We start from the raw sequence: 49,663 nt of genomic DNA on the forward strand, positions 1-49,663 counted from the left end.
CGCTGGTGCGCGCAACGCATCGCTGTGGTGCTGCAGGAGTTCCCCGACGCCTTCGGCCTGACCGTCGAAGAAGTGGTCGCCATGGGCCGCACGCCGCACAAAGGCCTGTTCGACGGCGACACGCTGGACGATCACCATCTCGCCACCCAGGCCCTCAAATCCGTGGGCCTCGATGGCTTCGAAGATCACGCGTTCGCCACGCTGTCCGGCGGTGAAAAACAGCGGGTGATCCTCGCCCGGGCCCTGACCCAACAACCGCAACTGCTGATCCTCGACGAGCCGACCAACCATCTGGACCCGCGTTATCAGCTGGAGCTGTTGCAACTGGTCAAGCGCTTGCAGATCGGCACGTTGGCGAGCATCCACGACCTGAACCTGGCTGCCGCCTTCTGCGACCGGTTGTATGTGATCAACCACGGCCGGATCGTCGCCAGCGGCACGCCGCAAAAAGTCCTGACCGTCGAACTGCTGCGCGACGTGTTCGGCGTCGAAGCATTGATCGATTCCCACCCCCTCCACGGCTACCCGCGAATCACCTGGATAACCCGACCATGACTGTGCGCTCCCTGCTTTGCCTCGCCCTGTTGCTGGGCACCACCCAAGCCTTTGCCGAGGCCACGAAGTACCCGCTGACGATCCAGAGCTGCAATCGCGAAGTGACCTTCAAGCAAGCGCCGAAACACGCGGTCAGCCACGACATCAACATGACCCAGATGATGCTCGCCCTCGGCCTCAAATCGAAGATGGCCGGCTATAGCGGCGTCAGTGGCTGGAAATCGGTGACGCCTGAAATGCAGTCGCTGCTCGACGGTTTGCCGGAGCTGGCAGCCAAGTACCCGTCAGTGGAAACCCTGCTCAACGCCAACGTCGACTTCTTCTTCGCCGGCTGGGATTACGGCATGCGCGTCGGCGGCGATCTCACCCCGCAGACCCTGCAACCGCTGGGGATCAACGTCTATGAGCTGACCGAGTCCTGCGCCTTCGTGATGAAGCGCCCGGCCGCCACGCTGGACGACACTTACAACGACCTGCGCAACCTCGGAAAGATTTTCGACGTGCAGGACCGTGCCAACGCATTGATCGCAGACATGCAAAGTCAGGTCGCGGAAATTCGCAAAGACCTGCCTGCCGAAAAACCACGGGTATTCCTGTACGACAGCGGCGAAGACCGCGCCATGACCTCCGGCCGCCTCGGCATGCCGCAAGCGCTGATCGACGCCGCCGGCGGGCGCAACGTTCTCGATGACGTTGAAGCGAGCTGGACCCGGGTCAATTGGGAAACCGTGGTCGAGCGCAATCCGCAGGTGATCGTGATCGTCGACTACAGCGAAATCACCGCCGAGCAGAAGATTGAATTCCTGCTGAAGAACAAGGCGCTGCAATCGGTGGACGCGATCAAGAACCAGCGCTTTATTGTCATCCCCTACGTGCAGGCCACGCCGGGGATCGACAATGTGCTCGCCGTGGAAACCCTGGCCAAAGGGTTCCACGGCGAATGATCGATCGTCGCTATGCGCTGCTGCTGATCGCCCTCGGTGCGGTGCTGCTGGTGTCGTGCGTGGTGTCGCTGGGCTTCGGTCCGGCGCGGGTGCCGGTGGACGTGGTGTGGCGGATTCTGCTGCACAAACTGTTCGGCCTCGGCGTGCCGGACTGGAGCGCAGGCCAGGAACACATCGTCTGGCTGATCCGCGTGCCGCGCATGTTGCTCGGTGCATTGGTCGGCGCCGGGCTGGCGTTGATCGGCGCGGTGCTGCAAGCGGTCACGCGCAATCCGCTGGCCGATCCGCACCTGCTTGGCGTCACCTCCGGTGCCACCCTCGGCGCAGTGATCGTGGTGCTGCACGTCGGTGAAATCGTCGGTCTGCTGACCTTGCCGATTGCAGCATTCATCGGCGCATTGTTGAGCATGGTTCTGGTGCTGGGCATCGCCAACCGTCAGGGCCGGCTGGACAGTGATCGTCTGCTGCTGTGTGGCGTGGCGGTGTCGTTCGTAATGATGGCGATCGCCAATCTGCTGCTGTTCATGGGCGATCACCGGGCCAGTTCGGCGGTGATGTTCTGGATGCTCGGTGGCCTCGGACTGGCCCGCTGGGAATTGTTGGCGGTGCCGGCGTTGAGCGTCCTGCTCGGATTGATTCTGCTGATCGGCATGGCCCGTCCGCTGAACGCCTTGATGGCCGGCGAACAGACCGCCGTCACCCTTGGCCTGAATGCCCGGGCGGTGCGTCTGCGGGTGTTCGTGATTGCTTCGTTGATGACCGGAGTGCTGGTGTCGATCAGCGGCTCCATCGGCTTTGTCGGGCTGATGGTGCCGCACATTGCCCGGCGCCTGATCGGTGCCGAGCATCGGCGTCTGCTGCCGGTGTGCGTGTTGCTCGGCAGCGTTTTCCTCGTCTGGGTGGATGTCGCCGCACGCACGCTGATCGCCCCCGAAGACCTGCCCATCGGCGTCGCCACCGCAGCCCTCGGCGGCCTGTTCTTCATCGGCCTGATGCGCCGCCGCTGAATCCTCCGGGTGCGCCCCAATCTGGCGCACCCCGCTGCACCTTTGCATGCAACACGTCCCCTCATGGTGCGCCGACTCTAAGCGCGACCGCTCTAAACCGACATTTCCCTGCTCAAACCCGACCGGGCACAGCCCTTGCAAAACAGCCTTCAGTCGTTCGCATCTGCCAACCATAAAAAACTTTAACGTTCATGGAGATCGCACAATGAAGCGTCGCAGTTTGATCAAGGCTTTCACACTCACGGCATCCATTGCCGCGATGGGCATGACCTGGACCGTACAGGCCGCCGAGACCATCAAGGTCGGGATTCTGCATTCGTTGTCCGGCACCATGGCGATCTCCGAAACGTCGCTCAAGGACATGGCGTTGATGACCATCGACGAGATCAACGCCAAGGGCGGGGTGAACGGCAAGATGCTTGAGCCGGTGGTGGTCGACCCGGCGTCGAACTGGCCGCTGTTCGCGGAAAAGGGCCGCCAGTTGCTGACTCAGGACAAGGTCGCGGTGGTGTTCGGCTGCTGGACCTCGGTGTCGCGCAAATCGGTGCTGCCGGTGTTCGAAGAACTCAACGGCCTGCTGTTCTACCCGGTGCAGTACGAAGGCGAAGAGATGTCGCCGAACGTGTTCTACACCGGCGCCGCGCCGAACCAGCAAGCGATCCCGGCAGTTGAATACCTGATGAGCGAAGAAGGCGGCAGCGCCAAGCGCTACTTCCTGCTCGGCACCGACTACGTCTACCCGCGCACCACCAACAAGATTCTGCGTTCGTTCCTGCATTCCAAAGGCGTCGCGGACAAAGACATCGAAGAGGTCTACACCCCGTTCGGTCATAGCGACTATCAAACCATCGTCGCCAACATCAAAAAATTCTCGGCCGGCGGCAAGACCGCGGTGATCTCCACCGTCAACGGCGACTCCAACGTGCCGTTCTACAAAGAGCTGGCCAACCAGGGCCTGAAGGCGACCGACGTACCGGTGGTGGCGTTCTCGGTGGGCGAAGAGGAACTGCGCGGCATCGACACCAAGCCGCTGGTGGGCAACCTCGCGGCGTGGAACTACTTCGAGTCGGTGGATAACCCGGCGAACAAGAAATTCGTCGCCGACTGGAAAGCCTACGCGAAGAAACACAACCTGCCGGGCGCCGACAAAGCGGTGACCAACGATCCGATGGAAGCCACTTACGTCGGCATCCACATGTGGGCGCAGGCGGCGGAGAAAGCCAAATCCACCGACGTCGACAAGGTCCGCGAAGCCCTCGGCGGCCAGACCTTCGCCGCGCCGTCCGGCTACACCCTGACCATGGACAAGACCAATCACCACCTGCACAAACCGGTGATGATCGGCGAGATCCAGAGCGACGGTCAGTTCAACGTGGTGTGGCAGACCGAGGGGCCGATCCGTGCGCAGCCGTGGAGCCCGTTCATTCCGGGTAACGACAAGAAGCCGGAGTATGCGGTGAAGAGCAACTGAGTTAACCCGCTCAACCTGATCGTTCCCACGTCGAGGCGTCGAACCGTCTGCGTGGGAATGCCTCAATGGACGCTCTGCGTCCGCTTTTGGGACGCGGAGCGTCCCGGGCTGCATTCCCACGCAGAGCGTGGGAACGATCACTACGCAAGGCCATTTCATATGCCCACTGCCCTTTACCGCTTGATCCTGGCCGTCACACTTTTGCTGCCGATGGCCGTCCATGCCGGAGATGCGGAAGACTTCGTCGCCGCCAACCCGATGCAACAGGCCAAACTGCTGGAAGCCTGGGCCGCGCAGCCCGATCCGGCGCGTGTTGAACTGATCAACGCCCTGCAACAAGGCGAGCTGACCGTCGACGGCCAAGCCAAAACCCTGCGCCTGAACAACCGCCTGCGGGGTCTGATCGACACCGCACTGGCCAGCCACCAATTGCTCGCCGCCGACGCCAAAACCCGTCTGACCGCCGCGCAGCAATTGCAGAAAAGCGCCAAACCCGCGCAGCTGAAATTCCTCGACCAGCAACTGGCTGGCGAACAAGACGAAAGCGTCCACGCCGCCCTGAGCCTGGCACTGGCCAACCTGCAACTGGTCGACACCGACCCGGCGGTGCGCCTCGCGGCCGTGCGTCTGCTCGGTGAAACCGGCGACCCGCTGGCCCGCACCCGCCTCGAAGGCCTGCTCGAACCCGGCGTGGAAACCGACGCCAACGTGCGCACCGCCGCCGAAACCAGCCTCGCCCAGGTCAAGCGCAAACTGCTGGTCGGCGAACTGCTCGGCCAGGCCTTCAGTGGCATGTCCCTCGGTTCGATTCTGCTGCTCGCGGCACTCGGCCTGGCGATCACCTTCGGCCTGCTCGGCGTGATCAACATGGCCCACGGCGAGATGCTGATGCTCGGCGCCTACTCGACCTACGTCGTGCAGTTGATGTTCCAGCGCTACGCCCCGCAGGCCATCGAGTTCTATCCGCTGATCGCGCTGCCGGTGGCGTTCTTCGTCACCGCCGCCATCGGCATGGCCCTGGAGCGCACGGTGATTCGTCACCTCTACGGCCGCCCACTGGAAACCCTGCTCGCCACCTGGGGCATCAGCCTGATGCTGATTCAGCTGGTGCGTCTGGTGTTCGGTGCGCAGAACGTGGAAGTGGCAAATCCGGCATGGCTGTCCGGCGGGATTCAGGTGTTGCCGAATCTGGTGCTGCCGTACAACCGCATCGTGATCATCGCCTTCGCCTTGTTCGTAGTGGTGCTGACCTGGCTGCTGCTGAACAAGACCCGCCTCGGTCTGAACGTGCGTGCCGTCACCCAGAACCGCAACATGGCCGCCTGCTGCGGCGTGCCCACCGGGCGCGTCGACATGCTCGCCTTCGGCCTCGGCTCGGGCATCGCCGGGCTCGGTGGCGTGGCCCTGAGTCAGATCGGCAATGTCGGCCCGGACCTCGGCCAGAGCTACATCATCGACTCGTTCCTGGTGGTGGTGCTCGGCGGCGTCGGCCAACTGGCCGGCAGCGTGTTCGCCGCGTTCGGCCTGGGCATCGCCAACAAGATTCTCGAACCGCAGATCGGTGCGGTGCTCGGCAAGATCCTGATCCTCGCGCTGATCATTCTGTTCATCCAGAAACGTCCGCAAGGCCTCTTCGCACTGAAAGGACGGGTGATCGACTGATGAACCAGCCTCTACTAGTCACGGCCACGCAAAAGGCCGGCCCCAAAGTCACCCTCGCTGTCGGCGCGGTGATCCTCGCCTTGCTGATCGCCCTGCCGCTGCTGTCGCTGTTGCCGGCAGACAGCGCGCTGCATGTCTCGGCCTACACCCTGACGCTGGTCGGCAAGATTCTCTGCTACGCCATCGTCGCCCTGGCGCTGGATCTGGTCTGGGGTTACGCAGGTCTTTTGTCGCTGGGTCACGGCCTGTTCTTCGCCCTCGGCGGTTATGCGATGGGCATGTACCTGATGCGTCAGGCCGCCGGTGATGGTCTGCCGGCGTTCATGACCTTCCTGTCGTGGACCGAGTTGCCGTGGTACTGGAGCGGCACCGGCAGCTTCCTCTGGGCGATGTGCCTGGTGGTGTTGGCGCCGGGGTTGCTGGCACTGGTGTTCGGTTTCTTCGCCTTCCGTTCGCGGATCAAGGGCGTGTATTTCTCGATCATGACCCAGGCCCTGACCTTCGCCGGGATGCTGCTGTTTTTCCGCAACGAGACCGGGTTCGGCGGCAACAACGGCTTCACCAATTTCCGCACGATCCTCGGTTTCGGCATCACCGAACCCGGCACGCGCGCGGTGCTGTTTCTGGCGACGGTGTTGCTGCTGGTGGCGAGCCTGTTCATCGGCTGGCGCCTGGCCCGCAGCAAGTTCGGCCGGGTGCTGACCGCGTTGCGCGATGCGGAAAACCGCCTGATGTTCTGCGGCTACGACCCGCGCGGTTTCAAGCTGTTCGTCTGGGTCTTGAGCGCAGTGTTGTGTGGTCTGGCCGGTGCGTTGTACGTGCCGCAGGTGGGGATCATCAACCCGAGCGAAATGTCGCCGACCAACTCGATCGAAGCTGCCGTGTGGGTAGCCCTTGGCGGGCGCGGCACGCTGATCGGCCCACTGCTCGGCGCCGGGGTGGTCAACGGCATGAAGAGCTGGTTCACCGTGGCGTTCCCCGAATACTGGCTGTTCTTCCTCGGCGCGCTGTTCATCGTCGTGACGTTGTACCTGCCCAAAGGCGTGATCGGTCTGCTGAAGAAACGAGGTGAATCATGAGAGTCACGGCGAGCGCTGAATTCATGCTGGAACCGGCGTTTTTCCCGGTGGAGCCGAACAAGGACGAAGGCACCAGCCGCGACTCGATCGGCCTCGGGCAACGCGTCGGTCCGGGCCTCGACACCCGCCACGGCACGATCCTGACCCTGGAAGACATCAGCGTCAGCTTCGACGGCTTCCGGGCGCTGAACAATCTGAACCTGTACATCGGCGTCGGCGAACTGCGCTGCATCATCGGCCCCAACGGCGCGGGCAAGACCACGCTGATGGACGTGATCACCGGCAAGACCCGGCCGAGCCACGGCAAGGCGTGGTTCGGTGAAACCCTCGACCTGACGCAGATGAGCGAAGTGCAGATCGCCCAGGCCGGCATCGGTCGCAAGTTCCAGAAACCGACGGTGTTCGAAGCGCTGAGCGTGTTCGAGAACCTGGAGCTGGCGCAGAAAACCGACAAGTCGGTGTGGGCCAGCCTGCGGGCGAAGTTGAGCGGCGAGCAGAAAGACCGGATCAGCGAAGTGCTCGACACCATTCGCCTGACCACCTCGGTCAATCGTCCGGCGGGGCTGCTGTCCCACGGGCAGAAACAGTTTCTGGAAATCGGCATGTTGCTGATGCAGGACCCGCAATTGTTGCTGCTCGATGAACCGGTGGCGGGCATGACCGACGCCGAAACCGAGTTCACCGCCGAGCTGTTCAAGTCGCTGGCGGGCAGGCACTCGCTGATGGTGGTGGAACACGACATGGGCTTCGTCGGCTCGATTGCCGACCACGTCACCGTGTTGCATCAGGGTAGCGTGCTGGCCGAGGGGTCGCTGGAACAGGTGCAGGACAACGAGCGCGTGATCGAGGTTTACCTCGGCCGCTGAAGAGGAATCCGATCGTTCCCACGCTCCGCGTGGGAATGCCGCCATGGACGCTCCGCGTCCGCCGTTATGTGACGCGGAGCGTCACGGGATTCATTCCCACGCAGAGCGTGGGAACGATCACCGGGGAGAGTTTGAACATGCTGCAAGTCGACAAGCTGCACCAGTACTACGGCGGTAGCCACATCCTGCGTGGCCTGAGCTTCGACGTGAAGGTCGGCGAAGTGACCTGCCTGCTCGGGCGCAACGGCGTGGGCAAGACCACGCTGCTCAAATGCCTGATGGGCCTGTTGCCGGCCAAGGAAGGCGCGGTGAACTGGGAAGGCCAACCGATCACCACGTTCAAGCCGCATCAGCGGGTGCACGCCGGGATCGCCTACGTGCCCCAGGGCCGGGAGATCTTCGGCCGACTGACCGTGGAAGAGAACCTGCTGATGGGCCTTTCGCGTTTCCCCGGCAGCGAAGCCAAAGAGGTTCCCGCGTTCATCTACGAGCTGTTCCCGGTGCTGCTGCAAATGAAACAGCGGCGCGGCGGCGACCTGTCCGGCGGACAGCAACAACAGCTGGCCATCGGTCGTGCACTGGCCAGCCGTCCGCGTCTGCTGATCCTCGACGAACCCACCGAAGGCATCCAGCCGTCGGTGATCAAGGAAATCGGCGCAGTGATCAAGAAGCTCGCGGCCCGTGGCGACATGGCGATTCTGCTGGTGGAGCAGTTCTACGATTTCGCCGCCGAACTGGCCGATCAATACCTGGTGATGTCCCGGGGCGAGATCGTGCAGCAGGGCCGTGGAGAAAATATGGAAAGCGAGGGTGTGCGCGGACTGGTTACGATCTAACCTGTAGCGTCCTAACGATAATCAGAAAACATGAACTTACCTTTAGCGACTGCCCTGTTTACCCCGAGCTGGCATGCCGAGCTTGAGCTGGCCTATGCCCGCTTCGGCGATTGCACGCGCCCTACCCGTCGTCGCCACCTCGGTCCGCTGCGGGTGCAAAAGCATCTGTACGCCGAAGGGCCCGAGGTCTGCCAGCACATCATTGTCCACCCGCCGGGCGGGATTGCCGGCGGTGACCGGCTCGACATCAGCGCCCGCGTCGAACAAGACGCCTGGGCACAGATCACCAGCCCCGGCGCGGCCAAGTGGTATCGCGCGGCGGGGCCCGCTTATCAGTCACTGAACCTGCATGTCGCTGATGGCGCGACACTGGAATGGCTGCCTCAGGAAACCATCGTCTACAGCGCCGCCCAGGCGGAACTCTCGACCTCGATTGAGCTTGAAGGCGATGCGCGGCTGTTCTACTGGGACGTGGTAGCCCTCGGGCGGCCGGCCAGTGGCGAGCGTTTCGACCTCGGGCATTTTCAGGCACATCTGGATATTCGCCGTGATGGCCGGTTGTTGTGGCATGAGCGCCAGCGCATCGTTGGCGCTGACGGCTTGCTTGATTCGCCGATCGGGCTGGATGGCCATCCGGTGTTTGCGACCTTGCTGGTGACCGGTGAGATCGATGCTGAATTGCTGGAACGCTGCCGCTCGCTGGGCCACGAAGTGCGCGGGGATCTGACGCAATTGCCCGGTCTTTTGGTCGCCCGTTGCCTGGCCAGTGAAGCGTTGCTGGCGCGGGCCTGGCTGATCGATCTGTGGCGATTGCTCAGGCCTGCGCTGCTTGGCCGCGAAGCCCTGCCCCCCCGAATCTGGAACACCTGATTTTCTTCAACTGCCGACAATGGATTTCAAACGATGGACCTGACCCCACGCGAAAAAGACAAGCTGCTGATCTTCACCGCCGGCCTCGTGGCCGAGCGGCGACTGGCCCGTGGCGTGAAGCTCAACTACCCGGAAGCCATGGCCTACATCTCGGCGGCGCTGCTCGAAGGCGCCCGTGACGGCCAGACCGTTGCCGAACTGATGCACTACGGCACCACCCTGCTGACCCGCGATCAGGTGATGGAAGGCATCCCGGAAATGATCCCGGAGATCCAGGTCGAAGCGACGTTTCCCGACGGCACCAAACTGGTCACCGTCCACCAACCGATCGTCTGAGGCCGTGCCATGACCTACACCATCCGCGATGCCCTGCACGCTGACCTGCCGGCGATCCGCGACATCTACAACGACGCGGTGCTCAACACTACGGCAATCTGGAACGAATCCGCCGTCGACCTCGGCAACCGTCAGGCGTGGTTCAGCGCACGCCAGGCCCAGGGCTATCCGATCCTGGTGATCGTCAACGCCGACAACACCACCCTCGGCTACGCTTCGTTCGGCGACTGGCGGCCGTTCGACGGTTTCCGCCACACCGTCGAGCACTCGGTCTACGTGCGCAGCGACCAGCGCGGCAATGGCCTCGGCCCGCAACTGATGAACGCGTTGATCAAACGCGCGAAAACCTGCGGCAAGCACGTCATGGTCGCCGCCATCGAAAGCGGCAACGCCGCGTCGATTCGCCTGCACGAACGCGCCGGTTTCATCACCACCGGGCAGATGCCGCAAGTCGGCACCAAGTTCGGCCGCTGGCTCGACCTGACCTTCATGCAACTGACCCTCAATCCTGGCGCGGAGCCACCGCCCGCCAACAAGGAGTGATACCGATGAACCCCGCCCAACTGCGACGCGTCAATGCCGAAAGTTTTGCGCACTATCGTCAGGGCCTGATCGACCTGCTGCTCGACGCCGTGGGGTATGGCGCCAGCGTCGGCTTCATGGCCGACCTCGATGCCACCCAGGCCCGCGCCTATTTCGATGAAGTGCAGGACAACCTGAACAAGGGCAGCGTCTTGCTGTGGGTGGTGGTCAAGGACGAACAGGTGCAGGCCAGCGTTCAGTTGAGCCTGTGCCGGAAGGCCAACGGCCTGAACCGCGCCGAGGTGCAGAAACTGCTGGTGCGCGAACACGCCCGGCGGCGCGGCCTCGGCCAGCAGTTGATGCAAGCGCTGGAACAGACCGCACGTCAGTACAAGCGCGGCATGCTTTACCTCGACACCGAGGCCGGCTCCCCCGCCGAAGATTTCTACAAGGCTTTGGGTTACACCCGCGCCGGGGAAATTCCCGACTACGCCTGCGACCCGAACGGCACCTATCGCCCGACGGCCCTCTATTACAAAGTCCTGCAAGGAGCGAACTGAATGATTCCCGGCGAGTACAAAATCCAGCCCGGCGATATCGAACTCAACGTCGGTCGTCGCACCGTCACCCTGAAGGTGGCGAACAGCGGCGACCGGCCGATCCAGGTCGGCTCGCACTACCATTTTTTCGAGACCAACGACGCCCTGACCTTCGACCGCGCCGCCAGCCGTGGCATGCGCCTGAACATTCCGGCGGGCACGGCCGTGCGCTTCGAGCCGGGGCAAAGCCGCGAGGTGGAACTGGTGGATTACGCCGGGCACCGGCGGGTGTTCGGGTTTGCCGGGCGGGTCATGGGTGACCTCGACTGACTGATCGTTCCCACGTCGAGGCGTCGAACCGTCTGCGTGGGAATGCATCCCGTGACGCTCCGCGTCACATAACGGCGGACGCAGAGCGTCCATGGCGGCATTCCCACGCAGAGCGTGGGAACGATCAATACCAAGGCGAACGAATGAAGATTTCCAGACAAGCCTACGCCGACATGTTCGGCCCCACCGTCGGCGACAAGGTGCGCCTGGCCGACACCGAGCTGTGGATCGAAGTCGAACAGGACTTCACCACCTACGGTGAAGAAGTGAAATTCGGCGGCGGCAAAGTGATCCGCGACGGCCAGGGCCAGAGCCAGTTGCTGGCGGCCGAGGTGGTCGACACCGTCATCACCAACGCGCTGATCATCGACCACTGGGGCATAGTCAAGGCTGACGTCGGCCTCAAGGACGGGCGCATCGCCGCCATCGGCAAGGCCGGCAACCCCGACGTGCAGCCCGGCGTGACCATCGCCATCGGCGCCAGCAGCGAAGTGATTGCCGGCGAAGGCATGATCCTCACTGCCGGCGGCATCGACACCCACATCCACTTCATCTGCCCGCAGCAGATCGAAGAAGCGCTGATGAGCGGTGTCACCACCATGATCGGCGGCGGCACCGGGCCGGCCACCGGCACCAATGCAACGACCTGTACTTCGGGGCCGTGGCACCTGGCGCGGATGCTCCAGGCGGCGGATGCGTTCCCGATGAACATCGGCCTCACCGGCAAGGGCAACGCCAGCCTGCCGGAGCCGTTGATCGAACAGGTCAAGGCCGGCGCCATCGGCCTCAAGCTGCACGAAGACTGGGGCACCACCCCGGCGAGCATCGACAACTGCCTGAGCGTCGCCGACCAGTACGACGTGCAGGTGGCGATCCATACCGACACCCTCAACGAGTCCGGTTTCGTCGAAACCACCCTCGGCGCGTTCAAAGGCCGGACCATCCACACCTATCACACCGAAGGGGCCGGCGGCGGCCATGCACCGGACATCATCAAGGCCTGCGGTTTCGCCAACGTGCTGCCGAGCTCGACCAACCCGACCCGGCCGTTCACCCGCAACACCATCGACGAACACCTCGACATGCTGATGGTCTGCCACCACCTCGACCCGAGCATCGCCGAGGACGTGGCGTTCGCCGAGAGCCGCATCCGCCGCGAAACGATTGCCGCCGAAGACATCCTCCACGACCTCGGCGCGTTCTCGATGATCAGCTCCGACAGCCAGGCCATGGGCCGCGTCGGCGAAGTCATCACGCGCACCTGGCAGACCGCCGACAAGATGAAAAAGCAGCGCGGCCCGCTGCCTCAGGACGGTGAAGGCAACGACAACTTCCGCGCCAAACGCTACATCGCCAAGTACACCATCAACCCGGCGATCACCCATGGCATCAGCCATGAAGTGGGTTCGGTGGAAGTCGGCAAGTGGGCCGATCTGGTACTGTGGCGCCCGGCATTCTTCGGCGTGAAACCGACGCTGATCCTCAAGGGCGGCGCCATCGCCGCCAGCCTGATGGGCGACGCCAACGCCTCGATCCCGACCCCGCAACCGGTGCACTACCGCCCGATGTTCGCCAGTTACGGTGGTTCGCTGCACGCCACCAGCCTGACCTTCATCAGCCAGGCGGCGCAGGCAGCCGGACTGCCCGAAGCGCTGGGTCTGAAGAAGAAAATCGCCGTGGTCAAAGGTTGTCGCGACGTGCAGAAAACCGACCTGATCCACAACGACTATCTGCCGAACATCGACGTCGACCCGCAGACCTATCAGGTCAAGGCCGATGGCGTGCTGCTCTGGTGTGAACCGGCCGAAACCCTGCCGATGGCGCAGCGTTACTTCCTGTTCTGACAACCGACAAACGCAAAAAAGGCCCCGAGCACCTGCCTGACGCACGGTCTCGGGGCCTTTTTCGTGATGCTGGAAAACCACTGGGCAATGGGTCGTGTATTTCTCGCCAAAGGGACTAATATTCGATTCGCTGTCGCCTTTATTCAGGAACTGCCCATGCGTCTTTCCGAGTTCATCCTGGCCAATATCGACCCAATCGTCGATGAATGGGAAAAGTTTGCCGCTACCATTACCCCGGCCGCCGACCATCTGGACTCGGCCGGTCTGCGCGATCACGCCAGCGCCATCCTGCGGGCCGCCGCTCGCGACATGAGCAAACCGCAAAGCCGCGACGAACAGGTCGCCAAGGCCAAGGGCGAAGGCCCGGAGAAAAGCCCGAGCCTGGATGAAGCCGGAGCCAGCCATGGCGAGCTGCGCCACACCGTCGGTTTCGATCTGGTACAGATGACCTCGGAGTTTCGCCACCTGCGCGCCGTGGTGATCCGACGCTGGGTCGAGCATATCGAATTACCGGACACCACCTGCTTCCAGGACATGATCCGCTTCAACGAAGCCATCGACGAAGCCCTGGCCGAATCGACCGCCGCCTATGCCGAACAGGTCAACCGCTCACGAGACATTTTTCTCGCCATTCTCGGCCATGACCTGCGCGCGCCCCTGCAAGCGGTGAGCATGTCCACCGAGTTGCTGATGCGCAAAACCACGCTGGAAGGCGATGCGCTGACGTGTGCGTTGAACATCAAACAGGGCGCGCGGCACATGGCGGCCATGGTCAGCGACCTGCTGGAACTGGTACGCAGCCGCCTGGGCAGAAGCCTGCCGATCGAACCGGCGCCAATGGACCTGGCCGACGCAGCGCGAGCAGCCATAGCCGAAGCGTGCGCCGGCAATCCGGACAGTGACCCGACATTGAACACCGAGGGTGACACCCGTGGTGTCTGGGACGCTGGTCGGATCGATCAACTGCTGCAGAACCTGATCGGCAATGCCTTGCAGCATGGCTCTGATCCGCGCGAAGTGATCGTGACGTTGAAGGGGGAAGCCAGGCAGGTGCTTCTGACCGTGCACAATTACGGCCCGCCCATTTCCGAAGAGGCCATCGGCACCATTTTCGACCCCTTGGTACGCAGCGCCGACGAAGAACTCGGCCAGCCGTCGACCAGCCTGGGTCTGGGCCTGTTCATCGTCAAGGAAGTGGTGACCGCCCATGGCGGGACGATCGAAGTCAGCTCAAGCGCAGCCAACGGCACGCTGTTCAGCGTGATGCTGCCCCGACAGGTTTAAGCAGGAAAAACGCGGCGCTTTCATCGCTGGCAAGCCAGCTCCCACAGGGTTCTGCGAAGTTCACAGAAGTTTCGATCGGCGATGAACTTGTGGGAGCTGGCTTGCCAGCGATGGGGCCCTCAATCACATCCGAGAACTATTCGACCACCAGCCGCGCCAGGCGCTGCCTGAGCATCCGGTTCTCGGCCCGCAGCTCCTGCACTTCTTCCAGCAGGTCCAGCGCCAGGGCGACGCCTTCCCATTCCAGGTCCAGGTCGCGCCGCAGCTTGGCGGCGCGTTTGGCCAGGGCCAGTTCGTAGTCGGTGAAGCGCCATTCCCTGGGCTGCGTGCCCTGAGGTTCGAGGATGCCGTGCTCGACGATTTCGATCACGTAGACGTCCGGCAGGTCGGCCGCCTCACAGAATTCTGCCATGTCCAGTTGAACGATCAGGGGGTTGCTCATGATGGGCTACTCCGTCGTCAGTATCAGAAGTTCTCTCGCGGATTGAAGGCGGCCTTCTTCGCCAGTTCCTGCCACAGCGCCTTGACGTCATCGCCGTTGGCTTTCGGCATCACGGCCTTGAGCTGGACGAACAGATAACCGCGCTCGCCGGCCTTGTTCTGCAGCCCGTGGCCCTTGGCGCGCATGCGCTGGCCGTTCTGGCTGCCGGCCGGAACCTTGAGGTTGATCTTGCCGGTCAGGGTCGGCACGGCCACTTCGGCGCCCAGCGCCAGCTCCCACGGTGCCAGCGGCAAGGTGATGATCAGGTTTTCGCCTTCGACGTCGAATTTCGGGTGCGGCGCGAAACGGATGGTCAGGTACAGATCGCCATTGGCGCCGCCACCGATGCCCGGTGCACCCTGGCCCTTGAGGCGGATGCGCTCGCCGTCGGTCACGCCCGCCGGGATCTTCACGTTCAGGCTTTTGCTGGTGTTGCTGACGTGCTGGCCCGAACCGTTGTATTGCGGCACCTGGAAGCTGATCTTCTTCGATTCGTTCGAAAGCGTCTCTTCCAGAAAGATCGGCAGTTCCAGTTCCACGTCTTGCCCTCGCCGTCCGGCACTGCGGGATTGCCGGCCAGCGCCGCCACCGAAACCGGGGCCGCGATTGCCGAAGATCGAACTGAAGAAGTCCGAGAAGTCGCCGGTGTCGCCACCGCCGCCGCCAAAACCGCCACGGCTCTGCCAGCCAGGTGGGCCCTGAAACGGCTGGCCGTGCTGACCATAACGACGCAGTTCGTCGTATTCGGCGCGCTTGTCGGCGCTTTTCAGCGCTTCGTAGGCTTCCGAGGCGTCCTTGAACTTGGCCTCGGCGTCCTTTTCCTTGCTGACATCGGGGTGGTATTTGCGCGCCAGCTTGCGATAGGCAGCCTTGATTGCCTTGTCGTCAGCCGTCGGCTCCACGCCGAGTATCTTGTAATAGTCTTTGAAGTCCATCGAAGGAATCACCATCCGTTATCGATTTCGCGCCGATCCCAGCATGCGCCTATTCGCGCGTGCCGGGTTGACCGATCTCAAGTTTGTGACCGGGTGGCGCAGCAGAAGTTTATCGGCAGTGGACGGCAGTTCTTGCGACCGCCGGTATGTCTGCCGGCCCATGCCAGCAAGTTTGGGGCAAACCGCCGAGTTTCAAGCAAGCTTAGTCGTGAAATAGCAGATGACCGGCCTTCGAATCTGTCGCGCACTGACATACACTGCGCGGCCGTTTTTTTGACCGGAACCGAAAGACCATGAAAGACGCCTCTCCGGCCCGTGCCTGCGGCATCGACTTCGGCACGTCCAACTCCACCGTCGGCTGGCTGCGCCCCGGCATGGAAACGATGATCGCGCTGGAAGACGACAAGATCACCCTGCCATCGGTGGTCTTTTTCAATATCGAAGAGCGCCGTCCGGTATACGGCCGTCTGGCGCTGCACGAGTACCTGGAAGGCTACGAAGGCCGACTGATGCGCTCGCTCAAGAGCCTGCTCGGTTCCAAGCTGATCAAGCACGACACCAGCGTTCTCGGCACCGCAATGCCGTTCAAGGACCTGCTCGGGCTGTTCATCGGCCAGCTCAAGAGCCGCGCCGAAGCCTCCGCCGGTCGGGAGTTCGAGCAGGTGGTGCTGGGCCGCCCGGTGTTCTTCGTCGACGACGATCCGCTGGCCGACCAGGAAGCCGAAGACACCCTGGTGGAAGTGGCGCGCAAACTCGGTTTCAAGGACGTGTCGTTCCAGTACGAGCCGATTGCCGCAGCCTTCGACTACGAGTCGACCATCGAAAAGGAAGAACTGGTGCTGATCGTCGACATCGGCGGTGGTACCTCGGACTTCTCGCTGGTGCGCCTGTCGCCCGAGCGTCGCGGTGTGGATAACCGTCACGACGACATTCTCGCCACCGGCGGCGTGCACATCGGCGGGACCGACTTCGACAAACAGCTGAGCCTGCAAGGCCTGATGCCGCTGTTCGGCTACGGCAGCCGGATGAAAAGCGGCGCGTTCATGCCGACCAGCCACCACATGAACCTGGCAACCTGGCACACCATCAACTCGGTGTACTCGCAGAAATCGACCCTGGCCCTGGGCAGCATGCGTTACGACATCGAGGACACCGGCGGCATCGACCGTCTGTTCAAGCTGATCGAACAGCGCGCCGGCCATTGGCTGGCGATGGAAGTGGAAGAAACCAAGATCCACCTGACTCACAACGACAGTCGCCACGTTCCGCTGGATCGCATCGAGTCGGGACTGAGCGTGGAACTGACCCGGGCGTTGTTCGAGTCGGCCATCGAGTCGCAGCTCGAGCGCGTGCGCGGCAGCGTCACCCAGTTGCTGGCCGACGCCAATGTGGCGGTGGGTCAGGTCGATACGGTGTTCTTCACCGGTGGTTCGAGCGGCATTCCGGCACTGCGCAACAGCGTCTCGGCGATGCTGCCGAACGCGCGGCATGTGGAAGGGAATATCTTTGGCAGTATCGGTAGCGGCCTGGCGATCGAGGCCATGAAACGCTATGGCTCGGTGAACTGACACTGCACTGATGATCGTTCCCACGCTCTGCGTGGGAATGCCGCAATGGACGCTCTGCGTCCGCTGTTGAAGCTGTGACGCGGAGCGTCACGGGATGCATTCCCACGCAGACGGTTCGACACCTCGACGTGGGAACGATCACCTACTAAACCATCCCGCCCAGCTTCAACTCACTCTTCAGATACGCGTAATAGATCGGCCCCGCCACCACTCCCGGCAGGCCGAACGCGGCCTCGAACACCAGCATTGCCAGCAGCAACTCCCAGGACTTGGCACTGATCTGCCCGCCGACGATGCGCGCGTTGAGAAAGTATTCGAGCTTGTGGATAAAGATCAGGTAACCCAACGCCGCAATCGCCACCCAGATCGACAGCGACAGGCCGACGATAGTGATCAGCGTGTTCGACATCAGGTTGCCGATCACCGGTAGCAGACCGAGCAGGAAGGTCAGCACGATCAGGGTCTTGGTCAGCGGCAGCTTGATCCCGAACAGCGGCAGGACCACCGCCAGGAAGATCCCGGTGAAGAAGGTGTTGAGCAGGGAAATCTTGATCTGCGCGAACACGATGTTGCGAAACGCCTGAACCAGCAGGTGCAGACGGTCGAACAGTGCGGCCGCCAGCGGCTTGCGCTTGGTGACGTCCGGCACGCGCTGCAAGGCGATGATCGCGCCCAGCACCATGCCGATCAGCAAGGTCACGAACATATGCGCCGCATCTTTGCCCACCAGTTGCAGTTCGGACAAATGCTTGCTCGCCCATTCACCGATGGCCACCCGGAATTCGGCAGCGCTGGCCGGCAGGTAGGCGTCGATGAACGGCGGCAACTGTCCACGCGCACGGTCGACCACGCCCATGAATTTGTCGAGGGAAGCGCCAGGGTTTTCCGCCTCATGCAGCAGGAAACTGATGGCGCCAGCGAAGATCAGCGTCAGCACACTTACCACCAGCGTGCCCAGCAGCGCCACCGCCAGCCAGCGCGCGCGGCGGCCTTCGATCAGCCGCTGCAGTTGCGGGGTGAGCATGTTGACCAGTTCGAACACCAGCAATCCGGCCAGCAGACTGGGCAGCAAACGCAATGGCAACACCAGCAACAGACCGCCGAAAATGATGATGCAACTGATCCAGAACACTACATGACGCTCAGAAAACGTTGGCATACAGCCTCAAAACGAACGGCGTAAAAGGATTGGCAGTCTGCCAGCGATCCGAGAGGAGCACTAGGGATATGCGGGCAGACCTTTCGGGCCTCATCGCTGGCAAGCCAGCTCCCACAAGTTAAGTGTCGAACACAAATGTCGTGAACAGCCTCACTCCCTGTGGGAGCGGGCTTGCCCGCGATGGGGCCAGCACACTCACCACAAAGCTCCGGCGTTTATTTCTTCTTCAGGCAATCACTCATGAACGTCTTGCGCGCATCACCCGTCAGCGCCTTGGTCTTGGCATCGGCATTACAGGTTTTCATCTTTTCCTGCTGCGGGGTCAGTGCCTTGGCGTCGTTGGCCGCCGGGGCTGCCTTGAGGCAGGTGCTCATGAAGGCTTTGCGCTCGTCGCCCTTGAGGCTCTTGGCCGTGGCGTCGGCGTTGCAGGTGGTCATTTTGTTCTGCTGCGCCGTGGCGGCGAAACCCTGGGAGCACAGCAGCAGACCGATCATCAACAAAGGGACACGCAACATCTTCATGGAGTTTTCTCCTTGGCGCCGCCTCGATGGAGGTGGCCTCTGCTGGAGTGTAGTCAAAGCTTGTTACACCTTCCTAGCCTCAAGATGGCTGCGCCGATACTGCTCCGGGGTACATCCGGCCTGCCGGGCAAACATGGCGATGAAGGCCGAACCGCTGCTGTAGCCGAGATCGAAGGCGATTTCCTGCACACTGCGCGAACTTTCCAGCGCCTCGATGGCCACGAGATACCGCAGGCGCTGACGCCACTCGCCGAAACTCATCCCCAGCTCCCGCACGAACTGCCGGGCCAGAGTGCGCTCGCTGACATGCACCTGCGCCGCCCAGTGCGCCAGCGGCTGATTGTTGCCGGGCTCGGCCTGCAGGGTTTCGAGGATGGTCAGCAATCCGGGGCTGCTGGCGTAAGGCAAATAGCATTGATGAACCGGCGCCTGGCGCAGTTGATCCACCAATACCTGGGCCAGGCGCTGGTCGGCTTCGAACGCCGGGATCTTCACATCACGGGCGGCGAAGTCCTTGAGGATCGCCTTGAGAATGTCGCTGATCGCCAGGATGCAGGCCTGCGCCGGCAAATCGGAACAGACCTCCGGCGCCAGGCACACCGCCCGATAATTGACCGGCTGATGACTGTAGAAACTGTGCTCGACCTGCGGCGGCACCCACACCGCGTATTGCGGCGGCGACATGAAGCGGCTGCCATCGACATCCATATGCAGCACGCCGTGGGCCGCGTATTCCAGCGTGCCCCACGGATGGCGATGCGGCGCGGCGTATTCATGAGCGTTGAAGTCGGCATAGCGGAAATACACCGCCGACGGCAGTTCGCTGAAATCCAGCAGATCGATGTGTTTACTGTTCATGCTGTCCGGAATCAGGGGCGGGTTGTCCGGTTCGCAGTATAGGCCTGCATCCAGACAGGGGATAATCACCGTTCATCAACGTTCTGGTTTCTCCTCTCATGCAATACGCGTTTCCCCTGCTGGCGATTTTCATCTGGGCCGGCAACACCGTGATCAACAAGCTTGCGGTCGGTGCGATCTTCCCCGCCGAGATCGGCTTCTACCGCTGGCTGCTCGCCGGCGTGCTGTTCACGCCGTTCATGCTCAAAAAAGTAATTGCGCACTGGCCGCAGATCCGCCCGAACCTGGGCAAGATTTTCATCCTCGGCGTGCTCGGCATGGCGGTCTATCAGAGCCTGGCCTACTTCGCCGCGACCCTGACCAGCGCCACCAACATGGGCATCATCCTGTCGCTGATGCCGTTGATGTCGCTGGCCATGGCGATCATCAGCCTCGGCCAGCGCCTGACCGCCGGTGCGCTGGTCGGTGCGGTGCTGTCGTTCGCCGGTGTGCTGGTGGTAGTGTCGTCCGGCAGCCTCGGCGCGTTGCTGCAACACGGGGTGAACCTGGGTGACGCGATGATGCTGATCGCCACCCTCGCCTATGCGATCTACAGCACCCTGCTGAAAAAATGGCAGCTGCGCCTGCCGCCGCTGGTGTTGCTGTATTTGCAGGTGCTGGTGGCGGTGGTGGTGCTGTTTCCGCTGTACGCCGTGTCGCCGAAAACCGGCCTGACCCTGCAGAACATTCCGCTGGTGCTGTACGCGTGCCTGCTGGCCTCGATGCTCGCGCCGCTGGCGTGGATGCAGGCCGTACAGCGCCTGGGCCCGAGCCGGACCACGCTGTTCTTCAACCTGCTGCCGCTGATCACCGCGCTGATTGCTGCGGTAGTGCTGAAGGAACAACTGGCGATGTATCACCTGGTCGGTGGTTTGCTGACCTTGGGCGGGGTGATTCTTTCCGAGCGCTGGACGACGGTGCTCGGCCGCAAACTCAGCGTCGCCTGATCTGGCCTCTTCGCTGGCAAGCCAGCTCCCACAGGGCTGGGGTCGTACATACATCTTGTGGACGCCCGAATCACTGTGGGAGCTGGCTTGCCAGCGATGAACGATAACGTGGTCTGCCTGCTAAACCCCGGCAGCCTTGAGGCGCGCCGCATGCTCGACAAACAGCCGCACCGGGTCCGCGCCTTTGCCGACCAGTCCCAGCGACTGGTTGACGATGTCGAAGTGATCCATCGGGTAGTCATCGCCGATGACCGTGCCCAGGTGCGAGCTGTAGCGTCCGACCATGCCGTCGCACTGCCCCGGCTCGCGCACGAAGGTTTTGGCGAACAACCGGCAACTGCGGTTGGTGCCGTCAAACAGGTTGCCACCACGGTCTGTTTTACCCGGCTGCAAGGTGCCGGACCACGAGTAATACCGCACGCCGTTGACCTCTTCCGGCCCCTGCCCGCCCCAGGTTTGCGGCAGGCCCTGTGGATAACGCTGGTTGAACAGCGCCACGCCTTCGGTGGTCAGGGAATGATGCGAGGCGTGGATATCCACCGGCAGTTTCGGCCCGTGGTAGCCGGTTTCCAGCAGCGCCATCAGCCAGCCGACAGAGCGTAACAGCGCCTCAAGAATGCGACCCTTCGCGCTGTCCGCCGGATAGTGTTTCGCCAGATAGTCGGCCAATTCCGAACCGTGATTGGGCCCGGCCACCGACGTTACCGAGGCCACCAGATCCGGACGCTTGGCCGCCGCGTAACGCGCCGTCAGCGAGCCCTGGCTATGGCCGAACAGATTGACCTTGGCGGCGCCGGTCTCGCGGAGGATTTCATCGATGCGCGTCAGCAACTGCTCGCCGCGCACTTCGGTGGAATTGAGCGGCGACACCTGCACCGCAATCACCGTCGCACCACCCCGGCGCAACGCTTTGATGATCCCGTACCAGTACGGGTACAGCACCAGACGGATGAAACCGAGCATTCCCGGCACCAGCACCAGTGGATAACGTGTGGCCGAATCTTGCGACATGGGCAAACATCCTTGTGGTCGGTAAGTGGATGCAGGGCGTGCAAAACGCCCGCCAAGCATCCGCCTCGATGATGACAACTCCACGACCAGCCTACTTCAGCCCCACCACCCCCGCCACAATCAGCCCCACCGACAGCAACTTCACCAGCGTCAGGCTCTCGCCCAGCAGCGCGAAACCGAGAAACACCGTGCCGAGCGAGCCGATGGCGGTCCAGATCGGATAGGCGATGCTCACCGGCAACTCGCGCATCGCCAGGGTCAGGAAGTACACCCCGCCCACCGCCGCAATCACGGTGATCAGCGACGGCCAGAGCCGGGTGAAGCCCTCGGCGTACTTCATGCCCATGGCGAAGGTGACTTCGAACCCGGCGGCAATCAGCAGAAACAGCCAGGCCACCTAGAACGCCCGGGCCAGGTCGAGCAAGCGCTGCTCGGCCTCGGCCACCGACACCGCGAAGGTGCGCTCGGCGGATTCCTCGCCCTCGGCCGCGACCACCGTGACGTCGTTGATGCCGATGAACCCCAACGCCGTGCGCAGCCATGGATCGGCGTGGTTCAGTGCCTCCAGCTCGCCGCCCGGGCCGAAACCGAAGCCGCCACGACTGGTGACGATCAGCGCTTTTTTGCCGTGCAGCAGCGGCGTGTATTGGGCGATGCCGTTGTCCAGGGTGTGGTCGAACGTCAGGCCCAACCGGACGATCTGATCGACCCAGGCCTTGAGGCCGCTGGGCACATTGAAGTTGTACATCGGCGTGGAAATCAGCAGCAGGTCGTGATCGAGCAGCTCGCCCACCATTTGATCGCTGAGCGCCAGATCGGCCTGCATCGTCAGCGGTCGTGCTTCGGGCTCCGGGTAAAACGCCGCCGCGACAAACGCTTCATTCACCGCCGGAATCAGCGCCCGCCCGACTTCACGGCGAGTAACCTGAGCCTGTGGATGACGGACTTGCCAGGCGCTGAGAAAGGTTTCTGCCAGACGCCGCGAATGGGAACGCTCACCGCGAGGGCTGGCATGGATCACAAGAATCTTGCTCATCTGAATCTCCTTGGGACTAGACTTGAGTGACGGTGTGGCGCCAGATTGCAGGCATCACCTCATCGCCTCAAATGAGCAAAAATCAGTCGGGATGAATTGATTTCATCCGTGGAGTTTCCATGTTCGCTTCATTGCCGCTGACCGCCCTGCGCGCGTTCGAATCCGCCTCCCGCCTGCTGAGTTTCAAGGCAGCCGCCGAAGAGCTGGCGGTGACGCCAACGGCGATTTCCCATCAGATCCGCTCGCTGGAGGATTGGCTCGGCGTGGCGCTGTTCGAACGCCTGCCGCGTCAGGTGCGCCTGACCGAGGGTGGCGAGCGGCTGTTCCGCAGCCTGCACGGCGCATTTCTGGAGGTGGCGCAAAGCGTCGACACCCTGCGCCCGCAACGCAGCGGCAGCAGCCTGACGCTGTCGACCACCGCCGCGTTCGCCGCGCTGTGGCTGGTGCCGCGACTGGGGCGGTTTTATGCGAAGCATCCGAACATCAATGTGCGCCTGGACACCCATTGCGAAGTCATCGACCTGCATCAGGACGCCAGCGTCGATCTGGTGCTGCGCTACAGCCTCGACGATTACCCGAACCTCTACGGGTTGTGCCTGTTCGATGAGTCGTTCGGCGTGTATGGCTCGCCGGAGCAGGTGGCGCTGGCCGCCCGCCGTACCCCGGCGCTGATCAGCGTGCATTGGCACAATTCGAAGCTCTACGCCCACGGCTGGGAGGCCTGGTGCGCGCAGTCGGGCGAGAACTGGCTGAATCAGCACCCGGCCGTCCGCGAATACGATGAAGAGCATTACGCCCTGCAAGCGGCCATCGCCGGACAGGGGCTGGTGCTGGCGAGCAACATCCTGGTGTCGCAAAGCGTCGCCAGCGGTTTGCTGGTGCCTTACAAGAGTGAAGTGCAGGTGGATGGCGCCGGTTACAGCGCACTTTGCGTACCGGGTCGAGAGCGCCATCCGCCGGTAAAAGCGTTTTTTGCCTGGCTGCGCGAAGAGGCACAGCTTTCCGGGCATGTGCCGCGCTGAATCCGACAAAACTTTTTGCAGCTCTCATCACTCACAAGCAAGTAACGATCACGTCAGCAGAACGTGACGCCAATCGGATTAGCCTCCAGGAGACTGAAATGAGTGACCTGCATTTGTCTGATGTTCAAACCCTGCGCGAACGCGCCCGCCAGCATGTGGAAAATGGCGCGGTGACCGAAAGCTACAGCGCCAACCGTGAAGAAGTGCTGCGCCTGCTCAACGAATCGCTGGCCACCGAACTGGTCTGCGTCTTGCGCTACAAGCGCCACTACTTCATGGCCAACGGCCTGAAAGCCAACGTCGCCGCCGACGAGTTCCTCGAGCACGCCACTCAGGAAGCCGAACACGCCGACCGTCTCGCCGAACGCATTGTGCAACTGGGCGGCGAGCCCGAGTTCAACCCGGACTTGCTGTCGAAGATGTCCCACGCGCAATACGTGGCCGGCAACACCTTGAAGGAAATGGTCTACGAAGACCTGGTGGCCGAGCGGATCGCCATCGACAGCTACCGCGAGATCATCCAGTACATCGGTGAAAAGGACCCGACCACGCGCCGGATCTTCGAAGACATCCTGGCTCAGGAAGAAGAGCATGCCGATGACATGGCGGACATCCTGAAAGACCTCTAATCCCCGCTCCCCCGCTGACCGATCGTTCCCACGCTCTGCGTGGGAATGCATCCCGGGACGCTCCGCGTCCCAAGAGCAGACGCAGAGCGTCCATGGCGGCGTTCCCACGCAGACGGTTCGACGCCTCGACGTGGGAACGATCGGGTTGCTGCGATTACTTGGTCGGTTTGACAGTCGCTGGCGCCTTGCCCGCCTTCATCTGCTCCAGCAACGGCGCGCACTGATTCGGCTCGCCACCACTCGGCGCCACCAGCGCCAGCAGCCCCGCCGCCGGCGCAGCGATCACGCCCAGCGCCACCATCCCCGCCCCGCGCAACATCAACGGCACCGCTTTCACCCCCGCATCCGGCTTGATGAACTTGCCCCGTACATACAACGGAGAGCGCAGGGAAATCAGGCGCCAGCCCTTGGATTCCGGCGTCACCGTCAGGTCCAGTTGCTCGGTGGCCATGTTCGCTGTGCCGTCGATGTAGATGATTGCGTTCTCGGTATCGAACACAAACAGTCTTGTCGTCGCCAGACCGGTCTTGATATCGAAGTCCGCCGCCGCGCAATTGATCTTCACTTCCTTGTCGCCAAAGATCTTGCCGACCACGTAGTTACCGACGTTGAGCCCGGCCAGCTCCATCAACTCACGACTGATGGCGCCGTCGTTGATCAGCATCTTCAGGTTGCCGTTGGCGCCGCCCAGCAGCTTGGCTACCGAGTTGCCGCGACCGGCGATGTCGGCATCGCCGTTGAGCTCGCCGAAACTGGTCTTCATCGGTTCGAAGGTCGGGAACAGCTGTTTGAGCTTGAACTTGCGCGCGGTCAGTTTCGCTCGACCTTCCAGCGGCTCGGTACGACCGTTGAGGCGAATCTGCGCGTCGAGATTGCCGCCGGCCACACCGAAGCGCAGTGGCTCCAGACTCAGTTCGCCGTCGTTGAGTTTCAGGTGGGTATAGAGGTCGGTGAACGGCAGTTCTTCGCTGTGGACGATGCGCTTGCCGGTGAATTCGACGTCGGCGTCCATGTCGCGCCAGCGCTCGATCTTGAACTCTTCCACCGGCAGCACTTTGTCTGCCGGCTGTTTGCTTTCGCCGCCACGGGCCTTTTGCTTGGCATTGGAGTCGGCACCGATCAGCGGCGCGAGGTCGGCAAACAACAGTTGATTGGACAGCAGCGCGCCACTCAGCTTGGGCCGAGGCTGGCTGGCGACGTAAGCCAGATCGCCATGGATGTCGCTGCTGCCGATCTTGCCGTTGAACTGGTCGTAGCGGAACTGCGCGCCGCCCGGCTCATGCAGCTTGGCGATCAAGTGACCGTCGGTGGCGTACGGCGGGGTGTCCGGCAGGGTCACGCCGGTCAGCGGATACAGGTTGCCAAGGCTGGCACCCGCCAGTTTCAGGCGCAGATCGAGCGCACCAAGATTCAGCGGATCGGTCAGGGTGCCGGCGAGTTCGACGCTGGTATCGCCGATCTTCGCCTGGGCCTGCAACGGGAACGGTTTGCTCGCGTCCTGCAGCGCCAGCAGGCCGCCGATCTTGCCCTGGCCGGCGAGTTTCTGGCCGTGGTATTGGCCGGTGACTTTCAGGCCGAAGGCGTAATCCTGCGGTGCGCCGCCCTTGTCCTGCGCGGTTTTTGCGGCTTTGTCGCCGACGATGTCGCTGAACGGAATCGGCTTGCCCAGCGGATCGATCAGCAGATCGAGGTTGGTCTTGAGGGTCTGGTCATCCAGAGTGACGTGGCCCTTGTCGAAGCCGATGGCACCGATGTCGACCACCCAGTTCGAGGGCTCGGCGTTCGGGTCCTCGGGATCGAACTTGAAGGTCCAGTTGGCGCGGCCATCGGCCAAACGCTGCAATTGCGCGTTGGGTTCGGTCAGGTCGATACGCGGGATTGTCACCCGTTGCGCCAGCAAGGCCAGTGGCGAAATGCGCAGCTCGACCCGTTTGAGGGTGACCATCTGCGGCTGCTTCGACCAGTCGGGGTTGCCCAGCGTCAGGTCTTCGGCCACCACGTGCGGCCACGGCACCCACGCGCGCCAGCCGCCCTCGTCGAGTTCACGCCGCCAGACCACCGACAGGTTGCCGTTGATGGCGAACGGTCGATGCAACTCTTCCGAGACTTTGGCGTTGAGCGGCGGTTTAATCCGGTTCCAGTCGAAGAACACGATGATCAGCACCAGCACTGCCAGAAGCAGCACAAGGGTGGCGAAGGTCCAGGCGAAGATTTTACGGGTGCGCGTCATGCACAAAGCTCCTGAAGACGACTGCATCCATTGGCACGACGCAGCTGAAACGGCAGGCCATGATGGCCCTCATGAAATCTGTGACTGACAAACAGTCCGCAGGTTTAATCCAAAGCCCCGTCGAGGGGAAAAACGGTCGCCATTCTGACCGATCGGTCGAGTTGGCGTTACCGGGCCCGCACATTTGCGGAGCGCAAGTGGGTGGAAAATACCCACTCCAGTGCAAAACCGCCCGCCTGAAACGCCCGAGCTAGAGCCTCCCGAGCGAACAATCAATTCTGTTGATTATTACCATTGTGTTTATGAACTTTTATATCGACTTATCGAGAGTAGCATTGCCCTCGTACCCACTTTATCGCCCTCCCAAGGAGCAACCCATCATGAAACGCCAACTTCTGTTCAGTCTTACCCTCTCGATGCTGGCCAGCACCGCTTTCGCCCTGCCAGCTGCTGATCAAGCGACTCCGCAAGTCAAAACCAGCCACTCGGTGTTCAGCCAGACTGTTGCCGCTGATGGCTCGGACCGCACTCCACAAGGCCAGACCCTGGCTGAAAACGGTCGTAACCGCCTGGAAGAAAAAGGCCTGGTTCAAGATGGCTATGACAAAACCCCACAAGGTCAAACCGTAGCTGAAGGCGGCCGTGATCGTCTGGAAGAGAAAGGTCTGGTTCAAGACGGTTCGGATCGCACCCCACAGGGCCAAACCCTGGCATCTGACGGCGGCGACCGTACCCCACAAGGCCAGACTCTGGCTTCTGACGGCGGCGACCGCACCCCACAAGGTCAAACCCTGGCCGAAGGTGGTGGTGACCGTGTAATCGAACGCAACAGCGCTTTGAGCTAAGCCCATGGCGGCCTGGAAAAAAAGCCCAATCCCCGGATTGGGCTTTTGACTTTTCATAAGCCGGTATAAAGAAGTCGCGATTTCCCTGCTCCATCTCCCCCGCTGCCGTTCGACGCCGACAAAGCCGATTTGCTAGAGTGCGGCGCTTGTCTTGCCTAAGAACACACCCTTGCGATGCTGCCCCGCGCCGAACAGAAACAACAGACCCGCAACGCCCTGATGGACGCTGCCCGCCACTTGATGGAAAGCGGCCGAGGATTCGGCAGCCTGAGCCTGCGTGAAGTGACGAAAACCGCCGGCATCGTGCCCACCGGTTTCTACCGGCATTTCGCCGACATGGACGAACTCGGCCTGGTGCTGGTCAGCGAAGTCGGCCAGACCTTCCGCGAAACCATCCGCCTGGTGCGCCACAACGAATTCGTCATGGGCGGCATCATTGATGCGTCGGTGCGGATTTTTCTCGACGTGGTCAGCGCCAACCGTTCGCAATTCCTGTTTCTGGCCCGCGAGCAGTACGGCGGATCGTTGCCGGTGCGTCAGGCCATTGGCCGCTTGCGTGAGGACATCAGCTCCGACCTGGCGGCGGACCTGGCCCTGATGCCCAAGCTCCAGCACCTCAATCGCGAGGGTCTGAGCGTGATGGCCGACCTGATCGTCAAATCGGTGTTCGCCACCCTGCCGGACATCATCGACCCGCCCGCCGAAGCCCTGCCCGAGCATCTGACGCCCCAGGCGAAAATCACCCAGCAACTGCGCTTCATCTTTATCGGGTTGAAGCACTGGCAAGGGCTCGGCAGTACCGAATAATTCCTCTCCAGCCCCAATCCCCCGTGGGAGCGAGCTTGCTCGCGATAGCGGTGTGTCAGTCAACTCTATATGACTGGGCGGACGCCATCGCGAGCAAGCTCGCTCCCACACTGGCTCCTGTTTGGTGCATGTAAAAAACTTCATGCACCAAAACACCCCACAATCCTGCAACATCTTGAAACATCCACTAGTCTCCGACAGGGATTTCCTACGTCTTGTCCGATTGGCAAGCCCCTTGCTCTAGCCTGAGCATTGTCCACTGCTGGAAGCTTTCCGATGCTGGTGATTCATCGCAGAATCGACCCCCAACCCGTCTGGGCCGCCGAGTTGCACCTGACCTTCGAAGCCAGGAGCAAAAGCCGCCTGCGCTGTTTCAGTGCCGAAGGCGAGGATGTCGGACTGTTTCTGGAGCGCGGTCAGCCGCCGCTGTATGACGGTGAGTGCCTGCAAGCCGAAGATGGCCGGATCGTCCGGGTCTGTGCCCGCCCCGAGCAATTGCTGCACGTCACCTGCGCCAACACCTTTGAACTGACCCGCGCCGCCTATCACCTGGGCAATCGCCATGTGGCGCTGCAAGTCGGTGACGGCTGGCTGCGGCTGCTCGACGATTACGTGCTCAAGGCGATGCTTGAACAACTCGGCGCGCAGGTCGAATCGATCGAAGCCCCGTTCCAGCCGGAACACGGCGCCTACGGTGGCGGCCATCATCATTCGCGGCACGGTGACGAAGACTTCAACTACGCGCCGAAACTCCATCAGTTCGGCGTCCGTTTGTGAACCCGGCCTGGGCGCTGCTGCGTCTGGCCAGTCCGCAACTGCCGATTGGCGGCTACAGCTACTCCCAAGGTCTGGAAATGGCTGTGGATAACGGCCGCGTCGACAGCCCGGACAGCGCCCGCCGCTGGATCAGCGATCAATTGCTGCTCAATCTTGCGCGGTTTGAAGCGCCGCTGCTGCTCGCCCATTGCCAGGCCGCCGCGGACGAACACTGGGATGAATTGCGCAAGCTCTGCGAAAACCACCGCGCCAGCCGCGAAACCCGCGAGCTGCATCTGGAGAGCCGGCAGATGGGCTATTCGTTGCAGCAACTGCTCAACGGCTTGCCCGAGCTCGATCAGGCCGCGCGGGACTTTCTCGAACACTGCGCCGAGCCGCACCTGGCCCTGTGCTGGGCTCTGGCCGGGCGCGCCTGGCAGATCAGCCCGCAGGACGCCCTCGCCGCGTGGCTGTGGAGCTGGCTGGAAAACCAGCTCGCGGTGCTGATGAAAACCCTGCCGCTGGGCCAGCAAGCCGCTCAGCGCCTGACCAGCGAACTGCTGCCGCTGCTGCAACAGGCCCAGCAGGACGCCACCCGAATCAATCCCGAACACCTCGGCAGCGCCGCGTTCGGTCTGTCCCTGGCGTGCATGGCCCATGAGCGTCAGTACAGCCGCCTGTTCCGTTCCTAGGGCCTTTTATCAGGAGAATCACATGAACACACAACCCCTGCGCGTCGGCATCGGCGGCCCGGTCGGTTCCGGCAAGACCGCGTTGACCCTGGCCCTGTGCCTGGCCCTGCGCGAACGCTACAACCTGGCCGTGGTGACCAACGACATCTACACCCGCGAGGACGCCGACTTTCTGGTGCGCAACGAAGCCCTGGCACCGGAACGCATCATCGGCGTGGAAACCGGTGGCTGCCCGCACACGGCGATCCGCGAAGACGCCTCGATCAACCTTGAAGCAGTGGATCAGCTGAACCGGCGTTTTCCGGGGCTGGACCTGATTCTGGTGGAGTCCGGCGGCGACAACCTGTCCGCGACCTTCAGCCCGGAACTGTCCGACCTGACCATCTACGTGATCGACGTGTCGGCCGGCGACAAACTCCCACGCAAGGGCGGGCCCGGCATTTGCAAATCCGACCTGCTGGTGATCAACAAGATCGACCTCGCGCCGCTGGTCGGCGCCTCGCTGGAGATGATGAACAGCGACACCCAGCGTATGCGCAACGGCAAGCCGTTCGTGTTCAGCAACCAGAAAACCGGGCAGGGCCTGGAAGAAATCATCGCCTTCATCGAACGTCAGGGTCTGCTGACTGCAGCCTGATTCACTGATCAACAAGGAAGCTTATCCATGACACTCAAACGCATTCTCGGCGCCGTCGCGCTGCTGCTGACCCCGGCCCTGGCCTTCGCTCACCCCGGCCACGGCGACTCTGGCCTGGTGGCCGGCATCAGCCACCCGATCGGTGGCCTCGACCATTTGCTGGCGATGGTGGCCGTCGGTCTGTGGGCCGCGCAGCAGCAAGGCGCCGCGCGCTGGGCGCTGCCGTGCACCTTTGTCGGCACCATGCTGATCGGCGGTTTGCTCGGCTTTGAAGGGCTGGAGCTGCCGGCGCTGGAAAGCGGGATTGCCGCCTCGGTGCTGGCGCTGGGCCTGGCGGTGGCACTGGCGGTGCGTCCGCCACTGGTGATGGCGGTGGCGGCGACGGCGCTGTTTGCGCTGTTCCATGGCGTGGCCCATGGCCTGGAGCTGCCGGACATGTCGAGTCCATGGGCGTATGCCGCCGGTTTCGTGGTCGCAACGGCTGCGCTGCATGCGGCGGGTTATGCGGTGGTTCGTTTTCTGCCTCAGGCGGCCGCGCCGCTGGTGCGACTGGCCGGAGCGGCTTCGGCGGTGACGGGCGCGTGGTTGTTGGCCGGCTGAACTGCACCTCTGATCGTTCCCGCGCATGGCGCGGGAACGATCGATCGCCACTCTCTGCTACCATGTCGCGCAATCGCCCCTGCCGTGACGACGTCCGCCCATGCCCCACGCTTCCCGCTCCACCTCCCTGCCTGAACTGACCGCCCTGTTCGGCGAAGTGCAACAGCACTTTCTGAACGTGATCGTGCCCCTCTGGCAAGGACCGGGCTGGAACGCCGACATGGCGTTGCCTTATGAGGCGCTGGACGCCGCGCATCAGCCGCTGCCACCGCAGCGCTACCGGGCGATGGCCTGCGCACGGCAGCTGTACCTGTTTTCCAGCCTGATCGGGGTTGTGGATAACGCCGAAGTTCGCGCGGCTGCGTTGTTCCGCTCCCTGCAACGGCACTTCCACGATGCCGAGCACGGCGGCTGGTTCTACAGCATAGATCCACAGGGCAAACCGCTGGATCAGCGCAAAGACCTCTACACCCACGCCTTCATCCTGTTTGCCTGCGCCCACTACTGGGAAAAATCCCGCGAGCCCCTGGTCGAATCGACCCTGAACGCCGCGCTGGAAGTCATCGGCCGGCGTTTCGCCACTGGCGACGGCCTCTACGAAGCCTGCCTCGACCGCGACTGGATCACCCTGCAAACCGGCCCGCTGCAAAACCCGCTGATGCACCTGGCCGAAGCGTTCCTGGCCACTCTGGCGGTGCGCGAAGATGCACAGGTCAAGCAAGCGCTGAGCGAGTTATGCACAGCCATGCACAAGCGCTTCGTCGATCCTCAGGCCGGTGTGCTGATGGAGAAACCGCTGGGGGCTGTGGATAACTGGTATGAGCCGGGCCACCAGTTCGAGTGGTATTTTCTGCTGGAATCCTCGCCTCTGCTCCGCGGTTCGAAACTGCATGCCGCCCTGGACTGGGCCTTCGCGTTCACCGAGCAGTACGGCGTGATGCAACCGTCCGGTGCAGTGCGGGCCATGCTCGATCTGGATATGGACGGACGCCCGAAGGATTCAACCCAGCGCATCTGGGCCCAGGCCGAATACCTGCGTGCCCTGACCTTGCGTCCGGGCAGTGAAAGCGCGGTGTTGCGCCAGTTGCAGGCGCTGCAGCAGCGCTTCCTGCATGCCGGCGGCTGGCACGAGTGCCGTGACGATCAGGGCGAGGTCAGCCGCAAGGACATGCCGTCGACCACGCCGTATCACTTGGCGACCTGCTATCGCGGCCTCGCCGACTATCTGAGCTGACGTCGTGGCGAGCCCGCGCGCTCGCACAAGTCAGGCAATCCACTTCCTGTCGCCGGTGAAGCTGATGGTCAGCCAGCGCGCCGCGTCCGGTTTGCCCAGCTTCGCGGAAATCTCCTCACGCAGCACATCCAGCTGACCGACGCTCTGGAAGCCGGTAGTTCGCCGGCAACACCACATGAATCTCAATGAACCGCGCCCGCCCGTGCTTCTGCACATAGGACACGTAGTCGTCGAAACCATGCTCGACCTTCGCAGCCTCCATTACCTCGCGCACTTGCTCATCCAGCGTGTCCGGCGCAATGCCGAGCACGTCCTGCAGCGCCGGGCCGAGGATTTTGAACGCCGGTGGCAGCATGGTCAGGGCCAGCACGATGAGAATCAGCGGATCGACGAACTTCGCCCACTCGCCATAGCCCTGGGACTTGAGCAGCAACGCCGCGAGGAAACTGATCAACAGGCCCACGGACAGCATCGCGTCCACCAGCCAGCTGATGTTGTCGAACTGGATCAGGCTCGACTTGAGCGTGCGATTGCGGTGCCGGACGTAGAAGAAGTAGGCGAACTCGACAACGGTGAACACCGCCGCGTAGATGATCACCAGCCCCAGTTCGATCTCACGACCGCCATTGATGATGCCGAACACACCGTTGAGAAACGCATAGATCGCGATCAGCAGCAGGAAACTGCCCTCGATCAGCAGCACCATCGGCTCCAGGTGCCAGAAACCGAACTGGAAGCGCTGGTTGCTTTGCTTGGCGATCAGCTTCGCGGTGATCAGCATCAGGACTTTGATGAAGGTGGCGATCAGCGAAAAAAAGCCATCGAACAGGATGGACTGGGAACCCGAAACAAAACCGGTGGCGATCCCGGCGATCGACACGGCAAACATCAGGAGGGTCGATTGTTTGAGCAGCGACTGCTCACCTCGGTTACTCACTTTGACTCCTCGAAAAACCTTGAAAACCGCAGGGTGCGGTGGGGTTGTTGAGGAGTGAGTCTACCCCATGCGGGGATTTTGCCTGTTACGGCCCCATCGCGGGCAAGCCCGCTCCCACAGGTTTATCGGTGGACCGAAATCTTGGGACCGCCTCGATACCTGTGGGAGCTGGCTTGCCAGCGATTAGCCGTTACGCGGTGTCAGACCTTGTTGCGCTCGATGGCAAAACCGGCCCAGGTCTGGCTCACCGGCATCAGCTCCAGGCTGTTGATGTTGATGTGCGCCGGCGCGTTCAGCACCCAGAAGATGGTCTCGGCGATGTCCTGCGGCTGGATCGGCTCGGCACCGGCGTAAGTCGCGTCGTAACGCGCCTGATCGCCGGCGAAACGCACCAGCGAGAACTCGCTCTCGCACAGGCCCGGCTCGATGTTGCTGACGCGCACGCCAGTTCCCTGCAGGTCGCAGCGCAGGTTCAGCGAGAACTGTTTGACGAACGCCTTGGTCGCGCCGTAAACGTGGCTGCCCGGGTACGGATAGTTACCGGCGATGGAACCGAGGTTGATGATACCGGCGCCGCGACCGTGGGCGATCAGGCGCGGCAGCAACAGGCGAGTGCTATACATCAGGCCTTTGACGTTGGTGTCGACCATGGTGTCCCAATCGTCGAGGTCGCACTTCGGTGCAGGGTCAACGCCCAGCGCCAGCCCGGCGTTGTTGATCAGGCCACGCAGTTTGGCGAACGATGGCGGCAGATTGGCAATCGCCTCTTCCATCGCCTTGCGATCACGCACGTCCAGCACCAGACCATGCACTTCGGTCTGCTTCGACAGCTCGGCGCACAGTGCGTTGAGGCGGTCGCCACGACGACCGGTCAGCACCAGTTTCCAACCGGCCTCGGCAAAACGACGGGCACAGGCTTCACCAAAACCGGAGGTCGCGCCGGTGATAAACAGGGTGTTGGACATCGTGTTCTCCTTGCTTCGGCCGCCGGGGCAGCCCTTGGAATAGAAAATCAGCGGGCAGCATGCCCGGCCCCGCTTTAACCGGCAACCACCGGATCCTGTTCATTAATTGATCAATCTCCGCTAGGCCATACGCGCTGAGGCCTGTAGCCATATGCACGCACGTTATCCACAAGCCCTTCCACAGTTTCCGGGGGCAAGTGGTTAAGCGCAAAGCCGCGCCACACAAGGCTTTGCGGGCGATTTGCAAAGTTTTTTGCTTGACCCTGAACAACCAGTTGTGCCGGGCAGGGCATTTTGCACGACCGGCCGGTCATGGCCATGATTGCGCGAGGCCAGCAATTACGGCCCTTAGCCGAGTCTTTCCAGAGTTTAATCACAGACTTATCCACAGGATTGACCACAGCCATCCGCGCGGTTTTGCGCCCCCATAAAAAGGTTGACAAACAGGCCTTCCCCTCAGCAAAAACACACTGATCAAAAAACAACCACAGCGCTGTAAGCCACGGTTTAAAAGGCTTTCAGCCAGCTACACCCACGTTATTCACAGCCAGCTCCACAGCAAACGGGGACAAGTCAAAACTGTGGAAAAACAGCCATTTGCAGCGTCTATATGTCGCGCTTTGGCAGGTTGAGAATTTTGTTTTCCACAATTTCCCGAAAGTCCTGGTTTTCAGTGACCGAGCAGAAGCAAAAAAGCCCCGGCACTCACGCATCGGGGCTTGTGGACAACTTCAAACGATCAGTGACCGCCGAGGTAAGCGTTACGCACCTCCTCGTTCACCAGCAGTTCCTGGCCGGTGCCCGTCAGGCGGATCTCGCCGTTGACCATCACGTACGCCCGGTCGGACAGTTTCAACGCATGGTTGGCATTCTGCTCGACGAGGAAAATGGTCATGCCGGTTTTCGCCAGTTCCCGCAGGGTGGCGAAGATCTGTTTCACCACGATCGGCGCCAGACCCAGACTCGGTTCGTCCAACAGCAACAGCTTGGGCCGGCTCATGAGCGCCCGGGCGATGGCGAGCATCTGCTGCTCGCCCCCGGACATGGTCATGGCCCGCTGATTACGGCGCTCTTCGAGCCGCGGGAACAGCTCGAACATGCGCTGCATGTCTTCCTTGGCGTACTTGTCGCCGATCGGAATGGTGCCCATCAGCAGGTTTTCCTCGACGGTCATGTCGGGGAACACCCGCCGCCCTTCCGGCGACTGCGCGATGCCGTTAGAGGCGATGTAGTGCGATGACTTGTGGGTAATGTCCACGCCTTGATAGAGAATCTGCCCGCCCGCCGCCCGTGGCTGGCCGAAGATCGACATCAACAGGGTGGATTTGCCGGCACCGTTGGAGCCGATCAGGCTGACGGTTTCTCCTTCGTTGATCTGCAGCGAAACGCCTTTGAGGGCCTGGATCGGGCCGTAGAACACGTCCAGATCCTTGAGTTCGAGGATGGGTTGCGTCATACGACTTCCTCTTCGTCGGCGCCCAGATAAGCAGCGATCACTTTCGGATCGTTACGGATGGCATCCGGTCCGCCCTCGGCGATGACGATGCCGTGGTCCAGCACCACGATGTGATCGGAAATGCTCATTACCATGCCCATGTCGTGTTCGATCAGCACCACGGTCAGATCGTGCTCGTCGCGCAGCAGCCGGATCATCGCGCTCAGCGCTTCGGTTTCCTGAGGGTTGAGGCCGGCGGCCGGTTCGTCGAGGCAGATGATCTGCGGCCGCGTGCACATGGCCCGGGCGATTTCCAGACGGCGCTGTTGGCCGTAGGACAGTTCACCGGCCAGACGGTTGGCGCAGTCCACCAGATCCACCACTTCCAGCCAGTAGAACGCGCAGTCCAGCGCGTCGCTTTCAGCCTTGCGGTAACCCTTGGTGTTAAGGATGCCGGCCAGCATGTTGCGGTTGACCCACATGTGCTGGGCCACCAGCAGGTTTTCCAGCACCGACATTTCCTTGAACAGGCGAATGTTCTGGAACGTCCGGGCCAGGCCTGCGCGGTTCACCAGGTGGGTGCCGCCGAACATCTTGTAGTACATACGACTGAGGAACGACTTCGGCGAAACGAAATCGGTCGGTTTGAACGACTCGCCGAGCAACTGGATGACGTTGGTCTGCTTGCCGCGCACGTTGAGCTCGATCTTGCCGCCGGAGGCCTTGTAGAACCCGGTCAGGCAGTTGAACACCGTGGTCTTGCCGGCGCCGTTGGGGCCGATCAGGGCGAAGATCGAGTTGCGCTTGACCTTCAGGCTGACATCGCTCAAAGCCTTGATGCCACCGAAGTGCATCATCAGTTTTTCAACAGAGAGTACGACTTCACTCATGGCGCAGTCCTCTCATAGTGAATGGCACCTTTGCGTGGAGTGACCCCGGTACGGCTGATGCGGATCAGCCCGCGAGGTCGCCAGATCATCATCAACACCATCAGGATGCCGAACAGCAACACGCGGTATTCGGCGAAGCCGCGCAGCAGTTCCGGGGCGACGGTCAGCACGAACGCTGCGATCACCACACCGATGGTCGAGCCCATACCGCCGAGAACGACGATGGCGAGGATCAGCGCCGATTCGAAGAAGGTGAACGAGGTCGGGTTGACGAAGCCTTGATAGGTGGCGAAGAACACACCCGCCAGACCCGCCGTTGACGCACCGATGGTGAACGCCGAGAGCTTGACCAGCACGTGGTTGAGGCCCATCGAGCGGCAGGCGATCTCGTCTTCACGCAGGGCTTCCCAGGCGCGGCCGACCGGCATCTTCACCAGACGATGCTTGATGTACAGCACGGCGAGCACCACCAGGAACAGCACCGCATAAATGAAGTAGTACTTCACATCCGGGTTGTAGGCGATGCCGAAGAACTCGTGGAACGGCACCCCGCCATCCTTCGCCCGCTTGCCGAATTCCAGACCGAAGAAGGTCGGCAGTGGCGCCGGCATGCCATTCGGGCCGCCGGTCAGGGACAGCCAGTTGTTGAGCACCAGACGAATGATCTCACCGAAGCCCAGGGTCACGATCGCCAGGTAGTCGCCGTGCAGGCGCAGCACCGGGAAACCGAGGATGCAACCGGCAAGGCCGGCGGTGATCGCCGCCAGCGGCAGCACGGTCCAGAAGCCCAGCCCGAGGTACTGATACCCGAGCGCCAGACCGTAGGCACCGATGGCGTAGAACGCCACGTAACCCAGGTCGAGCAGGCCGGCCAGACCCACCACGATGTTCAGTCCCAGCCCCAGCAGCACGTAGATCAGTCCGAGGATGACCACACCCAGCAGGTAGGAGTTGGAGAAGAACGGCAACGCTACGGCGATGGCGATCATCAGCGGGATGATCCAGCGCAGGCGCGATTTGTAGTCCGGGGGCAACACATGCACGCCGGAACCGGTGCTCTCGAATCCGTCGAGAATGCGCAGGCCTTTGGGGGTTTGCAGGAACAGGCTGAGGGCAAACCGGCCGGCCATGACGATGGCAATGATCCATGCCACGCGGGTCGGTTCAAGGTTGAAGCTGTAGCCGTCGAGTACCACGCCGACAATCGGCCCGAACACGATCAGGGCGATCAGTCCGGCGAGAATCGCCTCAACCAGGCTTTTTTTGACATCAATGGATTTTGTAGTGGTTGAAGACATCGCTTACACCTTCGACACAAGAGGACGGCCCAGCAGGCCCTGAGGCCGGAAGACCAGAACAAGTACGAGCAGCGAGAAGCTGAACACGTCTTTGTAGTCGGAGTTGACCAGGCCCGAGAACAGCGACTCGGAGATCCCGAGGATGATCCCGCCGAGCATGGCGCCAGGCAGCGAACCGATCCCGCCCAGTACCGCCGCAGTAAATGCCTTGATGCCGATGATGAAGCCGGCATAGAAGTCAAAGGTGCCGTAGTTCATGGTGATCAGCACGCCGGCCAACGCCGCCATGGCTGCACCGATGATGAACACATAGGAAATCACCCGGTCGGTGTTGATGCCGAGGATCGAAGCCATTTTGCGGTCTTGCTGGGTCGCACGGCACATGCGCCCGAGCTTGGTGTACTTGATGACATAGGTCAGCAGGCCCATGCCGACGAATGCGGCCACCAGGATGAAGACTTTGGTGTAGGTCAGCTGCACGAAGCCGGTACCGACTTCGACACGCCATGCACCGGTCAGCAGCGTGGGTACGCCCTGTTGTTTGGCGCCTTGGGCGATCTGTGCGTAGTTTTGCAGAATCAGGGAGATGCCGATGGCGCTGATCAACGGTGCCAGTCGGGTGGAGTTGCGCAGGGGCTTGTAAGCGACTCGCTCGATGACCCAGCCATACACCGCCGTGATCACGATGGTGAATACCAGGGTGCCGAGCATCAGCAGCGGGAAGGATTCAATACCGAAGTAAGCCAGCAGAGCCAGACTGATTGCCGCCAGGTAAGCAGAAATCATGTAAACCTCGCCGTGGGCGAAGTTGATCATGCCGATGATGCCGTAGACCATTGTGTAGCCGATGGCGATCAGGCCATAGACCGACCCGAGGGTCAGGCCGTTGACCAGTTGCTGCAGGAAAATACCATCCATAACGCAATCTCACGCAGTGAGAACCTGCACACCCTGAGGCGCGCGGTTCTTCTAGGAAAAATACAGATTTACGTCGGAGCAATGTCAGACAGGAAACCGCAGCCCCCTTGTGGGAGCTGGCTTGCCAGCGATAGCGGTAGAACATTCAACAAAGTTGTCGACTGTCAGGCCGTCATCGCGGGCAAGCCCGCTCCCACAGGGAATGTGGCGTCCGGTTGATCAGGTGCCGTTATTTCTGTTTTTCCAGCTGGTGATATTTGCCGTCCTTGTCCCACTGGTAGACCACGTAGTCGGAGACCTTCAGGTCGCCTTTGGAATCCCAGGTCTTCTCGCCCATGACGGTCTTGACCGGGTTCTTCTTCAGCCAGGCAGCGGCCTCCTCGCCCTTGTTCGACTTGGCGCCGTTGAAGGCGGCGGCCAGGGCCTGAACCGATGCATAGGCGTACAGGGTGTAGCCTTCAGGCTCGGTGCCAGCCTTGCGGAATGCATCTACCACGGTCTTGCTGTCTGGCAGCAGGCGTGGGTCGGCACCGAAGGTCATCAGCACGCCGTCGACGAATTGCGGGCCACCGGCGGTGGTCACCAGTTCGTCGGTCACGATACCGTCATCGGACATGAACTTGACGTCTTTCAGGCCTTGTTCACGCAGTTGGCGAACCAGCGGGCCGGCTTCCGGGTGCAGGCCACCGAAGTAGACGACATCGGCACCGGCGCCACGGATCTTGGTGACGATTGTGCTGAAGTCTTTCTCGCCACGGGTCAGGCCTTCGTACAGCACCGGCTTAACGCCGCGTTTTTCCAGTTGTGCCTTGGTCGCATCGGCCAGGCCCTGACCGTAGGTGTCCTTGTCGTGCAGCACGACGACTTTCTTGCCCTTGAGCACGTCGACGATGTAATCGCCGGCAACGATGCCCTGCTGGTCGTCACGGCCGCACATACGGAACATGGCGCTCAGGCCGCGCTCGGTCACTTGCGGATTGGTGGAACCCGGGGTGATGGCGATGATGCCGGCTTCGTCGTAGATCTCCGACGCAGGAATGGTCGAGGACGAGCAGAAGTGGCCGACCACACCGGCGACTTTCTGGTTGGTGAGGTCCTTGGCGACCGTCACCGCCTGTTTCGGCTCGCAAGCGTCATCGCCCTTGACCAGGACGATTTTCTCCCCGTTGACGCCGCCCGCCGCGTTGACCGCGTCGGCCGCCGCTTGTGCCCCTTTCATGTATTGCTCGCCAAATGCCGCGTTGGCGCCCGTCATCGGACCCGCCACACCGATTTTCACATCAGCTTGTGCAAACGCAGAAACACCCAGCGCAGTAGCCACTGCGAGGGCCAGAAAGCCTTTCTTGTAAAACGTCTGGGACATGAGGTGGTGCTCCAAGGTTTTTTTTAGTTGGCACTGCGACTTCACTTGAATGCTCAGAGCAAGGGCCGTGCCATCGGTTTTTTATTCTTCAAAAAGTCGCTGCTTTCTTGTTATTTCGACTGTTTCGTTCCCATTTTCATTGGGCGTGCAACCGTCTAAACCGCGGAAGGTGAAACCAATTATTTTTTCAGGCGCAACCCGCACGCGCCATCATTGCAACCGCGGCGCCAAACGACGTGCAACCAGCCTGTAACAGCCCGCGTCACCGAACTGCACACTGCTGGTGCGGGACTGCTACAACCCGCACCATTACAGGCTAGTCGCTACATCGAAAAGCGCCGCTTCCGGCAACATATTTCAACACTCAGATGACGATCCGCAGGCACTGGCCCGCGTGATACAGCGAGAACCCGGCCTCGTACAGACAACTGCGCAAGCCCACCCCCGCCAGCGGCTGCATCGGGGCGAAGGGAATCGGCAATGCCTGAGGATTTCCGTTACACAGGTAATCGGCGAAGGCCTTGCCGACCACAGTGCCGGTTGTCACGCCCCGACCGTTGTAACCGGTGACGGCCACCAGTCCCGGCGCGGGCTCGAACAGGCGCATCAAATGATCGGGAGTGAACGCGATGCGCCCGGTCCAGGTGCATTCCCATTCCACAGGCTTGAGATTGGGGAAGTAATGCTGCTGCACCCGGTCGGCCCAGGCCTTGAGGAACCAGGTCGGTTTCTGATTGCCGTTGCCGAGGCTGCCCAGCAACAGACGCCCGTCCTTGTCGCGGCGGATGCTGCTCAGCACCTGGCGGGTATCCCAAGAGCCCTGCCCGCCCGGGAGGATTTCCTGAGCGGCGTCTTCGGTGAGCGGCACCGAAGCGACCTGATAGTAGTAACCGGGGAAGAAATTGCGCTTGAGTTCGGTCCAGTCGCCTTCGGTGTAGGCGTTGGAAGCGATAACCACCTGTTCGGCGAGCACCGAACCCTTCTCGGTCTGCACCGACCATTTCGGCCCCTGGCGTTCAAGACGCGCGACCGGCGAGTGATCGAACATCTGCCCGCCAAGGCTCATTACAGCGTTGGCCAGCCCGGTGACATACGCCATCGGATTGAGCGTACCGGCGCGCCGGTCGAGCAATGCGGCGGCAATCTTCTGTGTACCGGTCGCTTGTTCACAGGCCTTGCCGGTCAGCAGTTCGACCGGTGCACCGCGGCGTTTCCACTGTTCTTCGCGACTGCGCAGATCCGCCTCACCCTTGGCGTTGTGCGCCATGTGCAGGGTGCCTTCGCGGCGCAACTGGCAATCGATGCTGTATTTATCCACAAGGCTGAACACCAGCGCCGGCGCCGCACCGAGCATGCGGTTGAGCTGGCTGCCGACCGCCTCGCCGAAGCCGGCTTCGATCTCGTCCGGCGGAATCCACATCCCGGCGTTGACCAGCCCGACGTTGCGCCCGGAGCCACCATGCCCGGCGCGATGGGCTTCGAGCACGCAGACACTTTTGCCTTTCTCCAGCAGATGCAGCGCCGCCGACAACCCGGTGAACCCGGCGCCGATCACGCAGACATCGACTTTGACCTCGCCCCTGAGCGCCGTGTTATCCGGGCGTTGCGGCGTGAGTTTTTCCCACAGACATTCTTCGCGTAACGGCATTGCCAGACTCCAACAGAAACCTGCCAAACACACCTAAATGATCGTTCCCATGCTCTGCGTGGGAACGCAGTCAGGGACGCTCTGCGTCCCGAAAGCGAACGCGGAGCGTTCGGTGCAGCATTCCCACGCAGAGCGTGGGAACGATCAATAGCTTTGAGAAAACTGTCAGTCGAAGGTAATGCCCTGCGCCAGCGGCAATTCCAGCGAGTAGTTCACGGTATTGGTCTGCCGACGCATATACGCGCGCCATGCATCCGAGCCCGACTCACGACCGCCACCGGTTTCTTTCTCGCCACCGAACGCGCCGCCGATCTCCGCACCGCTCGGGCCGATGTTGACGTTGGCGATGCCGCAGTCACTGCCGACCGCCGACATGAATTTCTCGGCCTCGCGCACATCGGTGGTGAAGATGCACGACGACAACCCTTGCGGCACGGCATTGTTCAGGCGCAGCGCCTCTTCGAAATCGCTGTAACCGACCACGTACAGGATCGGGGCGAAGGTCTCGCTGCACACCACGTCGCTCTGCTCCGGCATTTCAACGATGGCCGGCGACACGTAGTAGGCGTTAGGGAATTGATCTTCCAGTTGGCGCTTGCCGCCGAACACCCGACCGCCCTCGCTCAGCGCCTGCTCCAGCGCGTCCTGCATGTTTTCGAAGCTGTGTTTGTCGATCAGCGGGCCGATCAGGTTGCCCTCCAGTGGGTGACCGATACGGACTTTGGAGTACGCAGCTTTCAGGCGGGTGACGATTTCTTCTTTCACCGATTCATGGGCGATCAGGCGACGCAAGGTGGTGCAACGCTGGCCGGCGGTGCCGACGGCGCTGAACAGAATGGCGCGCACGGCCATGTCCAGATCGGCGCTCGGGCCGAGGATCATCGCGTTGTTGCCGCCCAGTTCGAGGATGCTGCGGGCGAAGCGTGCGGCGACTTTCGGCGCCACTTCGCGGCCCATGCGGGTGCTGCCGGTGGCACTGATCAGCGCGACACGCGGGTCATCGACCAGCGCTTCGCCGGCATCACGACCACCGATGATCACCTGGCTCAGGTGCGCCGGGGCATCGCTGAAATTCTTCAGTACGCGTTCGAACAGCGCCTGACAGGCCAGCGCGGTCAGCGGGGTTTTCTCCGACGGCTTCCACACCACCGGGTTGCCGCAGACCAGCGCCAGCGTGGTGTTCCACGCCCATACCGCGACCGGGAAGTTGAACGCACTGATCACGCCGACCACGCCCAGCGGGTGCCAGGTTTCACGCATGTGGTGGCCCGGGCGCTCGGAGGCGATGGTCAAACCGTACAGCTGGCGAGACAGACCGACGGCGAAGTCGCAGATATCGATCATCTCCTGCACTTCACCAAGGCCTTCCTGGGTGATCTTGCCCGCTTCCCAGGACACCAGTTCGCCGAGTTCGGTCTTGTATTCACGCAGCACTTCGCCGAACTGACGCACCAACTCGCCGCGACGCGGGGCCGGCACCTTGCGCCAATGTTCGAACGCATGATCTGCGCGACTGATGTGCTGCTCGACTTCGGCCGGGCCTTCCCAGTTCACGGCGCCGATACGGCTGCCGTCGATGGGCGAATGCACCGGCACTTTGCCGTTCTGGTACAGGGCCGGGTTCACACCTAGACGATCAAGCAATGCGGCAACCATGGGTCACTCCTCAAGCAAAAAACTGAATGTGTGCGGGCGCGTTTTCACGACCGGGCAGACCTTTAGTTGTAGCGTCAGGAAGGCTGGGCAACAAACGACCTTTACGCGAGATATCATTCCGTTTATTCATGCTGCGCAGAAAGACAAGAAAAGGATCGCCCATGCTGAACAAACGCCACTTGCCGTCGATCACCGCGTTGCAGTGCTTCGAGGCCGTGACCCGGCACCTGAGTTTTACCCGGGCCGCCGAGGAACTGAACCTGACCCAGAGCGCCGTCAGCAAGCAGGTGGCGCAGCTTGAAGAATTGCTGCAGCACTTGTTGTTCCGCCGGGTGCGCCGCCGTTTGCAGATGACCCCGGCCGGCGATCTGTACCTGGTGGAAGTCAGAAAAATCCTGACCCAGGTCGAGATGTCGACCCATTACCTGCGTTCCTACGGCGGCGAGACCGAAGTCCTGCGCGTCTCCACGCCCTCGACCTTCGGCGCCCGCTGGCTGGTGCCGCGCCTCAAGGGCTGGCGTCTGCGTCATCCATCGATCCATCTGGACTTGTGCAACGAGCAGGAGGCCGATGACCTGCTGCAAGGGCGCAGCGACCTGGCGTTCTATTTCGGCCAGGGCTCACGCCCCGGCACCGAATGCCTGAAGCTGTTCGGCGAAGAACTGGTGCCGGTCTGCGCGCCGAGCAGCCTGCCGGAGACTCCGTTGACTGATCCAACGCAACTCACCGATCTGGTCCTGCTGCAGAATGCTTCGCGCCCGCAAGCGTGGCACGACTGGTTCGACAGCCAGGGCTACCAGACCGAACACAGCTACCACGGCCCGCGCTTCGAAACCTTTTATATGTGCATCCGCGCCGCCCAGGTCGGCTGCGGCGTCGCCCTGCTGCCGAGGTTTCTGGTGGAAGAGGAATTGGCCGACGGCAAACTGGTCATTCCCTGGCAGCATGCAATGCCCAGCACCGATGCGTATTACCTGGCTTATCCGGAACACGCGGCGGAAGTGCCCAAGGTGCGGGATTTCGTGAAGTGGATGCTGGAGCAGATCGACAGTCCGGTTTGAAGTTGTATTCAGTCCCTGTGGAAGCGGCGGTGCGGCGGTCCGACTTGCCCGCGAAGACGGCATCACATGCAACATTGATGTTGATCCTGCCGACGCTTTCGCGGGCAAGCCCGCTCCCACAGGGATCTGTGGCGGTCAAAAAATCGCTGGCAATCCCCACCCCGGATATGCGCCACTAGCGCCATTGATTGATACCGCGCCAGAGCGCGGCCCGCCTGGAGACCCCGTTATGAGCGAGAGTGTGTTTGCCGATCGCATCGTGCAGAACCTGCTCGACACCGACTTCTACAAACTGACGATGATGCAGGCGGTGCTGCACAACTACCCCAACGTCGAAGTCGAATGGGAGTTTCGTTGCCGTAACAGTGAAGATCTGCGCCCGTATCTGGCGGAGATCCGCTTCCAGGTCGAGCGTCTGGCCGAGTTGAGCCTGAGCGCCGATCAGTTGAGTTTCCTGGAGCGCATCAGCTTCCTCAAGCCTGACTTCCTGCGTTTCCTCGGCCTGTTCCGCTTCAACCTGCGCTACCTGCACACCGGTATCGAGAACGGCGAGTTGTTCATCCGCCTGCGCGGGCCGTGGCTGCATGTGATTCTGTTCGAAGTGCCGCTGCTGGCGATCGTCAGCGAAGTGCGCAACCGCTATCGCTACCGTGAAACGGTGCTGGAACAGGCCCGCGAACAGCTGTATCGCAAGTTCGACTGGTTGACCGCCAACGCCTCGGCCGAAGAGTTGTCGCAGTTGCAGGTCGCCGACTTCGGCACACGTCGCCGGTTTTCCTACCGCGTGCAGGAAGAAGTGGTAAACGTGCTCAAACACGATTTCCCCGGACGCTTCGTCGGCACCAGCAACGTGCATCTGTCCCGCGAACTGGACATGAAACCGCTGGGCACCATGGCCCACGAGTGGATCATGGCCCACCAGCAACTCGGCCCGCGATTGATCGACAGCCAGATCGCCGCCCTCGATTGCTGGGTTCGCGAGTACCGCGGCCTGCTGGGGATCGCCCTCACAGACTGCATCACTACCGATGCCTTCCTCGGCGATTTCGATCTGTTCTTCGCCAAGCTGTTCGACGGTCTGCGCCACGATTCCGGGGACCCGGTGCTGTGGGGCGAAAAATGCATCGCCCACTATCACAAGCTCGGCATCGACCCGATGAGCAAGACGTTGGTGTTCTCCGACAGCCTGACCCTGCCCAAGTCGCTGGAGATCTTCCGTGCGTTGCGCGGCCGGATCAATGTCAGCTTCGGCATCGGCACCAACCTGACCTGTGACATTCCGGGTGTCGAACCGATGAGCATCGTGCTTAAAATGACCGCCTGCAACGGCCAACCGGTGGCAAAGATCTCCGACGAGCCGGGCAAGACCCACTGCAAAGACCCGAATTTCGTCGCCTATTTGCGACACGTTTTCCAGGTTCCTGCCGTTTCCAGCCTTTCCAGCAAGGAGTGAATTCATGCAAGCCGTACAGCGTGAGATTGCTGAACAGCTCAACGTTCAGCCGCCGTTCGCCGATGACCAGGCCCTCGAAGCGGAAGTCGCCCGCCGCATCAGCTTCATCCAGGATTGCCTGACCAGTTCCGGACTCAAGACCCTGGTGCTGGGTATCAGCGGCGGGGTCGATTCCCTGACCGCCGGCCTTCTGGCCCAGCGTGCGATGCGCGAGTTGCGCGAGCGCACTGGTGACGAGGCCTACAAGTTCATCGCCGTGCGCCTGCCGTATGACGTGCAGTTCGATGAACACGACGCCCAGGCCTCGGTGGACTTCATCGCCCCGGACGAACGCCACACCGTCAACATCGGCCCGGCGGTCAAATCCCTGGCCAGCGAAGTCGCAGCCTTCGAAGGCAAGCACGCGGTGTCGGTGGATTTCGTGCTCGGCAACACCAAGGCGCGGATGCGCATGGTCGCCCAGTACACCATCGCCGGCGCGGCCCATGGCCTGGTGATCGGCACCGACCATGCGGCGGAAGCGGTGATGGGTTTCTTCACCAAGTTCGGTGACGGCGCCTGCGATCTGGCACCACTGAGCGGCCTGGTGAAGAACCAGGTCCGCGCCATCGCCCGCAGCTTCGGCGCACCGGAATCGCTGGTGGAAAAAGTGCCGACGGCGGATCTGGAAGACCTGTCGCCGGGCAAGCCGGACGAGGCGTCCCACGGCGTGACCTACGCCGAGATCGACGCCTTCCTGCACGGCGAGCCGGTGCGTCAGGAAGCGTTCGACATCATCGTCAACACGTACAAGAAGACTCATCACAAACGCGTGATGCCGTTTGCGCCGTGATCGGTGAGTGAATGAAAAAGCCCGCTGAGGCGTGATCCTCAGCGGGCTTTTCTTTGAACAGGATTCAATGGCAAATTTAACGGGCTTTTGCCGGAACCACCCTGAATGCCCAAGGGGACGAGATTCCACCACCAGCAGTTATCGTTCTAATGGTGTGAACCTTTTCAGCCAGATTCGAAATCTTAGCCGTGTAGATTCCATTCGAGTCGGCCGTGAATGAAGACAGGTCCTTTTCGTAGTCGACTACTTTTCCTTTTTCACCTGGGTTTGCCGTACCGACAACCGTTAACGATGTATCAGTCGTCTGCTCGTGGTTATGAATCAACTGCCCGCTCTCTCCCCAAAGAAACTGAATAGTTGGCGTCACGCTGTTCACGATCACAACGATCCAGGGTCTGGACTCAACACCATCGCTTCCTACCACTGTGAAGTGATGCACCCCTACCGACAGTCCGTTCAACAAAGCGCTCCAGTGCGCATTTGCATCAATGTTCAGTGTGGCTACCAGAATTCCGTTATCCAGAAGACTGACTGTTGTATTTGCCTCTCCCTCGCCTACAAAGCTCATATCGACAAACGTAGTGCTTCCACCATCTTCGATGACGCCTCCGTCGGGATCGTTTATCCACAAAATTGCGGCGTGCGGGCGCAGTACCATATGAACGATGTATGGATCAGACACCTGCCCGTCAGTGGTTTCCACGGTGTAGGAATGCGGCCCGTTTACCTGATCTTTAATGATCAAACTGAAGTGGCGATTGTGATCAACATTTACCGGGAAATGCTTTGGGACACCGTTGTCGAAAAGCTGCGCCTTTTGATTGGGAGCAGCGGAACCAACAATAGACAAATCTGGATTTGTGCTTACCCCGCCATTTTCGATGGATTCACCACTGCCATTGGTAAATGTCTCAATGACGGTTCCGCTCGTCACATTACTTCTGTTCGGATCCTGAACCAACGTACGCTGCTGGGGCAATTTCTCTTGATCGGTCATACGAAAACTCCTTTTTCGGAATGGATGCGCACAGTCATCTGAGCGCCCCCTCATTCGAGGCGTCTTCGAAATTCGCGTCTACTGTCAGAAATTACAGGTTCGAGGGTAATTCAGACCAACGGCCATGATCAGAAAAATGAGGTAGTAGGTGCAGATTTGATCAGCAGAAAAAACGCCGCTGCAATCACTTGCAGCGGCGCCTTTCGCGTTATCCGTGAACCGAATTACTTCAGGGTCACGGTGCCTTTCATCATCGAGATGTGGCCCGGGAACGAGCAGAAGAAGCCGTACTTCTCGTCAGCCTTGAGCTTGGACACGTCGATGGTCAACGAGTCGGTTTCCTTGGCGCCGATGATCTTGGTGTGAGCGATAACGCGCTCATCACCGTCCTTCAGGTAGTTCTTGTCGATGCCGGCGGCCAGGCCGTCGGTAGCGATCGGCTGCATGTCGGCTTCTTTACTGATCACCAGGTTGTGGCCCATGACGTTCTTCGGCAGGCTGCCGGAGTGGGTCAGTTCGACGGTGAAGGTCTTGCAGCTCTTGTCGATTTCGATGGCCTTGGTGTTGAAGGACATCTGGTCGGTGGAATCAACGGTGGTTTTGCACTCGGCAGCCATCAATTGGCTGCTGGCCAGCGCCAGCAGGGATACCGCAACAACTTTGGAAAACATGGTGAATCTCCAAGGCAGGGTTAACAAAAACACGAATGGTTGGAAGACTGCCTGAAATCTTCGCAAGTTCCTATGACTTGAGTCAAAAATTGTATACAACTTTCAGGCTATGACACTCATCGAAACAATCTAACAGCCAGACGTTTGGCCGGGCCGTATCTTCAGGGCTCAACGTTCATCTGGAGCATCCGTCATGTCCTTCAATAGCCTGTTGTGCAGTCTGCTCGCCGCCTACGCCTGTGGTGCGAGCGGCACCTGTGAAACCCCGAAACGCGAAGTCTAGTCCTTGGATCGAGACCCGCCAGCCTTTACCCTGTGCGACTGATCGACACAGGAGCAAGGCATGTCTCTCACATCCGTTTGTGTATTTTGCGGTGCCAACGCCGGCACCACTCCGGCGTACACCGAAGCGGCCATCGCCCTCGGTACCGCCATTGCCGAGCGTAAGCTGACGCTGGTTTACGGCGGCGGGGCTGTCGGCCTGATGGGGATTGTCGCCGACGCTGCGCTGGCGGCCGGTGGCGAAGTGATCGGCATCATCCCGCAGAGCCTGATGGACAAGGAAATCGGTCACAAGAGCCTGACCCGCCTGGAAGTGGTCGACGGCATGCACGCGCGCAAAGCGCGGATGGCCGAACTCAGCGATGCGTTCATCGCCCTGCCCGGTGGCCTCGGCACCCTGGAAGAGCTGTTCGAAGTGTGGACCTGGGGCCAGCTCGGCTACCACGGCAAGCCGCTCGGCCTGCTGGAAGTGAACGGTTTCTACAGCAAACTCACTGCATTTCTCGATCACATCGTCGGCGAAGGCTTCGTTCGCGCGCCACACCGTGACATGCTGCAAGTGAGCGAATCGCCGCAAACGCTGCTCGAAGCCCTCGATCAATGGCAGCCGACCGTCACGCCAAAGTGGGTCGACCAGAAACCCGGTTAACCCCCGGGCACCGATACAGGGCAGAATACGCGCCGCTCAACCTCACCTTCGACCCCAGAGGATCGCCCATGGCCAAACCCAATTACTCCTTCGCCAAACGTCAACGTGACCTGGCCAAGGAACAGAAGAAAGAGGAAAAGCTTCAGCGCAAGAAACAGATGGCTGAAGAAGCGGCACTGAATCCTGACGGTGAAGTGGCGACCGATGATGATGTTGAGGCACCGAAAGACCAGGCACCCGACGCCTGAGCAAATTGCTGAAACCTAGAACACAATCCCTGTGGGAGCGGGCTTGCTCGCGAAAGCGTCGTGACATTCACTATGGATGTGACTGAAAAATTGCTTTCGCGAGCAAGCCCGCTTGTATGTTTAGACTTGAAGGGGTGGGCGGGACTAAAAGCTCGATTCCGACTCTAGCCAGTACGGACCGTGGGAGACTTCTCGTCCCGCCCTTTCT

General features: G+C 61.5%; 49 protein-coding genes and 2 pseudogenes (1 of these 51 cut by a window edge). 31 read left to right on the plus strand and 20 right to left on the minus strand.

What is annotated here, in order from left to right; all coding sequences use genetic code 11:
• The 15 genes from CAF77_RS25225 to CAF77_RS25295 all read left to right on the plus strand — a co-directional run.
• On the plus strand, nucleotides 1-555 hold the 3' portion of the coding sequence (locus CAF77_RS25225; RefSeq protein WP_085655586.1) for an ABC transporter ATP-binding protein. 234 nt of this gene lie to the left of the window's left edge; 555 of the gene's 789 nt are visible here — the last part of the coding sequence; its start codon lies off the left edge, out of view; the stop codon is at nucleotides 553-555.
• A complete protein-coding gene (locus tag CAF77_RS25230) occupies nucleotides 552-1,499 on the plus strand; it encodes an ABC transporter substrate-binding protein (protein WP_085655587.1) in 948 nt (315 codons plus the stop codon). Before CAF77_RS25225 ends, CAF77_RS25230 begins: the two co-directional genes overlap by 4 nt.
• The gene (locus CAF77_RS25235) at nucleotides 1,496-2,506 is read left to right on the plus strand and encodes an iron ABC transporter permease (RefSeq protein WP_085655588.1); all 1,011 of its coding nucleotides are present in this window, start codon (nucleotides 1,496-1,498) and stop codon (nucleotides 2,504-2,506) included. The genes CAF77_RS25230 and CAF77_RS25235 overlap by 4 nt, the downstream gene beginning before the upstream one ends.
• Nucleotides 2,507-2,711: 205 nt before the next feature.
• A complete protein-coding gene (urtA, locus tag CAF77_RS25240; RefSeq protein ID WP_007950596.1) occupies nucleotides 2,712-3,977 on the plus strand; it encodes an urea ABC transporter substrate-binding protein in 1,266 nt (421 codons plus the stop codon).
• Nucleotides 3,978-4,136: 159 nt separating this feature from the next.
• Nucleotides 4,137-5,639, plus strand: a complete 1,503-nt coding sequence (gene urtB / locus CAF77_RS25245) for an urea ABC transporter permease subunit UrtB (RefSeq protein ID WP_064379160.1) — start codon at nucleotides 4,137-4,139, stop codon at nucleotides 5,637-5,639.
• Nucleotides 5,639-6,718, plus strand: a complete 1,080-nt coding sequence (gene urtC, locus CAF77_RS25250; protein ID WP_064379157.1) for an urea ABC transporter permease subunit UrtC — start codon at nucleotides 5,639-5,641, stop codon at nucleotides 6,716-6,718. Before urtB ends, urtC begins: the two co-directional genes overlap by 1 nt.
• Nucleotides 6,715-7,584: an urea ABC transporter ATP-binding protein UrtD gene (urtD, locus tag CAF77_RS25255; protein ID WP_064379155.1), complete on the plus strand. Its 870-nt coding sequence runs from the start codon at nucleotides 6,715-6,717 to the stop codon at nucleotides 7,582-7,584. Before urtC ends, urtD begins: the two co-directional genes overlap by 4 nt.
• A gap of 137 nt (nucleotides 7,585-7,721) precedes the next feature.
• Nucleotides 7,722-8,420: an urea ABC transporter ATP-binding subunit UrtE gene (urtE, locus tag CAF77_RS25260; protein WP_064379153.1), complete on the plus strand. Its 699-nt coding sequence runs from the start codon at nucleotides 7,722-7,724 to the stop codon at nucleotides 8,418-8,420.
• 30 nt (nucleotides 8,421-8,450) lie between these two features.
• A complete protein-coding gene (locus CAF77_RS25265) occupies nucleotides 8,451-9,290 on the plus strand; it encodes an urease accessory protein UreD (RefSeq protein WP_064379152.1) in 840 nt (279 codons plus the stop codon).
• A gap of 33 nt (nucleotides 9,291-9,323) precedes the next feature.
• Nucleotides 9,324-9,626 carry an urease subunit gamma gene (ureA, locus tag CAF77_RS25270; RefSeq protein WP_039766748.1) on the plus strand — a complete coding sequence of 101 codons (303 nt, stop codon included), beginning with the start codon at nucleotides 9,324-9,326 and terminating at the stop codon, nucleotides 9,624-9,626.
• A 9-nt stretch (nucleotides 9,627-9,635) separates the two neighbouring features.
• On the plus strand, nucleotides 9,636-10,169 hold the full coding sequence (locus CAF77_RS25275) for a GNAT family N-acetyltransferase (RefSeq protein WP_085655589.1): 534 nt from the start codon (nucleotides 9,636-9,638) through the stop codon (nucleotides 10,167-10,169).
• A gap of 5 nt (nucleotides 10,170-10,174) precedes the next feature.
• Nucleotides 10,175-10,708 (plus strand): GNAT family N-acetyltransferase, encoded by a 534-nt coding sequence (locus CAF77_RS25280; RefSeq protein WP_085655590.1) that lies wholly within the window; start codon nucleotides 10,175-10,177, stop codon nucleotides 10,706-10,708.
• Complete coding sequence (locus tag CAF77_RS25285) at nucleotides 10,709-11,017, plus strand: urease subunit beta (RefSeq protein WP_064379145.1); 309 nt, start codon at nucleotides 10,709-10,711, stop codon at nucleotides 11,015-11,017.
• 143 nt (nucleotides 11,018-11,160) lie between these two features.
• A complete protein-coding gene (gene ureC / locus CAF77_RS25290; protein ID WP_064379143.1) occupies nucleotides 11,161-12,861 on the plus strand; it encodes an urease subunit alpha in 1,701 nt (566 codons plus the stop codon).
• A 156-nt stretch (nucleotides 12,862-13,017) separates the two neighbouring features.
• Complete coding sequence (locus CAF77_RS25295; RefSeq protein ID WP_064379141.1) at nucleotides 13,018-14,145, plus strand: sensor histidine kinase KdpD; 1,128 nt, start codon at nucleotides 13,018-13,020, stop codon at nucleotides 14,143-14,145.
• A 136-nt stretch (nucleotides 14,146-14,281) separates the two neighbouring features.
• Here the strand turns inward: CAF77_RS25295 and CAF77_RS25300 are convergent, their stop codons facing one another.
• Nucleotides 14,282-14,587 (minus strand): chaperone modulator CbpM, encoded by a 306-nt coding sequence (locus CAF77_RS25300; protein WP_064379140.1) that lies wholly within the window; start codon nucleotides 14,585-14,587, stop codon nucleotides 14,282-14,284.
• A gap of 23 nt (nucleotides 14,588-14,610) precedes the next feature.
• A complete protein-coding gene (locus tag CAF77_RS25305; RefSeq protein ID WP_011332227.1) occupies nucleotides 14,611-15,561 on the minus strand; it encodes a DnaJ C-terminal domain-containing protein in 951 nt (316 codons plus the stop codon).
• Between the two features lie 293 nt (nucleotides 15,562-15,854).
• On the opposite strand from CAF77_RS25305, the gene CAF77_RS25310 reads away from it, so the two are divergent.
• Entirely contained in the window at nucleotides 15,855-17,129 is a 1,275-nt protein-coding gene (locus CAF77_RS25310) for an Hsp70 family protein (protein WP_064379138.1), read from the plus strand.
• Nucleotides 17,130-17,274: 145 nt separating this feature from the next.
• Here CAF77_RS25310 and CAF77_RS25315 read toward each other — a convergent pair whose 3' ends face one another.
• The 3 genes from CAF77_RS25315 to CAF77_RS25325 all read right to left on the minus strand — a co-directional run bounded on the left by CAF77_RS25315 (nucleotide 17,275) and on the right by CAF77_RS25325 (nucleotide 19,667).
• The gene (locus CAF77_RS25315) at nucleotides 17,275-18,288 is read right to left on the minus strand and encodes an AI-2E family transporter (protein WP_064379137.1); all 1,014 of its coding nucleotides are present in this window, start codon (nucleotides 18,286-18,288) and stop codon (nucleotides 17,275-17,277) included.
• A 215-nt stretch (nucleotides 18,289-18,503) separates the two neighbouring features.
• A complete protein-coding gene (locus CAF77_RS25320; RefSeq protein ID WP_064379136.1) occupies nucleotides 18,504-18,809 on the minus strand; it encodes a PsiF family protein in 306 nt (101 codons plus the stop codon).
• Between the two features lie 63 nt (nucleotides 18,810-18,872).
• Nucleotides 18,873-19,667, minus strand: coding sequence for a helix-turn-helix transcriptional regulator (locus tag CAF77_RS25325; protein WP_064379135.1), 795 nt, complete (start codon nucleotides 19,665-19,667; stop codon nucleotides 18,873-18,875).
• 98 nt (nucleotides 19,668-19,765) lie between these two features.
• Here CAF77_RS25325 and CAF77_RS25330 point away from each other — a divergent pair, with 98 nt between their 5' ends.
• Complete coding sequence (locus tag CAF77_RS25330; RefSeq protein ID WP_064379134.1) at nucleotides 19,766-20,653, plus strand: DMT family transporter; 888 nt, start codon at nucleotides 19,766-19,768, stop codon at nucleotides 20,651-20,653.
• A gap of 120 nt (nucleotides 20,654-20,773) precedes the next feature.
• On the opposite strand, the gene CAF77_RS25335 is transcribed toward CAF77_RS25330, so the two are convergent.
• The 3 genes from CAF77_RS25335 to CAF77_RS25345 form a co-directional block, all read right to left on the minus strand.
• A complete protein-coding gene (locus tag CAF77_RS25335) occupies nucleotides 20,774-21,664 on the minus strand; it encodes a triacylglycerol lipase (RefSeq protein WP_064379133.1) in 891 nt (296 codons plus the stop codon).
• 91 nt (nucleotides 21,665-21,755) lie between these two features.
• Nucleotides 21,756-22,061 carry a multidrug efflux SMR transporter gene (locus CAF77_RS25340; protein WP_064379132.1) on the minus strand — a complete coding sequence of 102 codons (306 nt, stop codon included), beginning with the start codon at nucleotides 22,059-22,061 and terminating at the stop codon, nucleotides 21,756-21,758.
• Nucleotides 22,062-22,700 (minus strand): FMN-dependent NADH-azoreductase, encoded by a 639-nt coding sequence (locus CAF77_RS25345; protein WP_064379131.1) that lies wholly within the window; start codon nucleotides 22,698-22,700, stop codon nucleotides 22,062-22,064. It abuts the gene before it with no gap.
• A 119-nt stretch (nucleotides 22,701-22,819) separates the two neighbouring features.
• Here CAF77_RS25345 and CAF77_RS25350 point away from each other — a divergent pair.
• Nucleotides 22,820-23,789: pseudogene (locus CAF77_RS25350) on the plus strand (LysR substrate-binding domain-containing protein).
• 31 nt (nucleotides 23,790-23,820) lie between these two features.
• Nucleotides 23,821-24,351, plus strand: a complete 531-nt coding sequence (locus tag CAF77_RS25355; RefSeq protein ID WP_064379129.1) for a bacterioferritin — start codon at nucleotides 23,821-23,823, stop codon at nucleotides 24,349-24,351.
• Nucleotides 24,352-24,505: 154 nt separating this feature from the next.
• Here CAF77_RS25355 and CAF77_RS25360 read toward each other — a convergent pair whose 3' ends face one another.
• Entirely contained in the window at nucleotides 24,506-26,581 is a 2,076-nt protein-coding gene (locus tag CAF77_RS25360; protein WP_085655591.1) for an AsmA family protein, read from the minus strand.
• Between the two features lie 380 nt (nucleotides 26,582-26,961).
• Here CAF77_RS25360 and CAF77_RS25365 point away from each other — a divergent pair, with 380 nt between their 5' ends.
• The 7 genes from CAF77_RS25365 to CAF77_RS25395 all read left to right on the plus strand — a co-directional run bounded on the left by CAF77_RS25365 (nucleotide 26,962) and on the right by CAF77_RS25395 (nucleotide 32,152).
• The gene (locus CAF77_RS25365) at nucleotides 26,962-27,426 is read left to right on the plus strand and encodes a hypothetical protein (protein WP_064379127.1); all 465 of its coding nucleotides are present in this window, start codon (nucleotides 26,962-26,964) and stop codon (nucleotides 27,424-27,426) included.
• Nucleotides 27,427-27,600: 174 nt separating this feature from the next.
• Nucleotides 27,601-28,233: a TetR family transcriptional regulator gene (locus CAF77_RS25370; protein WP_007950628.1), complete on the plus strand. Its 633-nt coding sequence runs from the start codon at nucleotides 27,601-27,603 to the stop codon at nucleotides 28,231-28,233.
• A gap of 276 nt (nucleotides 28,234-28,509) precedes the next feature.
• Nucleotides 28,510-29,010, plus strand: a complete 501-nt coding sequence (gene ureE / locus CAF77_RS25375) for an urease accessory protein UreE (protein WP_064379126.1) — start codon at nucleotides 28,510-28,512, stop codon at nucleotides 29,008-29,010.
• Complete coding sequence (locus CAF77_RS25380; RefSeq protein WP_064379125.1) at nucleotides 29,007-29,681, plus strand: urease accessory protein UreF; 675 nt, start codon at nucleotides 29,007-29,009, stop codon at nucleotides 29,679-29,681. Before ureE ends, CAF77_RS25380 begins: the two co-directional genes overlap by 4 nt.
• A 22-nt stretch (nucleotides 29,682-29,703) precedes the next feature.
• Nucleotides 29,704-30,318: an urease accessory protein UreG gene (ureG, locus tag CAF77_RS25385; protein WP_008001031.1), complete on the plus strand. Its 615-nt coding sequence runs from the start codon at nucleotides 29,704-29,706 to the stop codon at nucleotides 30,316-30,318.
• 27 nt (nucleotides 30,319-30,345) lie between these two features.
• Nucleotides 30,346-30,918, plus strand: coding sequence for a HupE/UreJ family protein (locus CAF77_RS25390; RefSeq protein WP_064379124.1), 573 nt, complete (start codon nucleotides 30,346-30,348; stop codon nucleotides 30,916-30,918).
• Nucleotides 30,919-31,018: 100 nt separating this feature from the next.
• A complete protein-coding gene (locus tag CAF77_RS25395) occupies nucleotides 31,019-32,152 on the plus strand; it encodes an AGE family epimerase/isomerase (RefSeq protein WP_064379123.1) in 1,134 nt (377 codons plus the stop codon).
• 30 nt (nucleotides 32,153-32,182) lie between these two features.
• Here CAF77_RS25395 and CAF77_RS25400 read toward each other — a convergent pair.
• The 9 genes and pseudogenes from CAF77_RS25400 to CAF77_RS25445 form a co-directional block, all read right to left on the minus strand.
• Nucleotides 32,183-33,089: pseudogene (locus CAF77_RS25400) on the minus strand (cation diffusion facilitator family transporter).
• Nucleotides 33,090-33,289: 200 nt separating this feature from the next.
• Nucleotides 33,290-34,054, minus strand: coding sequence for an SDR family oxidoreductase (locus tag CAF77_RS25405; protein ID WP_064379121.1), 765 nt, complete (start codon nucleotides 34,052-34,054; stop codon nucleotides 33,290-33,292).
• 739 nt (nucleotides 34,055-34,793) lie between these two features.
• Nucleotides 34,794-35,510, minus strand: a complete 717-nt coding sequence (locus CAF77_RS25415) for an ABC transporter ATP-binding protein (protein ID WP_011332208.1) — start codon at nucleotides 35,508-35,510, stop codon at nucleotides 34,794-34,796.
• Nucleotides 35,507-36,379 carry an ABC transporter ATP-binding protein gene (locus CAF77_RS25420; protein WP_064379120.1) on the minus strand — a complete coding sequence of 291 codons (873 nt, stop codon included), beginning with the start codon at nucleotides 36,377-36,379 and terminating at the stop codon, nucleotides 35,507-35,509. The genes CAF77_RS25415 and CAF77_RS25420 overlap by 4 nt, the downstream gene beginning before the upstream one ends.
• On the minus strand, nucleotides 36,376-37,677 hold the full coding sequence (livM, locus tag CAF77_RS25425) for a high-affinity branched-chain amino acid ABC transporter permease LivM (protein WP_011332207.1): 1,302 nt from the start codon (nucleotides 37,675-37,677) through the stop codon (nucleotides 36,376-36,378). Before livM ends, CAF77_RS25420 begins: the two co-directional genes overlap by 4 nt.
• A 3-nt stretch (nucleotides 37,678-37,680) precedes the next feature.
• On the minus strand, nucleotides 37,681-38,595 hold the full coding sequence (locus tag CAF77_RS25430; protein ID WP_039766704.1) for a branched-chain amino acid ABC transporter permease: 915 nt from the start codon (nucleotides 38,593-38,595) through the stop codon (nucleotides 37,681-37,683).
• Between the two features lie 229 nt (nucleotides 38,596-38,824).
• A complete protein-coding gene (locus CAF77_RS25435; protein ID WP_011332206.1) occupies nucleotides 38,825-39,958 on the minus strand; it encodes an ABC transporter substrate-binding protein in 1,134 nt (377 codons plus the stop codon).
• Nucleotides 39,959-40,322: 364 nt separating this feature from the next.
• Complete coding sequence (locus tag CAF77_RS25440; RefSeq protein ID WP_064379118.1) at nucleotides 40,323-41,606, minus strand: FAD-binding oxidoreductase; 1,284 nt, start codon at nucleotides 41,604-41,606, stop codon at nucleotides 40,323-40,325.
• Nucleotides 41,607-41,771: 165 nt separating this feature from the next.
• On the minus strand, nucleotides 41,772-43,262 hold the full coding sequence (locus tag CAF77_RS25445) for an aldehyde dehydrogenase family protein (protein WP_064379117.1): 1,491 nt from the start codon (nucleotides 43,260-43,262) through the stop codon (nucleotides 41,772-41,774).
• A gap of 161 nt (nucleotides 43,263-43,423) precedes the next feature.
• Here CAF77_RS25445 and CAF77_RS25450 point away from each other — a divergent pair, with 161 nt between their 5' ends.
• The 3 genes from CAF77_RS25450 to nadE all read left to right on the plus strand — a co-directional run bounded on the left by CAF77_RS25450 (nucleotide 43,424) and on the right by nadE (nucleotide 46,608).
• Nucleotides 43,424-44,323, plus strand: coding sequence for a LysR family transcriptional regulator (locus tag CAF77_RS25450; RefSeq protein WP_064379116.1), 900 nt, complete (start codon nucleotides 43,424-43,426; stop codon nucleotides 44,321-44,323).
• Nucleotides 44,324-44,552: 229 nt separating this feature from the next.
• Entirely contained in the window at nucleotides 44,553-45,776 is a 1,224-nt protein-coding gene (gene pncB / locus CAF77_RS25455) for a nicotinate phosphoribosyltransferase (protein WP_011332202.1), read from the plus strand.
• 4 nt (nucleotides 45,777-45,780) lie between these two features.
• Complete coding sequence (nadE, locus tag CAF77_RS25460; protein ID WP_064379115.1) at nucleotides 45,781-46,608, plus strand: ammonia-dependent NAD(+) synthetase; 828 nt, start codon at nucleotides 45,781-45,783, stop codon at nucleotides 46,606-46,608.
• A gap of 76 nt (nucleotides 46,609-46,684) precedes the next feature.
• Here the strand turns inward: nadE and CAF77_RS25465 are convergent, their stop codons facing one another.
• Together CAF77_RS25465 and azu are read right to left on the minus strand one after the other, a co-directional pair.
• Nucleotides 46,685-47,605, minus strand: a complete 921-nt coding sequence (locus CAF77_RS25465) for a hypothetical protein (RefSeq protein WP_064379114.1) — start codon at nucleotides 47,603-47,605, stop codon at nucleotides 46,685-46,687.
• Nucleotides 47,606-47,829: 224 nt separating this feature from the next.
• Nucleotides 47,830-48,276 (minus strand): azurin, encoded by a 447-nt coding sequence (gene azu, locus CAF77_RS25470; protein ID WP_007950684.1) that lies wholly within the window; start codon nucleotides 48,274-48,276, stop codon nucleotides 47,830-47,832.
• Between the two features lie 343 nt (nucleotides 48,277-48,619).
• Here azu and CAF77_RS25475 point away from each other — a divergent pair, with 343 nt between their 5' ends.
• Together CAF77_RS25475 and CAF77_RS25480 are read left to right on the plus strand one after the other, a co-directional pair.
• Nucleotides 48,620-49,207, plus strand: a complete 588-nt coding sequence (locus CAF77_RS25475) for a TIGR00730 family Rossman fold protein (RefSeq protein WP_064379113.1) — start codon at nucleotides 48,620-48,622, stop codon at nucleotides 49,205-49,207.
• 68 nt (nucleotides 49,208-49,275) lie between these two features.
• Nucleotides 49,276-49,455, plus strand: coding sequence for a hypothetical protein (locus CAF77_RS25480; RefSeq protein WP_007950694.1), 180 nt, complete (start codon nucleotides 49,276-49,278; stop codon nucleotides 49,453-49,455).
• Nucleotides 49,456-49,663 lie beyond the last annotated feature (208 nt).

The sequence above is a fragment of the Pseudomonas sp. R15(2017) genome (assembly GCF_002112685.1).
In the GTDB taxonomy this organism is placed as follows: domain Bacteria; phylum Pseudomonadota; class Gammaproteobacteria; order Pseudomonadales; family Pseudomonadaceae; genus Aquipseudomonas; species Aquipseudomonas glycinae.

Coding starts and splice junctions, on each gene's coding strand:
- CAF77_RS25230 (WP_085655587.1), top strand. CDS start 552: ATGACTGTGCGCTCCCTGCTTTGCCTCGCCCTGTTGCTGGGCACCACC.
- CAF77_RS25235 (WP_085655588.1), top strand. CDS start 1,496: ATGATCGATCGTCGCTATGCGCTGCTGCTGATCGCCCTCGGTGCGGTG.
- urtA (WP_007950596.1), top strand. CDS start 2,712: ATGAAGCGTCGCAGTTTGATCAAGGCTTTCACACTCACGGCATCCATT.
- urtB (WP_064379160.1), top strand. CDS start 4,137: ATGCCCACTGCCCTTTACCGCTTGATCCTGGCCGTCACACTTTTGCTG.
- urtC (WP_064379157.1), top strand. CDS start 5,639: ATGAACCAGCCTCTACTAGTCACGGCCACGCAAAAGGCCGGCCCCAAA.
- urtD (WP_064379155.1), top strand. CDS start 6,715: ATGAGAGTCACGGCGAGCGCTGAATTCATGCTGGAACCGGCGTTTTTC.
- urtE (WP_064379153.1), top strand. CDS start 7,722: ATGCTGCAAGTCGACAAGCTGCACCAGTACTACGGCGGTAGCCACATC.
- CAF77_RS25265 (WP_064379152.1), top strand. CDS start 8,451: ATGAACTTACCTTTAGCGACTGCCCTGTTTACCCCGAGCTGGCATGCC.
- ureA (WP_039766748.1), top strand. CDS start 9,324: ATGGACCTGACCCCACGCGAAAAAGACAAGCTGCTGATCTTCACCGCC.
- CAF77_RS25275 (WP_085655589.1), top strand. CDS start 9,636: ATGACCTACACCATCCGCGATGCCCTGCACGCTGACCTGCCGGCGATC.
- CAF77_RS25280 (WP_085655590.1), top strand. CDS start 10,175: ATGAACCCCGCCCAACTGCGACGCGTCAATGCCGAAAGTTTTGCGCAC.
- CAF77_RS25285 (WP_064379145.1), top strand. CDS start 10,709: ATGATTCCCGGCGAGTACAAAATCCAGCCCGGCGATATCGAACTCAAC.
- ureC (WP_064379143.1), top strand. CDS start 11,161: ATGAAGATTTCCAGACAAGCCTACGCCGACATGTTCGGCCCCACCGTC.
- CAF77_RS25295 (WP_064379141.1), top strand. CDS start 13,018: ATGCGTCTTTCCGAGTTCATCCTGGCCAATATCGACCCAATCGTCGAT.
- CAF77_RS25300 (WP_064379140.1), bottom strand. CDS start 14,587: ATGAGCAACCCCCTGATCGTTCAACTGGACATGGCAGAATTCTGTGAG.
- CAF77_RS25305 (WP_011332227.1), bottom strand. CDS start 15,561: ATGGACTTCAAAGACTATTACAAGATACTCGGCGTGGAGCCGACGGCT.
- CAF77_RS25310 (WP_064379138.1), top strand. CDS start 15,855: ATGAAAGACGCCTCTCCGGCCCGTGCCTGCGGCATCGACTTCGGCACG.
- CAF77_RS25315 (WP_064379137.1), bottom strand. CDS start 18,288: ATGCCAACGTTTTCTGAGCGTCATGTAGTGTTCTGGATCAGTTGCATC.
- CAF77_RS25320 (WP_064379136.1), bottom strand. CDS start 18,809: ATGAAGATGTTGCGTGTCCCTTTGTTGATGATCGGTCTGCTGCTGTGC.
- CAF77_RS25325 (WP_064379135.1), bottom strand. CDS start 19,667: ATGAACAGTAAACACATCGATCTGCTGGATTTCAGCGAACTGCCGTCG.
- CAF77_RS25330 (WP_064379134.1), top strand. CDS start 19,766: ATGCAATACGCGTTTCCCCTGCTGGCGATTTTCATCTGGGCCGGCAAC.
- CAF77_RS25335 (WP_064379133.1), bottom strand. CDS start 21,664: ATGTCGCAAGATTCGGCCACACGTTATCCACTGGTGCTGGTGCCGGGA.
- CAF77_RS25345 (WP_064379131.1), bottom strand. CDS start 22,700: ATGAGCAAGATTCTTGTGATCCATGCCAGCCCTCGCGGTGAGCGTTCC.
- CAF77_RS25355 (WP_064379129.1), top strand. CDS start 23,821: ATGAGTGACCTGCATTTGTCTGATGTTCAAACCCTGCGCGAACGCGCC.
- CAF77_RS25360 (WP_085655591.1), bottom strand. CDS start 26,581: ATGACGCGCACCCGTAAAATCTTCGCCTGGACCTTCGCCACCCTTGTG.
- CAF77_RS25365 (WP_064379127.1), top strand. CDS start 26,962: ATGAAACGCCAACTTCTGTTCAGTCTTACCCTCTCGATGCTGGCCAGC.
- CAF77_RS25370 (WP_007950628.1), top strand. CDS start 27,601: ATGCTGCCCCGCGCCGAACAGAAACAACAGACCCGCAACGCCCTGATG.
- ureE (WP_064379126.1), top strand. CDS start 28,510: ATGCTGGTGATTCATCGCAGAATCGACCCCCAACCCGTCTGGGCCGCC.
- ureG (WP_008001031.1), top strand. CDS start 29,704: ATGAACACACAACCCCTGCGCGTCGGCATCGGCGGCCCGGTCGGTTCC.
- CAF77_RS25390 (WP_064379124.1), top strand. CDS start 30,346: ATGACACTCAAACGCATTCTCGGCGCCGTCGCGCTGCTGCTGACCCCG.
- CAF77_RS25395 (WP_064379123.1), top strand. CDS start 31,019: ATGCCCCACGCTTCCCGCTCCACCTCCCTGCCTGAACTGACCGCCCTG.
- CAF77_RS25405 (WP_064379121.1), bottom strand. CDS start 34,054: ATGTCCAACACCCTGTTTATCACCGGCGCGACCTCCGGTTTTGGTGAA.
- CAF77_RS25415 (WP_011332208.1), bottom strand. CDS start 35,510: ATGACGCAACCCATCCTCGAACTCAAGGATCTGGACGTGTTCTACGGC.
- CAF77_RS25420 (WP_064379120.1), bottom strand. CDS start 36,379: ATGAGTGAAGTCGTACTCTCTGTTGAAAAACTGATGATGCACTTCGGT.
- livM (WP_011332207.1), bottom strand. CDS start 37,677: ATGTCTTCAACCACTACAAAATCCATTGATGTCAAAAAAAGCCTGGTT.
- CAF77_RS25430 (WP_039766704.1), bottom strand. CDS start 38,595: ATGGATGGTATTTTCCTGCAGCAACTGGTCAACGGCCTGACCCTCGGG.
- CAF77_RS25435 (WP_011332206.1), bottom strand. CDS start 39,958: ATGTCCCAGACGTTTTACAAGAAAGGCTTTCTGGCCCTCGCAGTGGCT.
- CAF77_RS25440 (WP_064379118.1), bottom strand. CDS start 41,606: ATGCCGTTACGCGAAGAATGTCTGTGGGAAAAACTCACGCCGCAACGC.
- CAF77_RS25445 (WP_064379117.1), bottom strand. CDS start 43,262: ATGGTTGCCGCATTGCTTGATCGTCTAGGTGTGAACCCGGCCCTGTAC.
- CAF77_RS25450 (WP_064379116.1), top strand. CDS start 43,424: ATGCTGAACAAACGCCACTTGCCGTCGATCACCGCGTTGCAGTGCTTC.
- pncB (WP_011332202.1), top strand. CDS start 44,553: ATGAGCGAGAGTGTGTTTGCCGATCGCATCGTGCAGAACCTGCTCGAC.
- nadE (WP_064379115.1), top strand. CDS start 45,781: ATGCAAGCCGTACAGCGTGAGATTGCTGAACAGCTCAACGTTCAGCCG.
- CAF77_RS25465 (WP_064379114.1), bottom strand. CDS start 47,605: ATGACCGATCAAGAGAAATTGCCCCAGCAGCGTACGTTGGTTCAGGAT.
- azu (WP_007950684.1), bottom strand. CDS start 48,276: ATGTTTTCCAAAGTTGTTGCGGTATCCCTGCTGGCGCTGGCCAGCAGC.
- CAF77_RS25475 (WP_064379113.1), top strand. CDS start 48,620: ATGTCTCTCACATCCGTTTGTGTATTTTGCGGTGCCAACGCCGGCACC.
- CAF77_RS25480 (WP_007950694.1), top strand. CDS start 49,276: ATGGCCAAACCCAATTACTCCTTCGCCAAACGTCAACGTGACCTGGCC.